The 57671-nt window shown below is 27.7% G+C and carries 49 protein-coding genes and 1 pseudogene (1 of these 50 running past the window's edge); 29 read left to right on the top strand and 21 right to left on the bottom strand.

From position 1 onward, the window contains the following. Together Q0H31_RS00820 and Q0H31_RS00815 are read left to right on the top strand one after the other, a co-directional pair. A protein-coding gene (locus tag Q0H31_RS00820) for a lytic transglycosylase domain-containing protein (RefSeq protein WP_295295049.1) crosses the window boundary here: on the top strand, positions 1-968 show its 3' portion. Its footprint begins 433 nt before the window's first position; 968 of the gene's 1401 nt are visible here — the last part of the coding sequence; its start codon lies beyond the left edge, outside the window; it ends in the stop codon at positions 966-968. Positions 969-1221: 253 nt separating this feature from the next. Continuing rightward, positions 1222-1539 carry a co-chaperone YbbN gene (locus Q0H31_RS00815; protein WP_013243476.1) on the top strand — a complete coding sequence of 106 codons (318 nt, stop codon included), beginning with the start codon at positions 1222-1224 and terminating at the stop codon, positions 1537-1539. An 86-nt stretch (positions 1540-1625) separates the two neighbouring features. Here Q0H31_RS00815 and Q0H31_RS00810 read toward each other — a convergent pair whose 3' ends face one another. Together Q0H31_RS00810 and Q0H31_RS00805 are read right to left on the bottom strand one after the other, a co-directional pair. Further along, positions 1626-2123 carry a YajQ family cyclic di-GMP-binding protein gene (locus tag Q0H31_RS00810; protein WP_013243475.1) on the bottom strand — a complete coding sequence of 166 codons (498 nt, stop codon included), beginning with the start codon at positions 2121-2123 and terminating at the stop codon, positions 1626-1628. 22 nt (positions 2124-2145) lie between these two features. Continuing rightward, positions 2146-3618, bottom strand: coding sequence for a glycogen synthase (locus Q0H31_RS00805; protein ID WP_295295044.1), 1473 nt, complete (start codon positions 3616-3618; stop codon positions 2146-2148). A gap of 233 nt (positions 3619-3851) precedes the next feature. Here Q0H31_RS00805 and Q0H31_RS00800 point away from each other — a divergent pair, with 233 nt between their 5' ends. The 10 genes from Q0H31_RS00800 to Q0H31_RS00755 all read left to right on the top strand — a co-directional run bounded on the left by Q0H31_RS00800 (position 3852) and on the right by Q0H31_RS00755 (position 15933). Beyond that, the gene (locus Q0H31_RS00800; RefSeq protein WP_295295043.1) at positions 3852-4871 is read left to right on the top strand and encodes a zinc-dependent alcohol dehydrogenase family protein; all 1020 of its coding nucleotides are present in this window, start codon (positions 3852-3854) and stop codon (positions 4869-4871) included. A gap of 139 nt (positions 4872-5010) precedes the next feature. Further along, positions 5011-6015, top strand: coding sequence for an AAA family ATPase (locus tag Q0H31_RS00795; RefSeq protein ID WP_295295041.1), 1005 nt, complete (start codon positions 5011-5013; stop codon positions 6013-6015). A 2-nt stretch (positions 6016-6017) separates the two neighbouring features. Continuing rightward, complete coding sequence (locus tag Q0H31_RS00790) at positions 6018-6599, top strand: DUF3226 domain-containing protein (protein ID WP_295295039.1); 582 nt, start codon at positions 6018-6020, stop codon at positions 6597-6599. Between the two features lie 306 nt (positions 6600-6905). After that, complete coding sequence (locus tag Q0H31_RS00785) at positions 6906-7880, top strand: type I phosphomannose isomerase catalytic subunit (protein WP_295295038.1); 975 nt, start codon at positions 6906-6908, stop codon at positions 7878-7880. 16 nt (positions 7881-7896) lie between these two features. Further along, a complete protein-coding gene (locus Q0H31_RS00780; RefSeq protein WP_295295037.1) occupies positions 7897-8673 on the top strand; it encodes an ABC transporter ATP-binding protein in 777 nt (258 codons plus the stop codon). 16 nt (positions 8674-8689) lie between these two features. After that, positions 8690-9472, top strand: coding sequence for an MlaD family protein (locus Q0H31_RS00775; RefSeq protein WP_295295035.1), 783 nt, complete (start codon positions 8690-8692; stop codon positions 9470-9472). A gap of 26 nt (positions 9473-9498) precedes the next feature. Continuing rightward, positions 9499-10374, top strand: a complete 876-nt coding sequence (locus Q0H31_RS00770; protein WP_295295033.1) for an inositol monophosphatase — start codon at positions 9499-9501, stop codon at positions 10372-10374. A gap of 60 nt (positions 10375-10434) precedes the next feature. Beyond that, positions 10435-11847, top strand: coding sequence for a F0F1 ATP synthase subunit beta (gene atpD / locus Q0H31_RS00765; RefSeq protein ID WP_295295031.1), 1413 nt, complete (start codon positions 10435-10437; stop codon positions 11845-11847). A gap of 56 nt (positions 11848-11903) precedes the next feature. Continuing rightward, positions 11904-14726 (top strand): methyl-accepting chemotaxis protein, encoded by a 2823-nt coding sequence (locus tag Q0H31_RS00760; protein ID WP_295295030.1) that lies wholly within the window; start codon positions 11904-11906, stop codon positions 14724-14726. 1 nt (position 14727) lies between these two features. After that, entirely contained in the window at positions 14728-15933 is a 1206-nt protein-coding gene (locus Q0H31_RS00755; RefSeq protein WP_295295029.1) for an OmpA family protein, read from the top strand. A 71-nt stretch (positions 15934-16004) separates the two neighbouring features. Here Q0H31_RS00755 and Q0H31_RS00750 read toward each other — a convergent pair whose 3' ends face one another. From Q0H31_RS00750 to Q0H31_RS00730, 5 genes are all read right to left on the bottom strand, one after another. Beyond that, positions 16005-16910, bottom strand: a complete 906-nt coding sequence (locus tag Q0H31_RS00750; protein ID WP_295295027.1) for a hypothetical protein — start codon at positions 16908-16910, stop codon at positions 16005-16007. A gap of 44 nt (positions 16911-16954) precedes the next feature. Beyond that, the gene (locus Q0H31_RS00745) at positions 16955-17452 is read right to left on the bottom strand and encodes a DUF2147 domain-containing protein (RefSeq protein ID WP_295295025.1); all 498 of its coding nucleotides are present in this window, start codon (positions 17450-17452) and stop codon (positions 16955-16957) included. A 92-nt stretch (positions 17453-17544) separates the two neighbouring features. Continuing rightward, positions 17545-19176 carry an NAD(P)/FAD-dependent oxidoreductase gene (locus Q0H31_RS00740; protein WP_295295023.1) on the bottom strand — a complete coding sequence of 544 codons (1632 nt, stop codon included), beginning with the start codon at positions 19174-19176 and terminating at the stop codon, positions 17545-17547. Between the two features lie 488 nt (positions 19177-19664). Beyond that, a complete protein-coding gene (locus Q0H31_RS00735) occupies positions 19665-20204 on the bottom strand; it encodes a flavodoxin domain-containing protein (protein ID WP_295295022.1) in 540 nt (179 codons plus the stop codon). A 144-nt stretch (positions 20205-20348) separates the two neighbouring features. Then, a complete protein-coding gene (locus Q0H31_RS00730; protein ID WP_295295020.1) occupies positions 20349-20864 on the bottom strand; it encodes a ferritin in 516 nt (171 codons plus the stop codon). A gap of 217 nt (positions 20865-21081) precedes the next feature. On the opposite strand from Q0H31_RS00730, the gene ilvD reads away from it, so the two are divergent. The 3 genes from ilvD to Q0H31_RS00715 all read left to right on the top strand — a co-directional run bounded on the left by ilvD (position 21082) and on the right by Q0H31_RS00715 (position 25391). Then, positions 21082-22764, top strand: coding sequence for a dihydroxy-acid dehydratase (gene ilvD, locus Q0H31_RS00725; protein WP_295295019.1), 1683 nt, complete (start codon positions 21082-21084; stop codon positions 22762-22764). Between the two features lie 481 nt (positions 22765-23245). Then, a complete protein-coding gene (locus Q0H31_RS00720; protein ID WP_295295018.1) occupies positions 23246-24184 on the top strand; it encodes a bile acid:sodium symporter family protein in 939 nt (312 codons plus the stop codon). A 115-nt stretch (positions 24185-24299) separates the two neighbouring features. Then, positions 24300-25391, top strand: a complete 1092-nt coding sequence (locus Q0H31_RS00715; protein WP_295295016.1) for an iron-containing alcohol dehydrogenase family protein — start codon at positions 24300-24302, stop codon at positions 25389-25391. Positions 25392-25460: 69 nt separating this feature from the next. On the opposite strand, the gene Q0H31_RS00710 is transcribed toward Q0H31_RS00715, so the two are convergent. Continuing rightward, positions 25461-26000 carry a nitroreductase family protein gene (locus Q0H31_RS00710; protein WP_295295014.1) on the bottom strand — a complete coding sequence of 180 codons (540 nt, stop codon included), beginning with the start codon at positions 25998-26000 and terminating at the stop codon, positions 25461-25463. 303 nt (positions 26001-26303) lie between these two features. Here Q0H31_RS00710 and Q0H31_RS00705 point away from each other — a divergent pair, with 303 nt between their 5' ends. Beyond that, positions 26304-26963, top strand: coding sequence for a DNA-formamidopyrimidine glycosylase family protein (locus Q0H31_RS00705; RefSeq protein WP_295295012.1), 660 nt, complete (start codon positions 26304-26306; stop codon positions 26961-26963). A 111-nt stretch (positions 26964-27074) separates the two neighbouring features. Further along, positions 27075-27491: a single-stranded DNA-binding protein gene (locus tag Q0H31_RS00700; protein ID WP_295295010.1), complete on the top strand. Its 417-nt coding sequence runs from the start codon at positions 27075-27077 to the stop codon at positions 27489-27491. Here Q0H31_RS00700 and tmk read toward each other — a convergent pair. From tmk to Q0H31_RS00685, 3 genes are all read right to left on the bottom strand, one after another. Beyond that, positions 27460-28071, bottom strand: coding sequence for a dTMP kinase (gene tmk / locus Q0H31_RS00695; RefSeq protein ID WP_295295008.1), 612 nt, complete (start codon positions 28069-28071; stop codon positions 27460-27462). The genes Q0H31_RS00700 and tmk overlap by 32 nt on opposite strands. 37 nt (positions 28072-28108) lie before the next feature. Further along, positions 28109-29257 (bottom strand): phospho-N-acetylmuramoyl-pentapeptide-transferase, encoded by a 1149-nt coding sequence (gene mraY, locus Q0H31_RS00690; RefSeq protein WP_295295006.1) that lies wholly within the window; start codon positions 29255-29257, stop codon positions 28109-28111. A 138-nt stretch (positions 29258-29395) separates the two neighbouring features. Continuing rightward, a complete protein-coding gene (locus Q0H31_RS00685) occupies positions 29396-30196 on the bottom strand; it encodes an SDR family NAD(P)-dependent oxidoreductase (RefSeq protein ID WP_295295004.1) in 801 nt (266 codons plus the stop codon). 545 nt (positions 30197-30741) lie between these two features. Here Q0H31_RS00685 and Q0H31_RS00680 point away from each other — a divergent pair. Together Q0H31_RS00680 and Q0H31_RS00675 are read left to right on the top strand one after the other, a co-directional pair. Then, complete coding sequence (locus tag Q0H31_RS00680) at positions 30742-30951, top strand: hypothetical protein (RefSeq protein WP_295295002.1); 210 nt, start codon at positions 30742-30744, stop codon at positions 30949-30951. Then, on the top strand, positions 30952-31383 hold the full coding sequence (locus Q0H31_RS00675) for a GDSL-type esterase/lipase family protein (protein WP_295295108.1): 432 nt from the start codon (positions 30952-30954) through the stop codon (positions 31381-31383). A 99-nt stretch (positions 31384-31482) separates the two neighbouring features. Here Q0H31_RS00675 and leuS read toward each other — a convergent pair whose 3' ends face one another. Further along, complete coding sequence (gene leuS, locus Q0H31_RS00670; RefSeq protein WP_295295000.1) at positions 31483-34044, bottom strand: leucine--tRNA ligase; 2562 nt, start codon at positions 34042-34044, stop codon at positions 31483-31485. Positions 34045-34456: 412 nt separating this feature from the next. On the opposite strand from leuS, the gene Q0H31_RS00665 reads away from it, so the two are divergent. The 3 genes from Q0H31_RS00665 to Q0H31_RS00655 all read left to right on the top strand — a co-directional run bounded on the left by Q0H31_RS00665 (position 34457) and on the right by Q0H31_RS00655 (position 37038). After that, a complete protein-coding gene (locus Q0H31_RS00665; RefSeq protein ID WP_295294998.1) occupies positions 34457-34834 on the top strand; it encodes a PepSY-like domain-containing protein in 378 nt (125 codons plus the stop codon). Between the two features lie 72 nt (positions 34835-34906). Continuing rightward, complete coding sequence (locus tag Q0H31_RS00660; protein ID WP_295294996.1) at positions 34907-36067, top strand: ankyrin repeat domain-containing protein; 1161 nt, start codon at positions 34907-34909, stop codon at positions 36065-36067. 113 nt (positions 36068-36180) lie between these two features. Next, positions 36181-37038, top strand: a complete 858-nt coding sequence (locus Q0H31_RS00655) for an ankyrin repeat domain-containing protein (protein WP_295295106.1) — start codon at positions 36181-36183, stop codon at positions 37036-37038. Between the two features lie 154 nt (positions 37039-37192). Here Q0H31_RS00655 and Q0H31_RS00650 read toward each other — a convergent pair whose 3' ends face one another. Next, a complete protein-coding gene (locus tag Q0H31_RS00650) occupies positions 37193-39046 on the bottom strand; it encodes a tetratricopeptide repeat protein (RefSeq protein WP_295294994.1) in 1854 nt (617 codons plus the stop codon). Positions 39047-39332: 286 nt separating this feature from the next. Between Q0H31_RS00650 and Q0H31_RS00645 the strand changes: the two genes are divergently transcribed. Further along, positions 39333-40946 (top strand): peptide ABC transporter substrate-binding protein, encoded by a 1614-nt coding sequence (locus Q0H31_RS00645; protein WP_295294992.1) that lies wholly within the window; start codon positions 39333-39335, stop codon positions 40944-40946. A 406-nt stretch (positions 40947-41352) separates the two neighbouring features. Here the strand turns inward: Q0H31_RS00645 and Q0H31_RS00640 are convergent, their stop codons facing one another. Continuing rightward, positions 41353-42684 carry a glucose-6-phosphate isomerase gene (locus Q0H31_RS00640; RefSeq protein ID WP_295294990.1) on the bottom strand — a complete coding sequence of 444 codons (1332 nt, stop codon included), beginning with the start codon at positions 42682-42684 and terminating at the stop codon, positions 41353-41355. A 98-nt stretch (positions 42685-42782) separates the two neighbouring features. Here Q0H31_RS00640 and dcd point away from each other — a divergent pair, with 98 nt between their 5' ends. Then, positions 42783-43301, top strand: coding sequence for a dCTP deaminase (gene dcd, locus Q0H31_RS00635; RefSeq protein ID WP_295294988.1), 519 nt, complete (start codon positions 42783-42785; stop codon positions 43299-43301). A 23-nt stretch (positions 43302-43324) separates the two neighbouring features. After that, on the top strand, positions 43325-44317 hold the full coding sequence (locus Q0H31_RS00630; protein WP_295294986.1) for an RluA family pseudouridine synthase: 993 nt from the start codon (positions 43325-43327) through the stop codon (positions 44315-44317). A 266-nt stretch (positions 44318-44583) separates the two neighbouring features. Here Q0H31_RS00630 and Q0H31_RS00625 read toward each other — a convergent pair whose 3' ends face one another. Beyond that, on the bottom strand, positions 44584-46149 hold the full coding sequence (locus tag Q0H31_RS00625) for a hypothetical protein (protein WP_295294984.1): 1566 nt from the start codon (positions 46147-46149) through the stop codon (positions 44584-44586). A gap of 140 nt (positions 46150-46289) precedes the next feature. On the opposite strand from Q0H31_RS00625, the gene Q0H31_RS00620 reads away from it, so the two are divergent. Together Q0H31_RS00620 and Q0H31_RS00615 are read left to right on the top strand one after the other, a co-directional pair. Next, complete coding sequence (locus tag Q0H31_RS00620) at positions 46290-46685, top strand: hypothetical protein (RefSeq protein ID WP_295294982.1); 396 nt, start codon at positions 46290-46292, stop codon at positions 46683-46685. A 138-nt stretch (positions 46686-46823) separates the two neighbouring features. Beyond that, the gene (locus Q0H31_RS00615) at positions 46824-47126 is read left to right on the top strand and encodes an FMN-binding protein (protein ID WP_367117118.1); all 303 of its coding nucleotides are present in this window, start codon (positions 46824-46826) and stop codon (positions 47124-47126) included. Between the two features lie 59 nt (positions 47127-47185). Here Q0H31_RS00615 and Q0H31_RS00610 read toward each other — a convergent pair whose 3' ends face one another. From Q0H31_RS00610 to pbpC, 4 genes are all read right to left on the bottom strand, one after another. Continuing rightward, the gene (locus tag Q0H31_RS00610; RefSeq protein ID WP_295294979.1) at positions 47186-48733 is read right to left on the bottom strand and encodes a ComEC/Rec2 family competence protein; all 1548 of its coding nucleotides are present in this window, start codon (positions 48731-48733) and stop codon (positions 47186-47188) included. A 9-nt stretch (positions 48734-48742) separates the two neighbouring features. Continuing rightward, positions 48743-49309: a TetR/AcrR family transcriptional regulator gene (locus tag Q0H31_RS00605; protein WP_295294978.1), complete on the bottom strand. Its 567-nt coding sequence runs from the start codon at positions 49307-49309 to the stop codon at positions 48743-48745. Between the two features lie 98 nt (positions 49310-49407). After that, the gene (locus Q0H31_RS00600) at positions 49408-50112 is read right to left on the bottom strand and encodes a FecR domain-containing protein (RefSeq protein WP_295294977.1); all 705 of its coding nucleotides are present in this window, start codon (positions 50110-50112) and stop codon (positions 49408-49410) included. Positions 50113-50178: 66 nt separating this feature from the next. After that, the gene (gene pbpC / locus Q0H31_RS00595; RefSeq protein ID WP_295294975.1) at positions 50179-52623 is read right to left on the bottom strand and encodes a penicillin-binding protein 1C; all 2445 of its coding nucleotides are present in this window, start codon (positions 52621-52623) and stop codon (positions 50179-50181) included. Positions 52624-53036: 413 nt separating this feature from the next. Here pbpC and Q0H31_RS00590 point away from each other — a divergent pair, with 413 nt between their 5' ends. Both Q0H31_RS00590 and Q0H31_RS00585 read left to right on the top strand, forming a co-directional pair. After that, positions 53037-54227 carry a hypothetical protein gene (locus Q0H31_RS00590; RefSeq protein ID WP_295294973.1) on the top strand — a complete coding sequence of 397 codons (1191 nt, stop codon included), beginning with the start codon at positions 53037-53039 and terminating at the stop codon, positions 54225-54227. A 31-nt stretch (positions 54228-54258) separates the two neighbouring features. Next, entirely contained in the window at positions 54259-55350 is a 1092-nt protein-coding gene (locus Q0H31_RS00585; RefSeq protein ID WP_295294971.1) for an ankyrin repeat domain-containing protein, read from the top strand. Between the two features lie 65 nt (positions 55351-55415). Here Q0H31_RS00585 and pepT read toward each other — a convergent pair whose 3' ends face one another. Then, positions 55416-56654: a peptidase T gene (gene pepT / locus Q0H31_RS00580; protein WP_295294969.1), complete on the bottom strand. Its 1239-nt coding sequence runs from the start codon at positions 56652-56654 to the stop codon at positions 55416-55418. A 23-nt stretch (positions 56655-56677) separates the two neighbouring features. After that, a pseudogene (locus Q0H31_RS00575) lies at positions 56678-57595 on the bottom strand (AbgT family transporter); the annotation flags it as partial. Positions 57596-57671 lie beyond the last annotated feature (76 nt).

Raw genomic sequence — 57671 nt, 5'->3', positions numbered from 1 at the left:
TGACTGGTGCTATATATAATTTAAAAGTTAATTATTGGTCTGATGACAGGTTTGACCCAGAACGTTCTACAAAGGCGGCTGCTGAGCATTTGATGAGGCTTGATGAAAATTTTAAATCTTGGGTTATTGCGTTAATAGCATATAATGCAGGAGGGGGAAGAATATCTAGGGCTATTAAGCAAGTTAAAAGCAATAATTTTTATGATTTGCTTAAGGCTAAAGTGCTTCCTAAAGAAACTGAAGAGTATATACCTAAATATGTAGCCTCTGTTATTATAGCGAAAAACCCAGAGAAGTTTGGATTTAAGATTAACAAGCCAAAAGTAGTTTTTCCAGAGGGTGATTTGGTTTATGTTGATGATGCAGCTGATTTATCTATAATAGCAGATATGATAGATGCTGAAACAGAAGATTTAAAGGCACTTAATCCGCATTTGTCAAGAGGTGTAACTCCTCCTGGTATGGTGCGTTATCCTTTAAGAATACCTGAAGGAAAAGAGCAATTATTTTATGATACTTTCGGTAAGATTCCCGCTTCAGAGAGAGTGACATTTAGAAGACATGAAGTAAAAATGAATGAAACACTTTCGCATTTATCTAGATTTTATAATGTGCCTATGCAGGCTATTGTTGAGATAAACAAATTAAAATCAAGAAATTTAAATATAGGTCAACAGGTAATGATTCCTATTCAGGGACTAGACAATGCTAAGCAGGTGGATTTGGCTCAATATGAGGAAGAGCAAGAGAGAATAAGAGAAGGTAAGTTTGTATATTTTGAATCTTTGCCTCCTCCTGATTATGAATATAAAGACATAATGTATCATATAAGAGCAGGAGATACTCTTTGGATTATAGCAAGGAAGTTTAAAGTTGATGTTGCTGAGATTAAGGCTTGGAATAAACTTGACAGCAATGTGCTTTCTATAGGCTCGGAAATCTTTTTAAGAATACCTGTAAATAAATAATTATTATATTAAGTTAGTATTCTGTAATAATATTTTTAGTTTTTATAATATATCTTTAACTTTTTAGTATATATCAAATTAATATATAAATAATATGTAATTTTTAAATAAATAAAAAAACAATTAAACAATAATTAAAAAATAGCTATTTATCTTATTATATATTAATAATAAATTGTATCTTCTCTTGACTATGGCTATATTTTTTGTATAATTAATCGTATAAAAATATATTAATAATAGGAGTTTTATTATGGTAGAATTAGATAAAGATACTTTTGATGAGAAGGTTATTAATTCAAAAGAATTATGCCTAGTTGATTATTTCGGCGATACTTGTGAACCTTGTAAAGCATTAATGCCTCATGTTCATGAATTAGCTAAACAATATGAAGGTAAAGTACCTTTCTATTCTTTTAATACTTCTAAAGCAAGAAGATTAGCTATTCGTGAAAAGATTTTAGGTCTTCCTACTATTGCCATCTATAAAGACGGTGCTAAAGTAAAAGAAGTAACTAAAGAAGAAGCTACTATTGAAAACATTAAAGCTATGGTTGATAGCATGCTATAATATTTTAGCTTGCTTAAATAAAAAAGGCTCTATTATTATTATTAAATAATAAAGCCTTTTTTGTTTTAACGATTATGAAATTATTATTATCTAAAGTTTACAAATTGCAAAGGTATAGGATAATCTTTTCCTTTTAGCATAGTAATTACAGCTTGTAAATCATCTTTTTTAGCACCGGATACTCTTACTTGCTCATCTTGTATGCTTGCTTGAACTTTTAATTTCATGTCTTTTATATCTTTTACTATTTCTTTAGCTAAATCTTTATCTATACCATTAACTATTTCATTTATCTCTCTTACAGCATCGCCGCTTGCTTTCTCTTTTTTCTTTTCTCTTAAACTTTTTTGATTTAAGCCTCTTTTAATAAACTTCTGAAATAAAATATCTTTTACTTGATTAAGTACAAACTCTGCAGGTGCTGTTATGGTTACAGTTTTTTCACCTTTGTTTAATTCTATTGTGATATTTTGCCCTTTAAAATCGAATCTATTGCTTATTTCTTTTACAGCAACATTAACACAATCGTCCATAACCTGCATATCTACTACTGAAACTATATCAAAGCTTGGATCTTTTGGCATAAACCCCTCCTAAATGATTTTTTTATTTATTTTTTAAAACTTTATTATAAAGTTTTTTATATTCTAAAGCAGTTTTTAAAAGCGAATAATCTTTTTTCATAGCATTATCTACAAGATTATCGAAATGATTTTTATTATTATAATATAAATCAAAAGCTAAGTCCATAGCCTCAACAAATGACTTTTGAGAATATTCATTAAATGAAAAACCTGTTGCTTTTTTTATTGTTTTAGCTCCGTTGTAATTTATAACTGTATCTTTAAGACCTCCTACAGAATGCACTATTGGAAGGCTTCCATATTTCATGCTGTATATTTGATTAAGACCGCAGGGCTCAAATCTGCTTGGCATTAAATATATGTCGCTTGCTGCTGTTAGCTTATGTGCTAATGCTTCATCAAATAAAAATAATACTCTTATATTTTTTGCTCTCTTAACTCTCGCTACAAAATCATTTTCAAAATCTTTAAAATAATTATTACTGCTAAACAAAAATATAAAATTAGCATCATAGGTAGAAAGTTCAAAGAAAGATGAATATATTAAATCAAGCCCCTTTTGAGGGTCAAATCTTGATATCATTGTAACTAATGGATAATTTTTTTCTTTTATTTTTAATTCTTTATATAAAGCATTTCTTATTAATTTCTTTTTTTCTTTTGTATTTATATCATAATTATGTTTTATATATTTATCTGTTTTTGGATTCCATTGAGTGTCATGCATACCGTTTAACACGCCGAATAATTTACCTTGTTCATTTTTGTTTAAAAGTAAATTATTTAATCCGCATCCAAACTCTTCTGTTTGTATCTCTTTGGCATAATTTGGGCTTACTGTTGTTACTATGTCCGAAAGTATAATGCCTGCCTTTATAAAGCTCACATATCCATAAAACTCTATTCTGCTTGGTATGAAGTATTTCCAAGAGATATTTAGAAGTGAATATATATCTGTATTAAAATTACCCTGATAGGCTAAGTTATGAATAGTAAATACTACTTTGGTGTTTTTAAAAGCTTCTTCAGTGTTGTATATTTCTTTTATATAAATGGCCGCCAATGCACTTTGCCAATCATGTAAATGAACTATGTCTAATTTAATATTTTCTTTTTTGTGTAAATAAATTAATAATTCTATAGCACTCTTAGTAAAAGCTATAAATCTTTTTGCATTGTCTTCATAATCTTTAGAGTTTTCTGAATATATGCCGTCTCTTTTAAATAAAAAATCATTCTTTACAAAATAAACATCTATATTATTATATTTATGTTTAATGATTTCTGTTTTTATTGTTTCTGAGCCAAGTTTTATATTGAATGTGGTGTATAAATTATTATTGATTAATTTATAATTGTCTTTATAAAGCGGTATGATTAAAGAACTATTAACATTTACTTGTTTTAAAGCATGCGGAAGATTTCCGGCAATATCTCCCAAGCCTCCAGTTTTTGAAAATGGATAGGCTTCACTTGAAATCATAAATACATTCATAAATAATAATCTCTTTTAAAATATATTTATATTATATTTATATACCTTTTAACTCTAAAAATCAACTGTTTAAAATTACATATAGTAAAAATTTTAAAGTTTGTCAATTTTTTATTCTTTTTTCTAATTATATTAAAAAACATTTATGCTTTTATTTTCTTGACAATAATTTTAATATAATTACTATATATACAATTAAATTATTTTAATTATTTTTTTATAGGAGATTTAAAATGAAAGCTGCTGTATTTTATGAAAAACAAAAAATCGTTGTAGAAGACGTAAATATAAAAGAGCCTAAAGACAATGAAGTTTTAATAAAAGTTAAATACTCTGGGGTTTGCGGAACTGATGTACATATATATGAAGGAGAGAAAGGCTGTACTGATGTTAAGCCTCCTAGGATATTGGGGCATGAGCTTTCTGGCTGTGTAGAGAAGGTTGGGAAGAATGTTACTAAAGTTAAAGTTGGAGATAAGGTTGCTGTTGACCCAAACGACTATTGCAATAATTGCTATTATTGCAACAATGCAAAAAAGCATTTATGCAATAATATGACAGCTGTTGGGGTATCATTAGACGGAGGATTTGCTGAATATGTTACAGTTAAAGAGAATTTAGTATTCAAAATAGCTGATAATGTTTCTTATGAAAGTGCTGCTATGGTTGAGCCTATTTCATGCTGTTTACATGGTATAGATTTAATGAATATTCAGCAAGGTGATACTGTGATGGTTGTTGGTGCTGGAAATATTGGTCTTATGATGGTTCAGCTTTTAAAATATAAAGGGGCGGTTAATATAATTGCTGTAGAACCGTTTGAAAAAAGAAGAGAAAGAGCAAAAAAATATGGTGCCAACATTGTAATAGACCCTGTCAATGATAATACTGAAGAGATATTAAAAAATAATAATATATTTAATATTGACAAGGTTATAGATTGTGCCGGCAAGGTGCAGACTGCTGAGTATTCTATTAAATATGCAGGTAAGGGTGCTGAGATAATGTTATTTGGGCTTACTGCTCCTGATGATGAAGTAAAAATAAAACCTTTTGAGATGTTTCAAAAAGAGCTTACAATAAAAACTTCTTTTGTTAATCCTTATGCTTTTGAGAGGGCTGCCGATTTATTGGCAAGAGGTATTATAGATGTATCAGAAATTATAACTGATATTGTTGATTTGGAAAATATTAATGATGTATTTACTAATAAGTTATATGCGAAAGACGGCAAAGTTTTAATTAAGGCATAATTACAGGTTACTATTAATATGTTATGGTTAAATTAAACTTATAAATCTGCAATTTTATAGTTATTAAATGGAGCTGTATTTTTCTCTTAAAAACTCCGAGATTTATATAGAATTAATTTAAAGTTTATGGATTTTTATTATGATTAAAGACCTATGTATAGAAAATTTTAGAGGTTTTGATAATTTAAAAATAGATAATATAAAAAAAATCAATTTTTTAGTTGGTAAAAATAATTGTGGAAAGACAACTGTACTTGAAGCCATAAATTTAATGATATCTATTCTTGATTTAAATACAGCTTATTATATAAATGCAATAAGAAGAATAAAAGAAGACCCAGAAGAATTAAAAAACTTATTTCATAACTTTGATTGTAAAAATAATATAAATTTAAACTATACATTAGACACAAATAAAAACTATAATTTGATTATATCGCCTATAATTAAAAAAGATAATTTATTTTTAAATGGAATAGTATCACTGGAATATACTTTTTCTACTACAGAAGATAAAAAAAATTATAAATATTCTTTAGAAAATATAAATTCAATAGAAAGAGAACTATTAAAATATAATCATAATATAAAAGGTGTGTATTTGTCTTCTGCGGTAGAATATAATAATTTAACAAATTATTTAATAGAAATTTTAAAAAATAAAAATGAAAAGCAATTAATAGAAATGATTTCTTTTTTTAATAAAAATATAAAAGCAATTAATATACTTAAAAATGACATATATTTTAATATTGAAGGTATAGATGAATTAGTATTATCAAATATAATGGGTGATGGATTAAAAAAATATTTATCTATAATTCTGCCTATAGTTGCTAATAAATATGATACTATTTTAGTTGATGAAATAGAAAATGGACTTCATCATAAAACTATAAAACATTTATTAAGAAGCATATTAAATCTAAGTAAAAACAATGATATTCAAATGTTCTTTACAACTCATAGCTACGAAGTATTAAAATTTTTATCTGAAATAGTTAATGACGAATTTGGAGATATGAAAGATACTGTAAATGTTATAAATATAGTAAATACAGAGAATAAAGGTTTTCAATCTTATAATTATGATATAGATAGTGTAAAAGAATTACTTGAAAATGATTCTGATATAAGGTACTAATTATGAATCAAAAATATTTAATATTAGTTGAAGGAAAAGCTGATAAAAAGTTTATAGAAGATTATATAGAATATAATTATAAAAACATTAATGAAAACATTAAAATAGAAATAAATAATGGTAATAGTTTTAATGAAACTAAAATTATAAATATAAAAAAATATATAGATGATAATTATAAATTAATAGTAATATTTGATGCAGATAATGATATAAATAAGTCCATTGATAATATTAAAACTAATTTAAAAAATTATCATTTAGATGATAAAGATATCTTTTTATTTCCAAATAATAAAGATAGTGGAAGTTTAGAAGATTTGCTTATAAACATTGCAGTTAGAAAAGAGATAATTAATTGTTTTGATAATTATATAGAATGCATAAAGTTATTAGAAAATATTAATGTTCCTATAGATAAATCAAAAATATATGCATATTTAGATAGTATAAAGGGATATGATAAAAATAGAATAAAAGAAGAAGAAAGGGATTATACAAATAAAGAAATTTGGGATATTTATAATGATTTTTTGAATCCACTAAAAGAATTTTTCAATAAATATTTTACTTTATTATTATAAAGTTATAATTTTTTTAAGTTAATACTCCTTTAAAATTTTTATAACATACCCCACCCTTTATTTTTCATTGTTTTATTTTAAATTTCTAATTTTAATTATCATTTGTAGATTAATAAAAAAAGCACTCCCACCCAAGCTTTTATTAAATTTGAAATTTTATTCAACGCACGGTTAAACAATCACTGTTTATAAATAAAAGTGTGTATAAAAAGATATTCATAATTTATTGTTTAGTTTAGCGTGCGGTATTTAAATAATTAAATTTTATTGTATTGAATTATTTTTTTTATTTTATATAATGTAACTATGTATATATTTGAATTTAAAGAAATAGGTAAAGAGTCCATTTGGGGCGGCAATACACTGGTTAAGTCTTATTCTAAACCTTTTGATAAAGATAAAAATATCGGTGAGAGCTGGGAGATATGCGATTTAAAAAATGATAAAAATATCATCGCAAACGGTGAGTTTAAAGATAAAACTATATCATTTATCATAGAGGAGCTTGGAGAAAAACTTTTAGGAAATAATTGTAAAAATCAAGAATATTTTCCTCTACTAATAAAATTTATAGATGCAAGAGATAAATTATCAATACAAGTTCACCCAGATGAAGAATATGCTAACAAAAAACATGATAAGCATGGCAAAAATGAAATGTGGTATATCATGGAAGCAGATGAGAATGCTAAGCTTTTAGTGGGGTTAAAAGAAGGTGTTGATAAAAATAAATTGAAAGAGGCTATAGAAAATAAAAAGAACATAGAGGATATGTTTAATTATTTTGATGTAAAAAAAGGAGATGCCTTTTATATACCTAATGGCTGTATACATGCTATAATGGGTAATAGTTTAATAGCAGAAATACAAACTCCGAGTGATGTTACATATAGACTTTATGATTGGAATAGGGTAGATAAAAATGGCAACTCAAGAGAACTTCATATAGAAGACTCTTTTAATGTTATTAAAGATATAGATGCTTTTCAATTAAAATCAAAAAAAGAAAGTATAATAAAGAAAGATAATATAGAAATCAATAATATATTTTCAAATGAATATTTTACAACAGAAGAATATGTTATAAAAGATAAATATACTTCTAAAACAAATAATAAAACATTTGAAATAATATTGGTAATGGAAGGAAGCGGAACGATAGCAAGCGACGAAAACACTGTTGAATTAGAAGCTGGAAAGACTGTTCTTTTGCCTGCATATCTTGGAGAATATAGCATTAATACTGAAAAAGGTATAAAATTATTAAGAGTGACGGTTTAAGGAAAATTGTAGTTTTATGAATATAATAGAATTAAAAGATGTACATAAGAGCTTTGGCAGTCAGAAAGTTTTAAATGGTGTTAATCTCATAGTTAATAGGGGCGAAACATTGGCGGTTATAGGTAATTCCGGCTGCGGTAAAAGCGTTCTTATAAAGCACTTAATAGGACTATTACAGCCTGATTCTGGAAGTATTATAATAGATGGGAATGACATAAATCAGATATCAGATAATGAGCTTACTGAGGTTAGAAAAAAGTTTGCTATGGTTTTTCAGGGTGCTGCTTTATTTGACTCTTTAAATGTTTATGAGAATGTAAGTTTTGGACTTAGAAGAATAAAAAAAGACATGCCTGAAAGCAGAATAAAGATAAAAGTAGCTGAAGTATTAGATATGGTTGGCATGCCTAATATAGAAAAAAAAATGCCTTCAGAATTATCAGGCGGAATGAAAAAACGTGTGGGATTAGCGAGAGCTATTGCAATGGACCCTGAAATATTATTGTATGATGAGCCTACTACAGGACTAGACCCTGTTATGTCTAGGGTAATAGATGATTTAATAGTAAAAATGCAAAATATACTTAATGTTACAAGTATAGTTATTACGCATGATATGACTAGTGTGTTTAGAATGGCTGATAGAGTTGTTATGCTGCATAAAGGTCAGATTATAGAAGGGGGGGATCCTGATCATTTAAAAGAAATAGAAAACCCTCATTTGAAATTCTTTTTTATGAGCAGTATAGCAAAAAAAGGTGAAGATATAGAAAGTATCAGACCAAAAGATTAAGTTATAAGGAAGTTTTATGAAAAACAAAGTAAAATTAGGAATATTTTTTATAGTTACTTTAGTGTTGCTAATTGGAGCTATTACTGTATTTGGTAAGTTTAAATTAAAGGGAAATGGATATAGAATATACGTAGACTATGTATTTATTGGCGATTTGCTTGTAAATGGTAAAGTATCATATAGAGGCGGCGGTATTAATATTGGTTTTATAGAAGATATTAGTATTAATCCAGATGGAACTATAAGAGTAACTTTATTTATTACAGATAGAAAAGTGATATTACCAGAGGGAACAAGATTTACTATACAAACAGTAGGTTTAGGTCTTGGTGAAAAATACATCATGGCTACTCCGCCGACAATTACAACTTCCGGGCTTAAATCTATAGAGCCAGAAACTGTTGTACAAGGTGTAGAGCCTTTTAGTTTGGAAAGTACATTGGGTTCTATAGGAGATATTGGTAAAGATTTAAACTTTGAGCAATTTTCTGGAATATTAACTAATTTGTCAAAGACTATTATTAGTATAACTGAGATTATAGGTACTAATGAGAAAACTATTACAGATGTAATTTCGAATTTTAATGAAAGTTTAGTACATATTAACTCTATAACAAGAGATTTATCCAGCATAATTAATGATGTAGAAAATGGTAAAGGCACAGCAGGAATCATTATGAAAGATACAAATATGCAGACAAATGTAGCTGCTATTATTGATAATATGAGAATATTTAGTGAGAAATTAAAGGATAATCCTTCTGCATTATTATTTAGAGAGACTAGGACTAATAGATAATATAATTTTTTAAGGAGTATCTAATTATGCCTATATTTAAAAAATTAAGTGATGAAAAAAAAGAAGAAATAAGAGAGAAAAAAGAAATAGAAGCAAAAATAAACAAAATACCAAAATCTAGTTTGAATAAATGTATAAAAGATGCTGAATATATTGCAGTTAAGGCGGGCAAATATTCTCTTAAGTTTTTTTCTTCTCCAAAGAAAGTATCTCATAAGGGGAAAACAGATTTATTTACAGAAATAGATATAAAGAATGAAAAAACTATAAGAGAGTATTTAGCTAAAAAATATCCAAAATTTGGCTTTTACGGCGAAGAATCTGGACAAACAGATGATGATAAAGATTTTAATTGGATAGTAGACCCTATAGACGGCACTACAAACTTTATACATGGCTATCCATTTTACTGTGTATCTATTGGTTTGGCATATAAAGATATTCCTGTATTAGGAGTTGTTTATAACCCTATAACAGATACAGTATATAAGGCACATATAAAATCAAAAGCATATAAAAATAAAAAAGTAATCAATGTGAGCAGCAACAGCAAATTAATAGATTCTTTAATAATAACTGGTTTTTATTATAATACCAGCACTGATGATGATTTTTTAAATAATAGAATGATAGATTTTGCTAATATGGTTAAGAGGAGTTTAGCGGTTAGAAGAGATGGTTCTGCGGCATTAGATATATGTATGGTAGCAGAGGGTATTGCTGACGGCTTTTTTGAATACGGATTATCGCCTTGGGATATATGTGCGGGTACTGTAATTTTGAAGCAGGCTGGCGGTATGGTAACTAATATTAATATGAAAGAATATAATATTTTTTCTAAAAAACAATATATTGCAAGTAATAAAAAAATTCATAAAGAAATGATAAAAGTACTTGAATAAGTTTTCAATAGATATAAAATATACAACAATATTTTTTAATATTTTTATAAGGAAAAATTTATGATAGAAGGTAAAAAAGGTAAAGTAATTCAAGTAGTAGGCTCAACATTAGATGCCGAATTTGAAGAAGGACATCTTCCTGCTATATTAAATGCTCTTTATATAGATAAAGAAGTAGAAGGAATAAAAAGACATATAGTCTGTGAAGTTCAGCAACATTTAGGAAGCGGAAGAGTAAGGGCTATAGCTTTAGAATCTACTGATGGTATATCAAGAGGAGATGATATAATAGATACAGGCAATCATATAATGGTTCCTGTAGGTAATGAAACTATAGGCAGAATATTTAATGTATTAGGTCAAACAGTAGACAAAGGAGAGCCTATAACAGCAAAGGAGCATAGGTCTATACATGCTGCTCCGCCTAAGTTTGAAAATTTGGAGCCTAAGCTTGAAATTTTTGAAACAGGTATTAAGGTAATAGATTTGCTTGCTCCATATATTAAAGGCGGTAAAACAGGTCTTTTTGGTGGAGCTGGAGTTGGTAAGACAGTTCTTATAATGGAATTAATACACAATATTGCAAGCGAGCATGGAGGTTATTCTGTATTTGCTGGTGTAGGTGAGAGAACAAGAGAAGGTAATGACTTATGGTCTGAGATGAAAGAGTCTGGAGTTATTAATAAAACTTGTCTTGTTTATGGTCAGATGAATGAGCCTCCCGGTGCAAGACTTAGAGTAGCATTAACTGCTCTTACTATGGCTGAATATTTTAGGGATTCTGCTAATTTAGATGTGCTTTTATTTATAGATAATATATTTAGATTTACTCAGGCTGGAAGTGAAGTTTCTGCATTGCTTGGCCGTATGCCTTCAGCAGTAGGTTATCAGCCTACACTTGCCACAGAAATGGGAGCTTTACAAGAGAGAATAACTTCTACTAAGCATGGTTCTATTACTTCAATACAGGCGGTGTATGTACCTGCAGATGACTTAACAGACCCTGCACCTGCTACAGCTTTCACTCACCTCGATGCTACAACTGTATTATCAAGAGAAGTAAGTGAAAAAGGTATTTATCCGGCAGTAGACCCTCTTGCTTCAACAAGCAGAATATTAGACCCTATAGTATTAGGTAAAGAACATTATGAAGTAGCTAGAAAAGTTCAGCATATACTTCAAAGATATAAAGATTTACAAGATATTATTGCGATATTGGGTGCTGATGAGCTTTCTGAAGATGATAAATTAATTGTATCACGTGCTAGAAAAATAGAACAGTTTTTAAGTCAGCCTTTCTTTGTGGCAGAACAATTTACAGGTCTTCAAGGAAGATATGTTAAATTAGAAGATACTATTAGAAGTTTTAAAGGAATTTGTAATGGCGATTATGATGACTTGCCAGATCAAGCTTTTAGATTAGTTGGGTCTATAGAAGAAGCTATTGCTAAAGCCAAAACTATAAATGCTTAAATATTAATACAGCCTTACCGATAATTAAAACAATAATAATACTTTAGGTTGATTGTATGCTATTAAACAAAAAAGAAATTTCTAGAAAAAATAAATTAAAGTTCTATATACCAATACATTTCTTAATAGTTGCTGTTATATCAGTTGAATTATACTCTATACTATTAAGAACTATATATCAGTTGGGAAGTTCTTTAAGAGGATACATATATTTATTTATTGTATTAATAGCATTAGCAACTTCTATAAGTTTATTTCTTGATTGTATAAAGGCAGAGAGAAAAAGTGCTGTTATGCTTGGAAGGCTGTATGTCATAAAGACGGGCTTTGCTGTTGTATTAGTTGCTATAGTATCATATACAATTTACTTAATAGAAGGAAGTATAACATTATTTGAGATACTTAATATAAGACTCATAATGGTAATATTCCTTATAACTTTCTCTATGGGGCTTGCTTCTATTTCTTTTAACTTCTTAGTTGGACCTTTATATAGAAAAACTGGCTCTAAAGAATATTATTTGCCTATGGGATATAGTTTAGGTCCTATATTGATATCTGTAGTTATATTTATAATCACATTAGTTAATGGTATGCATTATAGGGCTGAGTCTTATCATTACAGTGTTTCTAATGCTTCATTGAAAAGAGAATATGCTAATGATTTTGTAAATGAGTTCTCGAGAAGAATAGATAAATATATTAATGCTGCTACTGCTCTCTCATATTATATAAATAATTATCCAAGAAATAATAATAACTTTAATGAAAATATTAATATCATCAATAATTATATAAAAAAACAATATATAAATGATCCTGATATTATTTCTTTTGCTATATATTTCTCTAATTTAGATAATATTGGTATGAATATAGATGATACTACTGCAAGAAACTTATATGTGGATTTCGGTTATAAAGATAATAGTGTTACTAGAGTATATACTAATTATACGCCTAATATACAGAGAAATAAATTAAATCTATTAACTAGTGAAACTAATTATTATGTTAATATTATAAAATATAATGATACTTTTTTTGTTTATAATCCTATTATTTATAATAATAATAATATAGGTTTTATTTTATTAGAATTAAAAACTTCAATATATGAAGACTTATTAAATAATAATATTTATAAAGATAATTTAAATATATTTATTACAGATAGAGAATATAATATTAATGCTTTTAATAATCCTAATGAACTTCAAAATATGCAAAATATATTAGGAAACGTTACTAGTTCGCTTAAAATTAGAGATGAGCAAAATAACAGTAAAATAAACAGTATTACAGATGCTAAAATATTTTATGATGAAGCATTGAATTTATTATTTGTAAAATATCAAATATTTAATGATATATATGTAATAAATAGTTGGAGTTATAAGCCTGCATATCAAACAGATATTGCTTTTAGGGAAGTATTATCTATAGCAAACTTATTCATATATGCAGGACTATTAATATTCTCAATATCTATAATATTATTAATATATAATTTAAGAAGAACTTTAGTTGCCGCTAAAAACGTATCTGAATCACTCAGTGAAGGTTCAGGTGATTTAACAATAAGACTTCCTATAGTTAACAATAATGAAACAGGAGAATTGGTATATTCGTTCAATAAGTTCTTGGATAAAATGCAAAACATCATTGTAACTATTAAAAACAATGCTTATACTATGACTGGAAACATACAAAACATGAGAGCTTCTATTAGTATGAGTATTAGTGATTTTAATACTATATACAAAGAGTTCGAAAGAGAATTTGAAAACTCCTCAAAAATATCAGAATCTTCTTCTAATGCGGCAAGAGTGAGTTTCATGCAAAGAACTAAGTTTAATTCTGTTAATGAAACTATACAATTATTATTAGACAATATTAATGACATAACAGAAAAAATAAAATCACAATCTGAAGCAATATCAAAAACAAGTACATCAGTTCAGCAAATGATAGCAAACATTGTTACAGTGAGCCAAGGAGCAAATAAAGCTAACAACTATGCTAAAGTATTATACACAGAAGCACAAGATGGAAGTAATATAGGTGAATCTGTTACAGAGTCTATCCAAAGTATTAAAGAATATTCAAAACAGATTACAAACATCACACAGGTTATTCATAACATAGCAGAACAAACTAACCTACTTGCAATGAACGCTGCTATCGAGGCTGCTCATGCTGGTGAACATGGTAGAGGTTTTACAGTTGTTGCTGATAAAATTAGAAAATTGGCTGAAGATACCGATGAAAACTCTAAAATAATTGATGACATTATTGAAGAGACTACACAAGCTATTGACCATACTGTATCTTTAGCATTTAAGAGTTCTGAATCTATGGAGAAAATACTTGAGGGTTCTAATACTATTGCTGACTTAATTGCTAATATATCTAATGCTAATGATGAACTTGATATTGGAAGAAGGGATATATTATCCAATATTTCAAACTTAAATAGCATTACTGAGTATATTCAGGAATTATCTATAAAACAGATGCAGATGAGTTCTACTGTTGGACAGAACATAACAAGCGTTGATAAATTAGCTGAAGATGTAGTTAATGTTGTTAATGCTACTGAAAATGATATTAAAAGACTTGTTAATTCTATAGAAAATGTAAGTGAGTTGTCTAATGCGAGCAGTGCAAGTATGGAGACTATGGATAAGAGAATTAAAGAATTGCAATATATATTCTTGCAATTATATAAATCTGTTATTTCATTTAAGACTGAAAAAACTGAAGAAGATATTAAGAAAGAATCTAAGGCTTTGGATAAATTAAAGTTAAAATTAGAGCAAAGAGCTAAAAAACAAAAAATGAAAGAAGAGAAGAAGAGAATGAAAAATAAAGGTTAATATGAGTAAGATAAAATTTATATTAATTTTAACAATATTTATTTTTAATATTTCTTATACTCAAACAATATCGCATAAATTCTTTTGGAATCTCAAAGTGGGAGAGAGGATAGAATCTGTAAAAACTGCTGACGTAGAATATTATGAGAATGGTTTACTAAAAAAAACTTATAAAGAAAGAAACATTGTAGATTTAACAGTTATAGCAATAGCTCCTAAAGGCGGATATAGAGTAAGCGGTATATTCAAAATTTTTAGACTCTATGACGGAAATAGTGTTTTTCATTTAGAAGAAGAATATTCAAGCGATTTTATAATACACACTAATGGTAAATTTGAAGTGCCTTATAATTATTTTATGCCGAATGTAAGGCATATTCCTACTTTTCCAAATAAAGAAATACCTCTTACATATTCTTGGAATAGTGAATCTATGGAGATAATAAAAGTTAATAATGCTCCTAATCTTAATATGGCATTGTCTGCTGATTATTTATTTGCCAATGTTGAAACAAATGAAAATAATGAGCCTCTTGCTGTTATACAATATCATATTATGACTGATAAAGATTTACTTCAGGCTGGGCTTTCCAGAAATGGATATCCTGAGAGAATATATGGTTTTAATTATGGAAGTTTTTTATGGGATATGAATAAAAATATACCTGTATCACAAAGTGAGAGATATCAGATATTATTTGGATATGGTAAAAATTTATCTTATCTTAGCTTGCAGTACAAGATGAATATTATAAGCACTTATAAAATTTACAGCACAATTACAGAAGAAGAAAATGAACTAAATAGAAAAAAATTAGAAGATAATCTTAATGATGATGTTGTAGTTGATACTGTTCTTGAAGGATTAGTAATTAGGCTTGGAGAGATTTTATTTGATACAGATTCTTACACGCTTAGAGAAGATGCTAAAAGCACTGTTGACAGTATTATAAATGCAATTAAAGAAACCTATCCAGACAGAGAAATCATAGTTGAAGGACATACTGACAATACAGGAGAAGCAAATTACAATCAAGCCCTATCAGAAAAAAGAGCAAAAACTGTAGCAGATTATATTTTGCCAAAACTTGACCATGATAAATTATCTTATAGAGGTTTCGGAGATAAAGAGCCCATAGCTTCAAATGATAATCCAAATGGAAGACAAAAAAATAGAAGAGTAGATATTATAATAAAATTAAGATAGGCCTGTAAAAATATATTTTTTACAAGCCCAAAAAGTATTTTTATATATTCTTCGTGTTGTCTAAATTATTATTATAAGAACTTCCATTCAAGCCCTATATCCATTTGAATGGCAAACTTATATTGTATATGTTTTTCTACAAGCCAAGTACCTAATTTTACATTAACAAAAGGGGTAAGACTTGGAACTTTTTCTATAGGCTTCTTATAGCTGTAAGCGGCAAAGAGGCCAACTCTAAACAAATCTTTACTTGAAATCATATGCTCTATTGTGGTATTAATAGCAAAAGCCATACCCCATTCTCTCATACTATAGCCTAATTTTATATCATGATTAAAGTACCAATCTTCAGCCTTTACAACTATAGCCTCTCTAGGCAAATATACAAAATTATCTTTATCAACTCCAAATGCTCTTATATAGCTTATATATGGTGTGTATATTAAAGCTATTAAACCAGGTCCTGCTGGTCCACCCATTGTAAGTGTAGGAGCCATTTGAAAATATATTGTATTTCCTCCTACATACTGAGGTTTTTTAGTCATTGGATTAAGACCTGTAAAAGGCGGAAGTGCATGATTAAACTCTTTTGTATTACTATCCACCAAAGTAGGTCTTCCAGGATCTGCTAAACCTGCCTCATATGTAAACTTAAATAAGAACTTTAATGCTATTAGAGGCTGAAACTCAACATAAGCTGATGTTCTTGAAAAGCTGCTGAACTCTTGTTCTATGCCGGCGATTAGGTAAGAATCAGCAAAGAAGAAATTGTTTCTTTCTCTAAATAAAGCTTTTTTATAAAACACCTGACCTTGATACAATGCCCCAAAGTGATTCCATCTCCCTAAAAAGTGATTGGAAAAATACCAGCCCTCATCAGAAGTATCTGTTAAATCTCTTTGAGGCTTTGCATTGTCTTGTGCTATTAACGGCAAACTTATAATTAAACTAAGCATAATGATTAATAATTTTTTCATAAAACTCTCCTTATCACCTATAAAAATATATTTTTTCGTAATACTTAGTTTAACCTTCTTAACTCATTTTTGTTTAATGGCGTATATTTAGAAACTTCATTAGCAGGTACTTTTCTCCAAGTAAGTGTTTTTCCAAAAAGCCCCGCACCATCTACACTAGCTTTTAATTTTATCTCTTGTTTATTACTAGATAAATCTATTTTAGCATTATACACTTTTCCTTGCTCTGGATTGTATATTTTACCATTTTTCCATTCGCCATTTTTAAACTCTAAATCATATAAATATACTAATCCTTTTAATGGTAAATTTTTTAATTCTTTCTTTGGATTATTAACATCATATACAACATCATTAGAATTAGTATAAGCAAATGAATAAGCGTAATATTTATTATTTTCTTTGAATATCTCTATAACGGCAATTCTATTTTTAGCATCAGCATGACTATACCATAAACCAACTATATCATCTGAGTTTTGTGCCAAAGCTATTATATTAAACAACATAGTAAAAGCTAATACTTTTATTATTATTTTCATTTTTTCTCTCCTTAAATTTGTTTTTTAGTTTGTTCTTTATTATCTTGCTGGTATTATTTTAATACCAACAAGATATTTATTTGAGATTTATATTACTTAAAAAGATTAATTATCGCAGGTAGCCAATGATGTATTGTTCCAAGTGCTGTGCCGAATACTATACAAATGAGTAATCTTAAAGCCACATAAGCCTTTATAGGGAACAATATGTTTCTTGCTGCCAAATATCCACTTAATAAAGCACCAGTAAATCCGCCGCCAGGGAAACCCCAAGCACTAGCAAAATGAAGATTTTTAACAGTAGGAGAAACCCTCACACTGCGGCTTTTTTTCAAATATCCATCTTGAGCAAAACCATAAGCAGTACCGTCTGGAGTTTTAATATATCTCTTTATTGTTTTTGGTGTTGCTACTTCATAATATTCAATATTTTCTCTAAATCCAGGGTAATGCTTCTCTGCTCTCTCTATCAATTTTTCTGCTAACTCTTTCTTTTTAGCTTTATATTCCTCATCGCTTAAATCTTTCCACTCATCTAAGAATGAAGGACCTGTTAGTACAGCAAATGAACGCTCATCTCCTTCTTCCACAAGCCCGCTGTCTATTGCCGAATAATCTACAAATACAAAGTTTCTGTCGGCTACTGGTATATCTTTTTGTCCTTTAGCATCTTCTTTGAATGTAGTGTTCAATGTTTTCTCTGTACTTATAAACGTAGAGTATGCATTATTAGGGTATAGCTCTGAAAACTTTTTCTTAAATATTATGTAAACTGTGTATAATGATACAGAGTTTTTAAGTTTGTTTATTCTTTTGTCTTCATATCCTTTTGGAAGTAATTCATCATAAACCACTTTAGGAGCAGCATTTGCTATTATATAATCGCCATAAACTGTTACTTCCTCTTTTGCTCTCTTATCAAAATAAGTTACTCCCTCAGCAATATTGCCTTTTACATTTATCTTTTTTACCTCAGAAGAAACTCTTACCTCTCCGCCATTCTCTCTTATTATATCCGCTAAAGCATTTGATAGGTTCTGACTTCCTCCTTTAATAAAATAAGCAGAATTATAATAAGCTCCCTGAGCACAAGCATGATAATACCAGCTAAACTCATATGGGTTATCATGATAATAAGTGATATTGATGTTTAATATTCTTTTTAATTTATCACTTTTTATTATAGAATCTAATACATTACCTAATTTCTTTTGCGTAAATAAATGATACAAGTTCATAGGGAATGTTGTTATAGGGTAGAAGAAGAAATCAAAAAATTTCAAATCGTAAGGTACTCTTCTTATCATATACATCATTCTTGAAAGTCCGGCGAAATATTTTCTTATGCCTTGCTTTTCTTCTGGGAACTCTTTTTCTAAAGTGTCTATAACATTCTCATAACCCTCTGGTATCACTAAATCAGTATCTTCTGTTTTTATTCTCCAAGTTTGAGGAAGTTTTACTAAATTGATTCTGTCATAAAGTCCAAGCTTTTTAAATATTACATGCTTCATATCTCTGTTTTTCTTAGCCATATCCATCTCATGAAGCCCAACTTCAAACTTAACATTTTTTCTTTTATATACTGTAGCACAACCGCCTACTATATTATGACTTTCTAAAACTAATACTTTCTTTCCTTGTTTTGCTAAATAGGCACCTGAAGTTAATCCTCCTAAACCAGAACCTATAATTACTATATCATATTTATTGTTATTTTCCATTTTTTATCTCCTTATAAAAAGAATCTTTATAAGCGTTTTTAATTATTTTGCTTATATACAAATAATAATATAAAATTATAAAAATACAAGCGTTTTTTTATAAAAATGCGTATATAGAATGCTTTTTTTAGTGATTTTTCATAGTTTTTTTATTATTTGTATAAAATGTAGTGTAAAATATTATGATGTTTTGATATTTTTACTTAAAAACAATAATTATTTTGTTGTTTTATGTGAATAATTTTGATTTTATTATATTGTTTATTGTTATATTTTACGGTTTTAATTAAATACAAAGTAAAACAACTTGTAATTTTTATATTGGTATAAAAGATTAATTTATTAAATATAAAAAACAAAATAATATTAATTTAATATGAATTAAAAAATGGCATTATATTTTTAGTATGGTATTTTTTAGATTATATAGTTAATAAAATTAATTATGGAATAAAAACATAAGCAAAAAAGTTTATTTTTTATATAAATTATTGTTCTTTTTTTATATCGGATACTATATTTTCTATTGAAGTTTTATTGAGAAAGTCTATTTTTTTGCCGTAGTTTTTTAAAAGCATCTCTTCATCTTCTGTTTTTACTGCTTTGCTTGATATTATAGTTTTTAACATATGCATCATTAAAGCGTGGTGAATTTTTAATTTATCAAAGTCTATGCATCCTCTTAAAAAATAAAACTTTATATTTTCTTTTTCATTAGGTTTAAAATTCTTATCTAATGAAGCATTATATATATCTTTGTCATTAGGGTCGCCTATACCTATAACAACACAATATATTTTTTTATTATTATGTAAACTATTATAAAGCTTTCTAATAGTTTTAATAGCAGATAATTTACCAGCATATAATGCACTTACAAATATTATTTTCTTATAATCATTTAAAGTATTTAAAGAAACATGCCCAATTTCAAATATATCAGCATGCAATTTATCTGAAATCCATTTAGAATATGTTTTGGAAGAACCATATTTACTTTTATAAAGTACAGCAATATCTTTTGACATATGTTTATGATATAATAAATAATTTTTTTTGCAATAACCAATAATTATTTTTATTTAATAAATGTATTTTTGATTTTAAAAAAAGAGCAGCTATTATTTTTTAACAACAACCGCTCTCAACACTTATAAAATTATAAATATATTTTATGAATTATGTTCTTCTTTATCTAAATTCCCTACGAACTTATCAAAAGTATGCAGATTTCTGCCCTCCAAATTACCTAAAATCTTTATTCTTTTAATAATGTCATTAAATAATTCCTCTTCCTCAAGCTGTTCCTCAACAAACCATTCCAAAAACTTTAATGTAACATAATCTTTATCGTCCATTGCCTTACCAACTAATTTGTTAATACAATTAGTAATATACTCTTCATGCTTAATTACTTTTTCAAACAACTCTGCAACAGAATTAAAATTACATTCAGGGGCTTTCATCTCTCCCATTATAGCTTGCCCTCCAGCTTTGTTGATATACTCTCTAAACTTCTCTAAATGTGTATGCTCTTCTGCTGAGTGATTATATAGGAAGCTGCTGCATCCTTTTAATCCTTGTTTCTCGCACCAACCAGCCATGTTGAAATAAAGATTTGCTGAATAATGCTCCTCGTTTAGATGGTCATTTAACAATTTTACGGTTTCTTCTTTGATTATAGGCATAATAGCCTCCTTTTGTTAGAAATTATTAATATTATTTTAGATTAATCTAACATTTTTTGCAAGTATTTCCTATTATAAAAAATATAATAATTATAAAAATATGTAATTTACTTTTTTGCAAATAAAATATAAAAAACCACTTGATTTTTTATCATTCTACTAATAGAATGTATACGTATATTTTTTAAAAACAATTTTATTAGATGGAGAAATAATTATGAGTTTCAGAGAAAATAGTTCTTTAAGAAGCGACAGAGTATTAAAGGGTGATGAAAGAGCACCGAACAGATCATTATTCTACTCTATGGGTTATACTGATGAAGAATTAAAAAGACCTCTGATTGGAATTATTTCTGCATATAGTGAAATTGTACCCGGACATATACATCTTGATAAACTCTCTCAGGCTGTTAAGGCTGGTGTTTTAATAGGGGGAGGAACTCCTATACTTATACCTGCAATAGGTGTATGTGACGGAATAGCTATGGGGCATTTGGGAATGAAATATTCACTTCCTTCAAGGGAATTAATAGCTGATTCTGTTGAGAGTATGGTTATAGCACATGGATTAGACGGAGTTGTGCTTGTTCCTAACTGCGACAAAATAGTTCCGGGTATGATAATGGGACTTTTGAGAATGAATATACCTGGAATAGTTATAAGCGGAGGAGCTATGCTTCCGGGAGAACATGGAGACAGTAAAGTTAGTTTATCAAATATATTTGAAGCTGTTGGAGCAAAAAAGGCTAATCTTATAAATGATGCAGAATTAGAAGAATATGCTCAGCATACATGCCCAAGCTGCGGTTCTTGTGCTGGTATGTATACTGCTAATAGCATGAATTGTCTTTCTGAGGCTTTAGGTATAGCACTTCCGGGAAACGGAACAATACCTGCTGTTTATTCTGCAAGAACTTTGCTTGCTAAAAAAGCTGGTATGCAGGTTATGGAATTATTAAAAAAAGACATAAAACCATTAGATATAATAACTGAAGAATCTTTCAAAAATGCACTTGCAGTTGATATGGCATTAGGCTGTTCTACAAATAGTGTACTTCACTTACTTGCTATAGCTAATGAGGCAGGAATAGAATTAGATTTAAAAATAATAAATGAGGTAAGCGACCGCACTCCTAATCTCTGCCACTTAGCACCTGCAGGGCATAACTATATAGAAGATTTATATAAAGCCGGAGGAATACCTGCTGTAATGAAAGAGCTTGATAAAGGCGGATTTATAAATACTTCTCTTCTCACTGCTACAGGTAAAACAATAGCTGAAAACATAAAAGATGCTGTTAATAAAAATAATAATGTTTTAAGAAATATAGAAAACCCTTACAGTAAAACAGGTGGTATAGCAATACTTTGGGGAAATATAGCAAAAGACGGCTGTGTTGTTAAGCGTTCTGCTGTTGCTGATGAGATGCTTGTACATAAAGGACCTGCAAGGGTGTTTGACAGTGAAGAATCAGCAATAGCTGCTATATATGCAGGTAAAATAAACAAAGGCGATGTTGTAGTTATAAGATATGAAGGACCTAAGGGCGGACCAGGTATGCGTGAGATGTTAAACCCTACTTCTGCACTTGCTGGTATGAAACTTGACAAAGATGTTGCATTAATAACTGACGGAAGATTTTCTGGTGCTTCAAGAGGTGCTTCTATAGGACACGTTTCACCGGAAGCTGCAAGCGGAGGTGAAATAGCTTTCATAAAAGAAAATGACATAATAAGCATAGACATTCCTAATCATAAAATCAATTTAGAAATCTCTGATGAAGAAATGGAAAAAAGAAGAAAAGAGATTCCTATTAAACCTTTAGAGGAAATTAGAGGCTGGCTTGGAAGATATAGAAAACTTGTTCAGTCTGCTAATACTGGTGCTGTATTAAAATAATTAAAAACAAATTGGTGTTATGGGTATTTAAGCCTATAACATCTAATATAAGCACTATTAAACCTAAAAGTCATTATAAAAAATTACAGACTGCTTGAATATCTATCTTTTAAGCCAGGATAAAAATTGTTTAGTTTATAGCTGATATAAGCTTAGACTAAATTTATTTTAAATAAAAATTTTTTTAAAGGAGCGAAATATGATTATTAGAAATTAATTTTTAAAAAATGTACTTGTTTCATATAAAGATATTGGTAATAATTATAGTATTTAAATTTTATAACGGGGCTTTGCCCCGCACCCCACTTCTTTTGGTGACCCAAAGAAGCAAAAGGACTGCATTTTTTAATACTAATATATATCAAATATTATTTATATAAAAATTTAATTTTTTTACTAATCAATATTAATAAGTTTTGAAACAAATCTAATATAAAACAATAAAACAAAAACTAATAAAATAATAAAAAAGGATATTAAAATGAAAACATTAAAACAAATAAGTAATTTCTTCGGCAAATATATGTCAGTTATAGTATTGGTTGTAGCAGCATTAGCTTTATTTTTCCCAAAATCTGTAAGCTTCATAAAAACAACTTATGTTAACTATCTTCTTATGACAGCAATGTTCTGTATGGGTATAACATTAAAAATAGAAGATTTTAAAGTGTTATTCACAAGACCAAAAGATATAGCCATAGGAGCAATAGCACAATTCACTATAATGCCTTTACTTGCATTCTTACTTTCTTTAGCCTTCAGACTTCCTCCAGAACTTGCAATAGGGGTAATACTTGTAGGTACTTGTCCGGGAGGAATATCTTCTAACGTTATAACCTATTTAGCTAAAGGAGATGTGCCTTTGTCTGTAGGTATGACTTCTGTATCAACAATACTTGCTCCGCTTGCAACTCCTCTTCTTACTTTACTTTATGCTGGCGAGAAAATAGATGTTAATGCTGTGAGCATGTTTATATCAATACTTCAAGTTGTAATAGCTCCTATAGTGTTGGGATTTGTTATAAATAAATTCTTTCACAAATTTGTTGAACATTTCAAAGATGTGCTTCCTTTAATATCGGTAGTGGCAGTTGTTGCAATAGTAGCTGCTGTAGTATCAGCAAACTCTCAAAGACTTATGCAGGTTGGTCATTTAGTAGTAATAGTGATAATAATACATAATACTTTAGGTTATATGCTTGGATATTTCTTAGGTAAGGTATGCAAATTCAATAATGCTAAATGTAAAACTATATCTATAGAAGTAGGTATGCAAAATGCGGGATTAGCCTCATCACTTGCTTCAACCCATTTTGCTTATATGGCACTTGCAGCAGTATCCGGTGCTATAGGAAGTGTATGGCATTGTATATCAGGTTCAATAGTTGCTAATATAATGGCTGCAAGAACAAAAGAGTAAAATTGTTATGAAGAGATAAACTAAAGATAACTTACAAGTTAATTTATTGGTTATTCTTGTTTATCTCTTAGAAAAATGATTTATTTATAATTTTATAATAATAAAGGATAAAAAAATGAGTTTAGAAAAATTATTTCTGCCAAATTTTAGTATAGGAAGTAATGCTTATAAAGATATATATGATATATGTTCTAACTATGGAAAAAAAGCTGTTATTATATCGGGTACAAAATCTATTCAGGCATCTATAGAGTCAATATTAAATAATATAAAAGACATAACCATAACAGGAATATTTCATTATGGAGAGAAATCAACTTTTGAAAATATTGATTTGCTTAAAAATAAACAAGCAGTAGTAGAAGCTGATATGATATTTGCAGTAGGAGGAGGAAGAGCATTAGACACTTCAAAAGTTTTAGCACATACTATAAATAAACCTATATTTACATTTCCTACATTAGCTTCAAACTGTGCTGCCGTAACTGGCATTTCAGTTGTTCATAATAATGATGGAAGTTTTAAAAAAATGTTTAGTGAAAAAAGACCTCCTTTGCATACATTTATAAATACTGATATTATATTAAACTCTCCTGAAAATTATTTTATAGCTGGTATAGGAAATGCAATTTCTAAACAATATGAAGCATTATTTTCTACAAGAAATGAAAGTTTAAATTATAGAAATTTCTTAGGTATTGAAATAATAAAAAATTGTTCTAATGATATGTTAAAACATTATTCAGAAGCTATAAACGATTTTAAAAATAAAAAAACAACAGATACTTTAAAAAGAATAATACTGCATATAATATATACTACAGGATTAACATCAGTAATGGCAAAAGATGATTACCATATATCTTTAGCACATAGTATGTATAGCGGACTGACCAAAATAAAAAGGATAAGAGAAAAATTGCTTCATGGTGAATTAGTGTCATATGGAGTATTGCTGCTGCTAACTATGGATAAACAATATGAGGCAAGAGAAAGTATTTTTAATTTTAATAAATCTATTTCTCTTCCAACCTGCTTAAAAGATATAGGTATAAATAAACCAAGTTTAGATGATGAAGAGCTTAATATGGCATTGGATATAGCCATTGAGAGTAAAGATTTAAATATAAGTCCGTACAAAGTAGATAAAAAAATGATATTAAAAGCGATTATTGACTTGGAAGAGTTCAATAAAAAAATAATTTAACTAAAATATAAAAGATTACAGCAATGAGTTTTTAATAAAATTTATTGCTGTAACAATATTACAAAAATATTATAATTTATCAAAACTATTGAACCAAGCTCTTTCATTAAAAGGCTTTTTATCAGTATTTAATTTTACTTCTTCATTTGCATATCCTACAGGCAATATACAAACTAATTTATATCCTTTATCAATATTAATTTTTGATGCAATTTTTGAAGCTATATCATCGTCATCAGTAATATGCCCCTCATACCAACAGCTTTCATAACCTAATGCCTTAATAGCTAAAAGCATATTTTCAATAGCAGCAGCATAATCTTGAACACTATAACATCTATCTCTGTATGCATATATTTTCTGACTTAATACGCATATTAATGCCGGTGCCGTTTCACAAATTGGCGGATTTATTAACTGTTTTATTTCAGATAATAATTTTTCATCATCAACAGCTATTAATGATACAGTTTGTTTGTTGCATCCAGAAGGTGCAGCAAGTCCTGCCTCCATTATTTTTATTAAATCTTCTTTTGGAACCTTTATATTTTTATATTTTCCTCTGTAGCTTGAGCGATTCATAATAATATCTAATATAGTCTTTTGCATAATAACTTTCCAATTATTGTTTTCTTATTATTATATACTAATAATAATATATAATAATATATAAAGCAAAATATTTATCTTAATAAAAATGTGTGTTATATTGATTTTTATTTATTGGATAATAATATAGATATAGTTTTCATTAAAACAAAATATCGTTAAAAATGTAATATTTTCATAATATTAAATATATATTAATTCTAATAAATTGAATTCTAAGCTAATATAATACTTATTCAGATTGCTTTTTTTTATAAAAGTGTTAAAATAAAAGTAAACATAATATATACGGGGTTGTAGTAGATGAAAGAGCTTCCATATTTAATTAATTTAATTAATGCATTAAAAGGGGAGATTTGTTATTCTTATATTAATAATGTTGTTGCTTTAGACAAAAAATATAAAGAACTTGAAGAAGTTAAGGGGCAAAAAATTATAGATGTATTGAGGCATGGCGGATATATGCATTTTCAGTTTTCTCAAGATGCTATGCTTGTAGATTTGGGTTCTGGAGGCTCTTTTGTGCTTACAGAAAATAATACTTATAAGAATGCTCTAATAAAATTAGAAACAGATAACGGCAATTTCTTTGTAGTAGATGAAAGTAAAGATAAAAATGATGCTACACACATTATACCTATATGGAAAGATTATACTACAATGCCTCAAGTGGGTTATGACCCTCTAACTAAGCAATTTAATTATAATTTATTTTGCCAATTGCTTGCAGATAATGCCACAACTGTAGAAAAACTCATTAAAAATCCTCTTATAATAAGCGGAATAGGGGATACTTACGGAGATATGATATTAAAAAGAGCTTCTATAACCAAAAGAACTAAAACTACAGATATAAATAAAGCAAAGGCAAGAGAGATTTTTGATGCTATAAAACAAGTTCTAAGAGAGGCTTCTGGAAACAGAGATGAAGATGATGAAGAATCTGATGATTCTGAAGATTAATAAATTTCTAATAATTAATAAATTCTCAAAAAAATCAAAATAAAATCAGGCATATTTTTTCATAATTTTTGTTTAACTAAGATTATAATAAAAAAATTAGGAGTAAAAATTATGTCTGGAAATGCTAATATTATCGTAGTAGAAGGAAGATTAACAAGAGACCCTTCATATATAAAAACTAAAAACGGAAAATCTTTATGCAAATTTTCTATAGCCAATAATAGATATTATTATGTTAATGGAAGTTTGCAAAAAGAGGTTTACTTTTTTGATTTAATAGCTTGGGGATATACAGCAGAAAAAGTTGCTGTTAATCTTCTTAAAGGAAGACATATATTAGTAAATGGTGAATTAAGACAAAACTCTTATATTGCTAAAGATGGCAGCAGAAAAAACTCTATTTATATACTTGCATTAGAAGTAAAAAGCTTGGATAAAAAAACTATAGAAAAAAATAATTATTATAACAGTGCAAATAATCAGATTGTATCTGATGTTATAGAGGATAGTTTAGAGCAAGCATTTTAGTTTGTTTTAATATTTCAATGAGTTCTTTGTTTATATCATCTATTGATTTATCAGCATTTATATGATAAATAAAAGGCTCATTAAAACTTTTAAATATGCTCTCTACTTTTTTGAGATATTCTTCATTTTCAAATCTGTCTATGAAGCCTCTTTTTTCCATGATTCTGTTTAGAGATTTTTCTACAGGCAGATGAAAAATAAAAACTATATCTGGAGTTAAAATGAAGCTTTCATGCATATTCTTTATTTTTTCTATATCAATGCCCTTAGCACCCTGATAGGCAATAGATGAATACATGTATCTATCAAGCACTACAGTTTTGCCTTCTTCTAAAGCAGGTTTTATCATAAGTCTTATATGCTCTTTTCTATCATCTACAAAAAGCTTTAATTCTCTATCTAAATCCATATCTTTAGAAAGCATTGTATCTCTTAATTTAGCTCCATAGTAGGCGTTTGTCGGTTCAAAAGTGTATATTGTATCTATATTATTTTCATTTAATGTTTCTGCTAATTTTTTTGCAATTGTAGACTTACCGCTTCCGTCTATTCCTTCTATAACAATCAATTTTCCTTTCATAAAGCTTTACACCTACATATAAATATTAAAAATCGTATTATCTTATTTTCAAAGTTGCTATGCCAATCAAAGCAGTTATTATACCAATTATATAAAACCTAAAAACAACCTGAGTCTCTTTCCAGCCGGATTTTTCAAAGTGATGATGCAAAGGAGCCATTTTAAATACTCTTTTTTTGAATAACTTATAAGAAAATACCTGCACAACAACACTAAAAGCCTCAGACACATAAACAGCTCCGACTATTACAAGCAAAAGCTCATGTTTGATAAATAATGCAATTATTCCTAAAACTCCTCCAAGTGATAAACTTCCAACATCTCCCATGAAAACTTGTGCAGGGTGTGCATTAAACCATAAGAACCCTAAACCAGCACCAATTAAAGCCCCCACAAATACTGTAACTTCTCCAGCATCAGATATAAAAGGTATTTTTAAATATGTTGCTATTAGAGAGTTTCCAGATACATAAGAAAGCACCGCAAAAGCCATAGACATTATTATTAAAAGTCCTATAGCTAAACCGTCAAGTCCATCTGTGAGGTTAACAGCATTACTCATACTAACAACCACAAATATAGAAAAAGGTATGTAAAGCATCTTTAAATCTATATACACATTGCTAAAAAATGGTATAAATAAAGTAGATGAAGGAACTTGAGCAACTTTTACTGCCTCCAAAACACTTATTCCTTTCTCCAAATCAAACTTCATTAAAAAAGTGGATTTATCAAAATAATATAAATATATTCCTATTATTAGTCCAACAATAACCTGAAACACAATTTTATATTTACCGGGTAATCCTTTAGAGTTTTTGTATTTAATCTTAAGAAAATCATCTAAAAATCCCGCTATAGAAAGTATGATTAAAGATATTGTAAGAAGTATAATTTTTATATTATCCAATTTTCCCCATAATAATATACTTATTAACACGCTTCCTACTATAAATATGCCGCCCATTGTAGGTGTACCAGTTTTTACTAAATGAGTCTCTGGCCCATCATCTCTTACAACCTGACCGAAATGAAGCTTCTTTAATTTTTCTATTATACTCGGAGCAAATACCAATACCAAAATTAATGCAGTAGCAACAGCACCGGCAGTTCTGAAAGTAATATATCTAAAAACATTGAAACCAAAAAAACTTTCTCGAAGCGGATAAAAAATTTCATATAGCATAAAGTGATAGCCTTTAAGTAAAATATATTATTATAAGCATAATTTTAACAAAAATGTAAAATTGTTAAAAATAAACTATTAAATAGTATTATAAATTTATTTTTTGTCAATAAAAAATAATTATGTTAATAATTAATATTATCCTTTTTTCATCATATCCTGATATAATGCATACATTGGAGAAGGCACACCAAATCCTCCGGAAACAGGCATAGTCTCTCCTGTAATAAACGAAGATAAATCACTAGCAAAAAATAATACAGCATTTGCTATATCCTCTGTTGTAGCGGGTCTATTTAAAGGAACATTTTTCAAAAAAGCATTTAAAAACTCCTGCGACATATTTGCCATAGCTGCTTCCGTTGCCACAAATCCTGGAAGCACAGCATTACACCTTATATTATCTCTGGCATATTGTACTGCTATGTTTTTAGTTAAAAAATTAATAGAACTTTTAGATATGCCATAAGCTAATCGAGATATATCCGGAAATAATCCTCCAACAGATGAAATATTAATTATACTTCCGCCTCCATTTGCTTTCATGTTTTTTACAGCAGCTTTACAAGGCAAATAAACACTTTTTATATTTTCATTTACAATTTTAAAAAATGTATCAGTATCTCCATTAACTAAATCTAAATCTTTATTAACATCTGTAGTACCAAAGTTATTAACAAGTATATCTATTTTGCCTTCTTTTTTTACAACATCTTCAACCATAGAAGTAAAAGTCTCTTCTTTTGTGGCATCAAAATAAACAACATCTGCTTTACCGCCATTTTTTATAATTTCATCAGCTATCTCTCTGCCTGCATCAAGTCTTCTCACTGCCAAATAAACCTTAGCACCGTTTTCTGCCAATTTCTTACTGCATTCTAAACCAATACCCCTTGTTGATGAAGTTACTAATGCTATTTTATTTTCTACAAGTTTCATAATGATACTCCTTTATTCACAAATCTATCAATTATAATATATACAATATTTTTTATACGTCAACAACTTGAGGATAATTTTATATTATTATATTAGCACTTTGCATTTTTATTTCGTTTGCCCGCCCTATAGGTTTATTAATTTTTATTTGTTATTTTTATATCGTTTATATTTTTAAGTCTTTGTTTTTATTTGAACTCCCGCCCTAATGTTGTTTAAATTTTTAATATGCACTCCGCACGATAAGCAGACTATAGTTAAATAAATTAATTGTAATGTTAATTTTATCATATATAAAATTTATCTTACCGTGCGTTGAATAATAGATTTTTAATTAAAATAAAACTTGGGTGGGAATGCTTTTTTTGTTAGTCAATTAAAAATAGTGAACTTAGAATTTCAAAATTAAACAATAAAAAATAAAGGGTGGGGGATGTAATGAAAGTATATATAAAAATAATATATATTAATAATTAATATTGACAAATATATTTTTATTAATATTATTAAACACGAATATTAATTTTTAATAGGAAATTAGAATTATGATAAATATATTATGTTATGGAGACAGTAATACATTTGGTTCAATACCAATGGCTAATAAAAGATATTCTATAAATGAAAGATGGACAGGAATATTACAACATATTTTAGGTAATAATTATAGGATTATAGAGGAAGGTTTGGGCGGCAGAACAACTGTATTTGATGATCCGTTTGAGCCTGGAAGAAATGGAATGGCATATATATAAATAGCATTAGAAACACATAAACCATTAGATTTAGTTATACTATCTTTAGGTACAAACGATGTTAAAGCACATTTTTCTGCTACTTCTAACTTAATTGCTAAAGGAATTAAAAGAATTATATTTAAGATTAGAAATAGTGAGGATCCGATGGAATATGAAAAACCTGAAATTTTATTACTTGCACCTCCTCCGATAGGAGATAAAGTTGATATTGTTAATAACTTTTCAGGCTTTAATCAGAATTCTGTGAAAATATCTAAAGAGTTGGCTGAAAAATATAAATTGCTTGCAGAACAAGAAAAAGTTTATTTTTTTGATTTAGGGAGTATAGTAAAGTCCAGTGAAAAAGATCAAATACATCTTGATAAAGAATCGCATAAAATAATAGCTGAAAATTTAGCTAGAGAAATAAAAAATATTTTTAATAAATAATAGTACCATAACTTATCAAGACATTAATAATGTTAGTTATAAAAAAGAAGAGCATAAATATAATTTTACACTCTTCTTTTTTGTTTATGTAAAAATATTTTATTTTACAACTATGTTTACGAGTTTTCCTTTAACATAAACTACTTTAATAATATTTTTTCCTTCTGTAAACTGTTTTACTTTCTCACTTGATAATGCCTGATTTTTTGCATCATCTTCGCTTATATTAACGTCGGCTTCTATTCTGTCTCTTATTTTACCATTAACTTGGAATACCAATTCAAATGTATCGTCTTTGCAATATTCTTCATTATGCTCAACCCATCTTTCTTCGAGAATCATTTTGCCAAAGTTTAATATCTGGTAAATCTCTTCTGTTATGTGCGGAGCTATTGGGTTAAGAAGAATTAAGTAGCCTCTAATCACTTCTCTAAACATAGCATAATCATCATTATTAGCTAATTTTATAGTAGACATGTCGTTTAAAAGCTCCATTAGTGATGCAATGGCTGTATTAAAGTGGAATCTGTCTTTGATGTCTATTGTAACTTTCTTAATAGTTTTGTTGTATTTTCTAAATAATTTTTGTCCGTCTTTTGAAAGATTGCTGTAGTCAAATGATTTAGCATTTTTGAAAGCTTCTTCATCTTTGTATTTTAAGAATAAGTTCCAAATTCTGTTTAAGAATCTTGCAGAACCTTTAACACCCTCATCAGACCATTCTTTATCTTTTTCAGGAGGAGCAACAAACATAACAAATATTCTAACAGCATCAGCACCAAAAAGTTCTATAATCTCAGCCGGATCAACACCATTAGCTTTTGATTTAGACATCTTCTCCATTTTTACTATAATGTCTTCTTTTTTAATGCCGTCTTTTTCGTATTCTTTATTGTTCATCTGCTCTTGAGTATAGAATTTTTTCAATGATTTAGCCTCATAACTATTTGCTAAAACCATACCCTGAGTAAGAAGTCTATTGAAAGGCTCATCTCCTTTTATAAGTCCTATATCTCTCATAAACTTGTACCAGAATCTTGAATATAAAAGGTGCATACAAGCATGTTCAATACCGCCTATATATTGGTCAACGCCAAGCCAAGCATTAGCGGAAGCAGGGTCAAAAGGCATTTTATCATTATGAGCATCTGTATATCTTGCATAATACCAAGAACTGCATGTAAATGTGTCCATAGTGTCAGTTTCTCTTTTTGCAGGAGCACCGCATTTAGGACAAGTAGTATTAACGAATGATGCAGATTTTTTAAGAGGGTTTTCTCCAACTGTAAACTCTATATCCATAGGAAGAGTTATAGGTAACTCACTTTCAGGTACAGGTACAACACCGCATTTCTCACAATGTACAAAAGGAAGAGGGTTGCCCCAATATCTCTGTCTTGATATAAGCCAATCTCTAAGTTTATATTGTACTTGCTCTCTTCCAAAACCTTTTTCTGCGGCATATTCTATCGCTCTTTTTATAGCGTCTCTTGAAGAAAGCCCATTTAATATGTCAGAATTAACAACTATTCCGTCTTCTACATAGGCCTCTGTCATGTTTTCTGCTTTTATAGAATTGTCATCATTTTGTATAACAACTTTTACAGGAATATTATATTTTTTAGCAAATTCAAAGTCTCTCTGGTCATGAGCAGGAACAGCCATTACAGCACCGCTACCATATTCAGCCAAAACGAAATTAGCAGCATATAAAGGAGCTTTCTCTCCATTAAATGGATTTACAACATATCTTCCTGTAAATATCCCTTCTTTTTCGTAATCTGTTTTTTGGTCAATTTTAGCAGACTTTTTTATAAACTCTTCTACAGCACTTCTTTGTTCGTGAGTACACATGTCTAAAAGCCCTTCATAATTCCAAGCTATAGCCATATAAGTAACACCATAAATAGTGTCCGGGCGAGTTGTAAATATAGGGAAGTCTTTGCCGTCATCTAAATTAAAATTGATATAAGCACCAACACTTCTTCCTATCCAGTTTTTCTGCATAGCTATAACATTATCAGGCCAATAACCTTCTAATAGTTTCAAATCAGCATCTAATTGCTCTGCATAATCAGTAACTTTTATATACCATTGTTCAAGCTTCTTTTTAGTAACCTCTCCGTCACATCTCCAGCAAGTGCCTTCTGCAGTAACCTGTTCATTTGCTAATACTGTATTACAATGCTCGCACCAGTTAACATCTCCGCCTTTTCTATATAAAAGTCCCTTCTCATACATTTTTAATATAAACCACTGCCCCCATTTATAATAATCAGGTAAACAAGTAGTAACTTCTCTATCCCAGTCATATGAATATCCAAGTAAGTTTAATTGGTCTTTCATATTGGCAATATTTTTTAAAGTCCATTCAGCAGGGTGAGTTTTATTGTCAATAGCAGCATTTTCTGCAGGCATACCAAAAGCGTCCCAGCCCATTGGATGTAAAATATCATAGCCCAACAGTTTATAGTATCTCGCTATAGAGTCAGCTATAGTGTAGTTTGATACGTGCCCCATATGCATTTTTCCAGATGGATAAGGAAACATCTCTAATACATAATATTTTTTGTCTGTAGGTTTAGAAACTGTTTTGAAAGACTGATTGTCTTTCCAGAATTTCTGCCACTTCTTTTCAATGGTGGTAAAATTATATTCCATAATATACACTCCGTAGTTTGATACTATTTATTAATAAAAAAATTATTATTTTTATGTGTATTTTGTAAAATTCCGCTTATTTTATTACTATATAAAGAATTAAAATAAGATGATAACAGCAAAATATATTTACTGAAAATTTTTACAACAAAAATTATATTGCAAAATGTTATATTTTTCAAGTATTTTTTGTATATTTGTATAGATTTATGTTAATTGTAAAGAATAACAATTTATATTTTACATAAAATTTACACTAATCTATATGTCATGTTTGATATGTATTATATTTTGCCTGTAAAAAGCTAATAATTGTAAATTTATTGTAAAATATTTGTAAAATTATATTGACAAAACTCCTCCTTTGACTATAATTGTAAAGATAATTTACAATAACTTGACGGAGGAAAATATGAACGCTAAATTACAACTCTCTATAAAAATAACCCCTAGCAAATTGCCTGAAAATGCTAGAAGATTAATAGAATTTTACTTCCATAATGCAAAAATAATATATATAGATAAAATCAATGATGAGTATGAGGTGAAATTATCTAACGGAACTTACATTGACTTTGATAAAAATGGTAATTGGAATTATATCAGCAGCGATGAGGATATAAGAGAAAATATATTGCCAAAATCTATATCAAATAGTGTAAAAAATATTATAAAAAAATATAAAGATGTTCATATATATGAAATAAATAAAACAATAAGTTTTTATAGAATAAAATTAAGCAATTCTATAGATTTATGTGTAAATTACAGAGGAGATTTATTAGCTTAAAGATGTTTTTTTATTGAGTATTAGTATGTATTGTTATATAATATATTCTATATTAATAAAAAAGGTTGTTTTATGAAAAAGAAGATATTATTTATATTGATAATTGCAATTTCATCACTTTATTCCAAGAGCAATAATGAGAAAACAAATAGTTTAGCCATTACAAATGAAATAATAAAACCAAGTGATGAATTATTAAGCTTATTAGAGAAAAATAAAAATAAAACAGGTGTTCGTGAAATAATAGAATTAATAAATGAGGGCGGTATAAATGCTTTTTCAAAAGGCGAGATTATTATAGGCAATGTTACACACTATGCTAATTCTACTCCTTTAATGATAGCTTCATCATATAATCATTACAATATAGCAAAAGCTTTAATTGATAATGGGGCTTTGGTTAATTTAAGAGCAGGCGATGGATTTAATGCTTTAATGGAAGCTGTAAGAACTGATAATATAGAGATGGCAAAATTACTAATAAACAATAATTCTGATATAAGTATAAAAAATAAAGACGGAAAAAACATGATTATGATTGCATGCGAAAACGGCAATGAAGAAATGTTTAATCTATTAGTAGAAAATAATGCAGATATAAATGAAAAATCATCTTGGGGAGCATCTGCACTTATTTATGCTTCTGAAAATGGAAATATCAATATAATGAAATATTTAATAGATAATGGAATAGATGTTAATGGAAAGGCTGATGATAATGGGGATACTCCATTACTTTGGGCTGTTACAGGAAAAAATCCTTATGAAGCTTCAAAACTTTTAATTGAAAATGGTGCAAATGTTAATGCTACAAATGATAGCGGAGTTGCTCCTGCTACTATACTTGCGGCATCTACTCCAAAAGTAGTAAAGCTTTTAAAAGATAATGGTGCCGATTTAGATACAAAATTTTTAGATTATTATCCTCCTATAGCAATTGCTGCAGGTGCGGGTAATTTAGAAATAGTTAAGGCATTGGTTGAAAATGGGGCTGATGTGAACTATTATCCTAATGATATAAACTATACTGCGATATTTCATGCTATAGACCAACATAATTATGAAGTTGCTGAATATTTATTTAAAAATGGAGTGGATTTAAATATAAAAATGAAACCTGATAATGACTATGGCAGAAGTATAAAAGAAAGCTATAATGTTTTAGAATATGCTGAGGCTATTCAGGATAAAAAAATGATTGATTTAGTAAAAAAATATTATAAGAAAAAATAAATAGTTTCAAATTTTATTTTCTATTAAATATAATCAATAAATCTACATTGAGAAAATATACCGCTACAATGTATAATCAAAAAATATAATACATAATTAAAAAGAGGTTTATGATGAAAGTATTATGGATTATTATAATTAGTTCATACATTGCTTATGGTCAGGTAAGTGAAGATTTTAAGAATTTAGCGGCAACAAATAGAGAATCAGCATTATACAAATCAGTAGTATCAGAAAATATTGATGAGTTTAAATATATAATTGAAAATATTGAAAAAGAATATATAACTTACTCTATAACGAACAGTGAAACATGGTATAACTATATACCTAATTTAAGCACTAATAATTTCTCTAATTTCGTAAAAGTTTTATTAGATAATGGAATGGATATTAACTGGAAAAATGAAGAGGGAAAAAGCCTTATACTTGATATAAGTAAGTACTACAATTCACTTCATAAACCTAAATTCTGTACAAGTGAAATTATAGGAGTTCCAGATAGTAAATATAAAATTGAAACACTTATAAATCTTGGAGCAAATATTAATATACAAGATAATGACGGAAATGGTATAATTCACTATATACTTTCTAGAGATAATATAGGAACAGAAGAATATGATATTATTGAAATGCTCATAAAAAACTCAGTCAATATTAATTTACAAAATAATGATGGAGATACTGCACTTCATAAAATTTTATATAAAAAAAATAATGAGTATAGAGATATTGATATGGAAAAAGAAGTTATATCTCTTTTGATAGAAAATAATGCAGATAAAAATATAAAAAATAATAATGGGAAAAAAGCGTATCCCGGTATATTTTATAATATAAAATTAATTTTTACTGGAATATTTAATACTTTATTTAATATTTTTAAGATTGTACTTCTAATTGTAATAGGTATACCAGCATTAATATTACATTTTATAGTTTTTAATATTTCAGAATTTTTCAGATAATTGATTTTTATGCTGCTTAAAATATAAATAAGGCTTAAAAATAGATTATAATAAAAAATTAATAAGTGCTTTTGCAACTTTTGCCACGGGAAAAGTTGAACAAAAAAATCATAAATTAAAAAATTTTTAGTTTATAATTCCAATAAAGCTAATTTTATTTCAAGCCATGTTCTTTTTTTAGATTTGCAATATTACTCTTTGCATATTCATTATTAGAATCTAATTCTAAAGCTTTTTTATAATCTTTCAAAGCTTCTTTATATAGTCCTGCATTTTTCTTAACCCAGCCTCTATCATTATATAAATAAGCAGTATTTGGTTCCAATTCTATAGCTTTATCATAATCTTCAATAGCTTCTTTATATTGTCCTAATTCATCTTTAGCACTTCCCCTGTTACCGTAAGCATTGGTATAATCAGGAGTCAATTCTATAGCCTTAGTATAGTCTTTTATAGCTTCTTTATATAGTCCTAAACTATATTTAGTAAGCCCTCTATTATTATAAGTATTGCTGTCATTTGGGTTTAATTCTATAGATTTATCATAATCTTTTAAAGCCTCTTTATAAAGTCCCAAATCATTTTTAGAAAGTCTTCTGTTATTATATGCTTCACTGTAAGTTGGTTTTAATTCTATAGCCTTATCATAATATTTAATTGATTCTTTTAAAAGATTCAAATCATATTTAGCAGTTCCTATATTATAATAGGCTTCTGGATTATCCTCACATAAATCTATAGATTCTTCATAATCTTTTATGGCTTCCTCATACATTCCTAAATCACTTTTAGAAAGCCCTCTATTATTATATGCATCACTATAATTAGGATTTAAATATATAGCTTTATCATAATCTTTTATAGATTCCTTATATAAACACAGCTCTCTTTTGGCATTTGCCCTGTTATAATAAGCATCTACACAATTATGATCCAATTTTATAATTTTGTCATAATCTTTTATAGCTTCTTCATATAATTCTAAATCATATTTAGCATTTCCTCTATTCATATAAGAATTTATATCATTAGGTTTCCATTTTATAGCATTATCATAATCTTCTATGGCTTCTTTAAATAAACCTAATTCTTTTTTTGAATTTCCTCTATTATAATAAGCATCTGAATAATTTGGATTAATTTCTATAGCTTTGTTATAATCTTCAATAGCCTCTTTATAAAGCCCCAAATCATTTTTAGAATTGCCTCTGTTGCCATAAGCACAATAATTATTAGGCTCTAATTCTAAAATCTTATTAAAATCTTTCATAGCCTCATCAAAAAGCTGTAAATAATTTTTGGAAACTCCTCTATTATTATATGCATCTATATTATTAGGGTCTAACTCTATAACCCTATTATAATCTTCAATAGCTTCTTTGTGTAAGCCAGCATTATTTTTAGCAAAGCCTCTATTATAATAAGCGTCTTTATAATTTTTACTTAATTCTATTGCTTTGTCATAATCCTTTATAGCTTTCTCAAAAAATCCTAAATTACTTCTAGCAAGTCCCCTGTTATAATAAGCTAATGCATAATAATCAATTAAGTCTATAGCTTTACTATAATAATCTATAGCATCTCTATATTCTCTCATATTGTTTAGAGCAACTCCATTAGTGTTACAATCAAAATATTCATCTAAAGTATATAAATCGTTAATATCTATTTCATCATTTTCATCATTAAACATAGTTTTATCATAATGAAAATACTCAATAAACCTGTTATAAGTATAAAGTTCGTCAGGCTCTTTTATATAGAATGTTTCAAGTATTCTGTTTAATTCATCATTAAAATTTTTTGCCTTGCTGTTAAAATCATAAAAATCAAAATAATTGAATGGTTCAATATTATTTAAAAAATTATTTGCCTCATATAGAATTTTTTCTGTTTCTTCTTTAAAATTATCTTTTAAATCTGGAACTTCTCTTTCTTCAAAAGCTTCTAATGATATTTTGCATTTTTCTATATGTTTACTAAAAAGATAATTAGATATTTTTGGCATTTTTTATTCCTATCATAGTTTATTAATTTTATATAAATTATTATATTATAATAAAAAAATAATTTAACACTATATAAAATTAAATGCATATACTAAAAATTTTTAAGTTTGTCAAAAGTAAATTTTTAAAATATTTGAAATTTCTATAGCCCCCCGCCCTATAGAGATTATAATCTATTTTAATATTTTAATTTAATTTATTTTTTTATTAATTAATTGATTTTTAATAATTGATGATATAATATATTTTCTAATTATTTATAAAAAACAAAAAGGGTATTGATTTATGAAAAATATTATGCGTTTATTTTTTATTTTTTTATTATCAATAGGCTTGATAATAACATCTTGTTCATCAAAGAATAAAAATCAAGGTGAAGGTTTATTTATAAATGTAGGTCCAGAGCCTAAAACTATAGACCCTACATTAAATATAGCTTCAGATGCTTCTGTTTACATAATACATGCATTTGAAGGACTTGCTACAAGAAATAAAGAAGGTGTATTAGTGGGCGGAGCTGCTGAAAGCTGGGATATAAGCGAAGACGGACTTACATACATATTCCATTTAAGAACTAATGGAAAATGGTCTGACGGAACTCCATTAACATCTAAAGATTTTGTATATGCTTGGAAAAGAGCGGTAGACCATAAAACAGCAAGTGAATATAGCTATCAATTTGAACCTGTAAAAAATGCTATGGCTATTAATTCAAGCAAAATGGATTTGGATACTTTGGGAGTAAAGGCTATTGATGATTATACTTTAGAGGTAACATTAGAAAAGCCTACAGCATATTTCTTAGAATTAACTGCATTTCCTACATTCTATCCTATTCGCGAGGATATTATAGAGAAATATGGTGATTCTTGGACTATTAATCCGGAAAGTTATATAGGAAATGGTTCTTATGTAATGATAGAACGTAATATAGATAATAATATAGTAATGGTAAAAAATACTAATTATTGGGATTATGAGAATTTAGTTCCAGAAAAAATAACATTTGTTTTAATGGATAACCCTACAGCTTCAGTTGCCGGCATAAAAGAAGGTTCTTTGCATTTTTCTGACAGAGTTCCAGCTCAGGATATAGATACTCTAAAAGCAGAAGGTGTACTTCAAATGGTTAAACGTCTTGGAACATATTATTATGCTTTAAATCATACTAATGAAGTTTTAAAAGACGGCAGAGTTAGAAAGGCTTTATCATTGGCTATAGATAGAAATTATATAGTTGATAATATCGTAAAAGCTGGTGTGCCTGCCGGTGCATTCGTACCTTTTGGAGCTCCTGATGTTAATGGAGATTTTAGAGAGGTAGGAGGGGATTATATAAGTGTTAAGCCTGAAGATTATCAGAAAAATATAGAAAAGGCTAAAAAGTTAATGGAAGAAGCTGGATATACAAATGGAGAAGGTTTTCCTGTACTTCAATTTTTAGTTGATTCTAATGTTCAAATTCCTACTTTTGAAGCAGTACAGCAAATGTGGAAAGAGCATTTAAATGTTGATAGTACAGTAAGTCAGCAGGAATGGGCTGTATTTTTACAGACATTATATACTGATAAAAATTATGTTATGGGAAGAAGCGGTTGGACTGCTGATTATAATGACCCTATGACATTCTTAGGTATGTTTTTAAGTTATAGCCCTCAAAATCATGCTCTATTTACAAATAAAGAATATGATAATTTGCTCCAAACTGCTATGAATACAATAGATCAGAATATCAGAATGGATGCTATGCATAAAGCTGAGAAAATATTCATGGATAATGATGTTATAATACCATTATACTATTATGCTACACCTACTTTAGTTAGCCCTAAATTAAAAGGTGTTATATATGATAATTTAGCAAAACATAAATTCAGCTATGCTTATATAGAAAATTAATATTAACTATTTAAGTTAAAAAAATACTCAAGGCTGTATAAGAATTTCTTATGCGGCCTTTTTTATATATTAGACTTGTTTCAAAAGTACTTGAAAAAATTAGTTGTGTAATTTTCAACATAATTTTAGTTATAAAATTGTGTTTTACATGTTGTATCATTAATTATTTTAGTATATAAAAATGCAGTTCTTTTGGTTCTTTTATACCAATAAAAGAACTGGGGTTTGGGGCAAAGCCCCAATTATAAATTTAAAATACTAAAAAAATAAACAGTATAACTATTTATTAATTTAGTTTTGAAACAAGTCTATTAATAAATACGATATGTAAATAATATATGCAAATAATAAAGGGACATTGCAAATTGCCGTGTCCCTTTATTTTTATAATTTTTATAATAGCAGATTATTTATTTAATCTTGCCTTTAATTCTCTGCCCATTTTCTCATAGCCTTTTTTACCAAGCATAGCAAACATGTTTTTCTTGTAAGCTTCAACACCCGGTTGGTCAAACGGATTAACTCCAAGAATATGTCCGGATATACCGCAAGCTTTCTCAAAGAAATACATAAGTTCCCCAATAGTAAATGGAGTAATTTTGTCTATGTCTATTATAATATTAGGAACTCCGCCATCAACATGTGCTAAAACAGTAGCCTCTAATGCAGATTTATTTATTTGATGAAGAGATTTTCCTTTTAAATAGTTAAGTCCGTCCAAATCAGATTCTTCTTTTTTTATTTTTAAATCTATTTCTTCTTCATTTACTCTTATAACAGTTTCAAATAATCCTCTTCTTCCGTCTTGTATAAATTGACCTAAAGAGTGTAAATCAGTAGAGAAATCCACAGAAGCTGGGAATATTCCTTTTTTGTCTTTACCTTCACTTTCTCCGTATAATTGTTTCCACCATTCAGATATATAATGCATTCTTGGAATATAGTTTACCATTATCTCTGTATTAAAACCTTTACTGTAAAGTGCATTTCTTAGCATAGCATAAAGCATAGAAGGATTTTGTTTGTAATCTGCTTTTTTTGTAGCCTTAGCCATAGAGTCAAAACCTTTTATAAACTCTTTAATATCTATTCCTGCAGCTGCTATAGGTATGAGACCAACAGGAGTAAGCACAGAATATCTTCCTCCAACATCATCAGGTATTACAAAAGTTCTGTATTTATTTTCTGTAGATAATGTTTTTAATGCCCCTTTTGCCTTATCTGTAGTAGCTATTATTCTTTTTGCAGCTTCTTCTTTACCGTACTTTTTCTCAGCATATTCTTTTAATACTCTGAAAGCTATAGCAGGTTCTGTTGTGGTTCCGCTTTTTGATATAACATTAATATAAAAATCTTTATCTTTTAAATAATCCAATAAATGTTTGAAATACTCACCGTTCATATTATGACCAGCATATACAACTTGAGTATTGCCTTTTTTAGCTTGAGCAAAAGGGTTTAGAAAAGATTCTATAACTGCTTTTCCTCCAAGGTATGAACCTCCAATACCAACAGATACCAATACTTCAGCATTCTCTCTTATTTCTGCTGCTAAAGTTTCAATATCTTTTACCATCTTCATAGCTTCAGTTGGAAGATTAACCCAACCCAAAAAATCATTGCCGGCACCTTTTTTATTTTCTAAAAGTTCATTAGCATAATTTGCTGAGTCTGCTAAATATTCTAATTCATGCTCTTGCAAAAAACTTAATACATTTTTATAATTTATAGATAGCATTTTTAATACCTCATAATATAGTTTTATAATCATAAATTATACAATAATAATACCGAAAAATAAAGAAAATAAATATAAAAAATTAAGGTACAAATAAAATGATTTTGTCTGGACTTGAAATAGAAAAGAATTTAAATAAAAATATTATAATAGAGCCTTTCAATAGAAAACAATTAAACTCAAATAGTTATAATGTAAAGCTTCATAATAAGCTTTTAGTATATAAAGACAATGTGCTTGATATGAAAAAGCCCAATGAAACTAAAGAAATAATTATACCTGAAACAGGATATCAGTTAGAGCCTAATCAGCTTTATTTGGGAAGAACTTTAGAATATACCAAAACAAAAAAATATGTGCCTATGATAGAAGGTAGGTCATCTATAGGAAGACTTGGAATATTTATACATATTACTGCTGGGTTTGGAGATGTTGGTTTTGCGGGATATTGGACATTAGAAATATTTTGCATTAAACCTATAATAATATACCCAGAAGTGGAAATTGCTCAACTTTATTATCACACCATAGACGGCGAATATGAAGAGTATGAGAGCAGTAAATATCAGAATAACAATGATGTTCAGCCGAGTATGCTTTATAAAGATTTCAAATAATTATTTAGAAATTAATTCAAAGTATGAAAAAAGCTAAAAATAAACTCAATTCTACTAATAAAGAATTATATGAAGGTGCTGTTATAAGGAAGTGCCGTATTGAAGAAGATATTGAATCTATGCGATTAGATAAATATATGGGAAATAGATTTTCTTATTATTCGAGGAACAAGTGGCAGGATTTAATAGGTGAAGGGCTTGTATTAGTAAATGGGGAAAAGATAAAATATACCAGAAATGTTTCTAAAGGTGATGAGATATCATACTATTTTAAAGATATGAAAGAGCCTGAAGTAAACAAGGATATAGAAATAGTTTATGATGATGGGGATTTAATTATAGTAAATAAGCCTGCTAATTTACCTGTGATTCCTTCTGGGAAATATTATTACAATACTTTACACACTATTATGCAAGAGAGATTGGGCTGTCATTTAAATATGATTAACCGAATAGACAGAGAAACAAGCGGGTGCGTAATACTTTCTCGCGGTTCTTTGGTGGCTTCAAAGTTTTGTGCTATGCTTGCAAACAAAAATAATAATATAAAAAAAACTTATATTGCAATAGTGGAGAATGCTAAAGATATAGAAGACTCTTTTACTGTTGAAGGATATATGCAAGAGGTGGGAGATAAACTTTACAGAAGATATCAAATACTTCATAAAGAGAATGTTGAAGATTCAAAATATTCAAAGACAAAGTTTAAAACTGTAAAAAAAATAGGTGATTATGCCATACTAAAAATAAGGCTCTACACAGGAAGAATGCATCAAATAAGGGTGCATCTTCATTCAAAAAATCTTTATATGGTTGGAGATAAAATATATGGTAAGTATGGACCTAAAGTTTTTAATTCTTTTATAGAAAAAAGCATAATACCAGAAGGATTTTTTTATAGGCAGGCACTTCATTCTTATATGTTAGAGTTTAATCATCCAATCACCAATGAGCGTATAAAAGTAAAGGCAAAAATACCAAAAGACTTAAAAGATTTTATTGCTAAAATAAAGTGAAATGATTGCATTTTATTTATTTGCGGGGACTAGCCCCCGCACCCCCACTTCTTTTATTGGTATAAAAGAAGCAAAAGAACTGCATTTTTATAAAATATAGCTAAAAATATATGGTATTATCTATATATTTCCTTTATATAAAGATATTAAATTTGCACTTTTTGCAACTTTGGCGAAGCCCGCACAGCGACCGTAGGAAGTGCCTGTGGTGCGAAGGCGGGAAAAAGTTGAATAAAATAAAAAATCTACTACAAAATATATTTATTTCAGTATATAAAACCGTTCTTTATTATAAATACATTCTTGCCGTCTGAGGCTATTGATATTGCTTCGCTGCTATATGCATCTATTTCTGATATGTAATCATAGCCGCCTAACTCTTTTCTTGTAGCTGTTTCTTTATTCCATATAAAATAATACTTCCTTCCAAGTCTGTCAGCTGTAAAAGCAAAAGAATCTCCATAAAACTTAAATGAAGTGACAAAGTTATATGAAGGGCTTTCAAAATTATCGGATATAATATATTCTCTGTCATTTTTTGAAGCATTGTATACTAATTCATTATTGTCAGAGAAGTATATATTATTTATTTTATTGTATTCTTCGTTAATTTTTTTGTTATTAAGAATTATAAAAGATATATTATTACTGCTTACTCCGTATGCAAAGTTTTTTGAGTCTTTAGAATATTGATAAGTATATATATTATCATAGCTTCCTATCATATTTCCTCTAACATATAGCTGCATCATATTGTTTGTATCTATATTAATAAATATTAAACTTTGACCGTCTGGAGAAAAACTCATATTTGTAATTAAATTAAACTCGCCTATGTTTCTATTGTTAATTAATATACTTGTGTTTATAAATTCATTTGTGATGATATTATTATTGCTCTCTCCAAAATCTAATATGTTTTCTGCTATATTTGTAATTACATTTGTAACCATCATTAATGCTATAGTGTTTGATTGTCCTTTAACAGTTATTCCTTCTTCATTTGTATAAACACTTATATTAGATAAATTATAATTTGTAACAGTAGATATATTTGTAAGAATAGTGTCATTTGTGTTAATGTTTGTAGACATCATATTATCATTTGTTGTTAAATTAGTGTCTATTTGAGGCATTAATTTAACAGCAAAGGCCTGATTTTGTAAGTTGTATGAAGCTAAATCATCAACAGATATAAAACTCTCTGTATCATTATTTCCATTATATATAACAGCACTTCCTTCACTATTTACAACATATATTAAAGTTCTTCCGTCATTAGCATATTTCATTTTTTCTGCTTTGCCTGAAACAGCTTTTTCTTCACCGTTGATATTAACAAAATATTCTCCATCTCTAGAATAAGAAAAAGCATAATTATTGTTGTTTATAACATATTCATATAATTCAGAATATTGAGTTGTTGCTTCTCCGTTAATAACAGCAACTCCATAATCCATAAGTCTTGCAAATATTATAGAATTGTTTCCAGCAAAGGCAGATGCTTCTATAGAGTCGAATTCCTGCTCTTTATTGCCGTATATAACAACCCACATATCTTTACCAATAGAAGGTTTAAGCATAGTAGCAACCAATGTTCCATTTGGTAAAACTTTTATTATGCCGGAATCTTTATATCCTTCTAATCTGCTGTTTTTATAAAGTATATCATATGTTTTATTATTAGCGTTATTCTTCTCTACAACAATAGCATAGTTTGTATCATTCAGTATATGAGCATTTTTGAGTGTTTCATTGTTTTGTAATGTGTATATTTGAGAAAATAGTAAATTGCTTATTAACAAAAAATAAATAGGTATGTATTTTTTCATAGTAAAATCCCATTCTTTAAAAAGAAAATTATTTATATACTCGGTAATATTATAAACTAAAATTAATAATATACAAAATTATCTTATCAAAAAAAACTAAATTTTTACGATTATTTTTATATAAAAAATTTGAGGTTATTATGAGATATTTTATTATAATATTGCTTTTTATTTATTCTTGCAGCTCTATAAATACCAATTCTAAAACTCTTAATAATGGTTGGATTAATGAAAATAAATTTAGTATTAACTCAATAGGTTATCCAAATAGTTATAATAATAGCACATTAGAAGAAAACAAAAATAGTGCTTATAACGCTGCTTTATCTCTTTCTATGGTAAAAATTGAAAATGCTTTTTCAAAAGAATTGCCGGAAGATTATAAATATTATGATGATTTGAAGAGTTTTATATCTAATAATGTAAAAGTAGAATATGCAAATTATGTTGATAATAGATATTATAATATAGTAGCTTCTATAGAATATGATAATTTGTTATATAGTTTAAGAAAAGGTAAGAAAATAACAAAATAATGTAAATTTTTTTTGTTTTTATTTTACCTTTAAATTAAAGATGAGTTTATTTATAATAATAAAAATATATATTAGGAGAAAATTATGAAGTCTGATAAATTGATTGCATTTGTAGGTTCAATTGCATTGTTATTTGGTATGATAGCTTTTGCTCAAGCTAAAATTGATTTAGCTAAGATACCTGATGGTACTTATTTAGGCAATTACAAAGCTACTTACAAAACAAAACAAGGAGACTACCAAGCTAAAGTAACTGTTGCAGGTGGTAAATTAACTAAAGTTGTGATGACTAAATGTGTTCATTCAAGCGGTCCTGCTAGAGCTAAAGCAGCTTATGACAAAATGATTGCTGCTAATGACGTTTATGTTGATGGTGTTACTGGTGCTACTTGGACAGCTCTTGTTGAAGATGCTTTAACTAAATTAACTCCAGCAAAATAATCTTAAAAATAGGTGAAAAATTGTATTAGGAAGTGTATTCATAACTGAATACACTTTTTTTATATTCTTCTATTTATTTTTACATTTAATAACAATCCTATCAGCATAATTATAAATGTTATAAATATTGCTATATACATATTTAATTCAAAATTAAATCTTAAATACTGAAAATCAGAAATTTTCTTAGATAACTCTATTAAAGCATTTGCAGTAAACTCTGTTGTTTTTGCTGGGTATATTGATATAGTATGAAATATTTGATATGTGAATATAGTTATTAATGATGATGATAGTATAATAAAAGATAATGGTACAGCGAATATATTTGCTATTATAGAGTTGAGATTTAAAACTTTGAAATGATATATATTTAATGGAAGTATAGAGATAAGAGATATTATATTAATTATAAAAAATCCTAATAAAGTTATAAGCATATTTTTAAAAAAAGCATTTGTTTTTAAGTTTTTAATTTTTTCTATTATAAAGAAACTGTAAATAGGGTAGTATAATATTATTCCTAATGTCGCTAAAAATGAAAATTGAAAACTTATTTCTCTTATGGAGTTTGGTTCTATGAGTAATATTATTAATGCTGCTAAAAATAAGGCGTTTACATTATTTCTGTTTCTGTCAAAATAATATGATATTAATATGCAAAAAGCCATTATACTTGAACGCACTATTGAAACAGAGAATATACTTACAGTAGGATATATTATTATGGTGATGATTGTAGAGATAAATATTTTATTATAAAAGTTTATTGGTAAAAAAGATAATGCTGAAAATAATATAAAAAGTATCATAGATATATGAAGACCTGATATTGATAATATATGAGATATTCCAGAGTTTATAAAGTATTGATTAATGTCTGCTGGTATAATATGCTTATCTCCTGTAATGATGCATTGAGCTACAGAATAGCTTATTGGCTCTATATATTCACCTAAAGATTTTTTTATTGTATTTCTAAAATATAGCCCAATCTTATTTAAAAAATTAAATATTGAAAAACCTTCTTTTTGCACAGTAAAATTAATATAAGGGTAAATACTGCTTACACCATAGAGCATTTGATTTTCCAATGCTTTTACTATGTTGGTGTTGTTAGTTAGTATATTTTTATACAGATTAATTTTAGCATATACTGTAATAGTATCATTTATATATATTGGCTTTGCTGAGTTATGATATAGTCTAATTTTTCCAGCATAATTATGCCAATTCTCTCCATCATAAACCATATCAACGTATGCAATATACCTATCTCTTAAATTAACTACTCCATCATAATCTACTATTTTACAGCTATATGCTTTAATTTCTTTGTCAAATTCTTTTAATGGTGATGAAAATATATAGTAATATCTATAAATTGTATAACTATATCCCAAAAAAAATACTGAAATTATTAAAATAAAAAAGCTATTTTTATTATATATAGCAAGTATTATTGAGATTACTATTAGAATGAAAGATATTATTAACGATATATTAAAAAAAGAATTACTTTTAATTTTTAATGCTATAGATATTCCTAAAACAAAACTTGTAGTAATGTATAATATATATGTGATAGGGTATGTATTTTTCATCATTATTAATAATTATCTTTTTACTATTCCATAGAAGATAATATTAATGATGATGTCTAAATCTTTTTCACTATTTTCTATATTTTTATTTTTTGCCCACTCCATTTCAAAGCCCTTAATTATTGCTAATATTGATTCTGTTGCAAGTCTTAAATCTATATTAAATAATCCTTTTTTTACACCGCTTCTTAGTATCATTTTAATAGTATCATATTCTTCTCTATGATATTTTGCTCTCACATGTTCTATTAGAGTAAAGTCTTCAAATATTTCACTATGAAGTGCTTCATAAAGATTAGCTAATTTAATATATCCTTTTTGTCTTGTTAATATGTAGGCTCTTATTTTAGCTTCGGCAGTATCTTCTTTCTTTATAGCTTCGTATATAGACCTTTTTAAATCTGATGCTTCATTTTCTGCTATGGCAAAAAAAATTTCTTCTTTACTTTTAAAATAATGATATATACTGCTTTTAGATTTATGAACCATTAAAGCAATGTCGCTCATAGATGTCTTTTTAAATCCGTACTTCTTGAATAGCTCTTTTCCAGCATTAACAATTTGTTCTCTTGGATTCATTTCTATCCTTCATATAACTTTCTTCTAATAATTATATACAATATTTTTTATTTGTCAAAGTTATATGAAGATTAGCATCATATTAGGTGAAATATTATTTATTTTTCTATAGTAGATTGATTTACATTAAGTATAGTATTGTCAGGTAATGAAGCTATATTTATATAGAAGTTTACTTGAGCAACATTATTAGCATAAGGTAAATTGATTATTTCATTTAAATAACTTTTAGTATTTGCATCCAAAACTATGCTGCCTGTAGTTGTTTCTGTATTTGATATATTGGCCTGCATGAATGCACCAAGCTGCAGATTATTATTAACTGTGGCAGAACCGGATAATACTTTAATAATAGTTGCACCATTATTGTTTGCTATTATCACAGTACCTCTCATGGATATATTAGCATTTGGAGTAATTATATTGATGGAATTAAGTTTTGTAATTGCTATGATTTCTCCGGAAGATAATGTAAATTTTATATTATTATTTCTGTCTAATGATTCATCTATATTTAATGAAGCATTTTGTTTTAGTTTAAATAAAGAGTTGTTTTGTATATAATAAGTTAAATAAGAATTTGCCTGCAAAGTTAATCTATCATTACTAAATAATAAATCGCCTATATTAGCAGGTTTAGCTATTATATCTTTTGATGTAATTTTTACTTCACCTTGAGCTGATACTACTTCCATATAATTATGGTTGTATTGAGGATTATAATTGTTTTGATTATTATAACTATATTGAGCATTTAAAGCAAAAGCACATAGAAATATTATAGCAATCATTTTTTTACACATCTGTGAAACTCCATAATACATTTTTATATATTATCGGAAATATTTTTTATATATACATAATATTTTTTATTGTACAAATATATTTACTTTTATACTGTTTAAACTTTGATTTTCTTTATTGACTGCTTTTATATAAAAACTATGTTCTCCGCTTTCTAATTGCCACCTAATGTTTCCATTTTTTAATTCCTCAATATTTGCTATAATTTTATCATCGCAGTATAGATTTGCTGAGACAATATTTTCTGGTATATATGTTTTTATAAATATGTTTTGATATTCTTTTGGAAGGGTAGAATCTATTTTATATACTGAGTTGTCTGTTGGAGAGGTAATCATGATATTTTGCGAGTATTCATTTTTTTCTCTATAAGACAAACTTCTATTATAAATATTATCAACTTTTACCCAATCACTTGTTGGAGTTTCTATTTGCTGTTCTTTTATCCAGCCATTATATTCTGAAGGAAGACTTACAAACACTTTTTTGCTTATGCTTCCATCTTCATTATTTTTCATATATAAATTATGAACATTGCATTCTTCTGTTGGCACATGTTCTTTAGAAAACTCTTCATTTCTATATTCTTTACAAAACTCTCCTCTAAGTTTGCCACTTATTAAGCATATATCTCTATTTACTATATTTGCCGGTTTATTCCATTTGGTTTCTTTTTGACTTTTATTAAGCATAATAAATAAGTCATATATTATAGGCACAGCCCCATTTCCGCCTGTAATATTTATCATCTCGCTTCCCTTAAAATCTCCAAGCCAAATGCCAACTATATAGTCTTTAGTATAACCAATTCCCCAAGCATCTCTCGAGCCTTTTGATGTGCCTGTTTTTATAGCTACAGAAAAAGGATAAACGATTCCTCTATAGCTTCTAAAAGAACCCATTCTTGCATTTCTGTCGGATAATATGCTTGTTATAAGATAGGCACTTTCTTTTGATATTACCTGCCTTGTACTTTTTTTGGGTATATCAATTATTTCGCCATTTTCTTTTTTTAATGACTTTATAGAATAATGATTTATAAACTTGCCTTCATTTGGAAATATAGTATATGCTGAAACTAAATCAACTAATCTCACTTCAGCACTTCCAAGCACGAGAGAATAACCATAATAATCAGGGTTTTTATTTATAGAGCTTAAACCAGATTTTAATAAAATATTTTGAAAGTCTTTTATACTGTATCTTGCAAGCCATTTTACTGCTGGTATATTTAGAGAATTGGCAAGTGCATCTCTTATAGTAACAGGGCCATGATATTTATGATTAAAGTTCTCTGGTATATAATCTCCCCCCGGTGAGTTTATATAAGTTTTAACATCAGCTATAACAGATGCAGGAGTTTCCCCTTTATCAAACAAATATCCATACAAAAAAGGTTTTAAAGTGCTTCCAGCTTGCCTTAAAGCAGCAGCTCCATTAACAGCTCCAGCAACTTCCTTATCAAAATAATCCATAGAACCTATCATAGATAATATTTCACCTGTTTTAGCATTTAGTATAACGCATGAAATATTTCTTACATTGAATGTATGAAGCGATTGACTTGCATTGCTTATTACTATTATTGCTTCTTCTTGAAGTTTATAGTCTAAAGTGGTTTTTATTTCTGTTATGTTATTGTATTTTAATTGAGCTAATGATTCTTTGGCATACATTGTAAAGTGCGGTGCTTTGAAAGTGTATTCATCTTTATTGTTGTAAACTTTTATTTTATCATTAATATTTTTTTGATATTCGGCATCATCTATATAGCCATTATTTTTCATTTCATTTATAACATATATTCTTCTGTCATTTAATCTATCTTCATATTTGTATGGGTTAAACTTTGTTCCTGATTTTATAATTGAGGCAAGTATCGCTGATTCATTTATATTTAAATCTTTTGCCTCTTTTTTGAAATAAACTTGAGAGGCAGCTCCCACTCCATAGCAGTTATTGCCTAAAAAAACTCTATTTAAATATTCTGTAATAATTTCTTCTTTTGATAGGTTTCTTTCTAATCTTATGGCGTCTAATGCTTCATAGAATTTATTAATATATGTTCTCTCTCTTGGCATTATACTTTTTGCTAACTGCTGGGTTATAGTGCTTCCGCCGGATACCACTCTGCCGTTTATTAAGTTGGCTAAAAAGGCTCTCATTATTGCTTTATAATCTATTCCATCATGTTTAAAAAAGTTTTTGTCCTCGGCACTTATAACTGCATTTATTAGGTTTGTTGATATATCACTATATTTTACTTCATTATAAAAACCGCCATGCTTTGGAAAGAGTGTTGATATTAAAATATTGTTTCTGTCATATATTTTTAATACTCTCTCTTCGTCTAATTTTAATTCATCTTTTGTAAATGGTGTATTTATATAATTTTTGCAATACTTATAAAAATTATATACCTTTGGAATAAATATTACTGACAATACTAAAACAGAAATTAATAAAATATATATTATAGCTAATGATGTTCTTCTAATTATTTTTTCCATAAGCTGTTTTCCATAAACCTATATTTTTATTTTACAATAAAATGAACAATAGTCAATTTTTTGTTATATTGTAATAATTTTTAAATTTGGCAATTTTTAGTTTTGTAATTTGTGGTGGCTTTGCCCCCTGCGAAGCGTGCCCTTAGGGTACACACCCCCACTTCTTTTGGTGACCCAAAGAAGCAAAAAGACTATGTTTTTATGAAGTAATACTTAGTATATTTAAAAATATAATATATTATTTTATATATATAAAACTAAAATATTTGCACTTTTTGGTTCTTTTTGCTGCGGGAAAAAGAACAATAAAAAAATTATAAAATATAATCATAATCCATAAATGCTTTACAATTTGTAATTATAATTTATAATTCACTTTCAAACATTAATATACCCACAGAGGATATCTTAATATGTCTGAAAAAATTAATAACAGCACTAAAAAGATATTATATTTTTTATTAGTATTTACTCTTATGATATTTTCTTCTATTCCTATGGATATAAAAATATTATTGTTTGATACTACATACGATTCTGAAAAATTAATTTATAATATCATTTTTAATAGTTTTTATTTTCAGGTATTTTATTTTTTTTGTTATTCATTTCTATTTAGCATAAACAGCAATTTTGAAAATGTTAATAAAAGAACTGTATTAATAACATTTTTATCATTTTTACTTGTGTTTTTGCTTGGAATATTTACTTCAGCTCCGTTAAAAGATGAAATACCTAATATGCTTGATTTTTTTATGTCTAATATAATGATTAATAAAAGTATATTATCATATATAATATTTTTTATTATAATAGTTTTGGCAGATAATAATTTTAAAAATAATATATCTAATAGTTTTACTAAATTAGGAGATATAGTTTTCTTTTCTGTAATAGCTGCAATTATTGCATTTGTATTTTGGATATTTATTGTTTTTTTATATGACAGATTTATCTTTAGAACTGATATAGCAAGTGATTTAGAACCATTAATTGAAAAGCTTATTTTTATGTCTATTATATTTGTTCTTTCCATAATACCTTTTATATTTTTCTTTATTCAAAAGAGATTTAAAACTGTTTTGTCAATATATATATCAAGGGCATTATTATTTATATATTCATTTTTAATATTTATTTTGTTTTTTGCATTACTTTATGAACCTATAAGACCTTTTGAAAATATGAAGTCTTTTATAGTTTATAATGCATTATTATATTTGTTTGTATTTACTCTATATTTTGTGAGGGCTGATTATAAGGCTGGAATAATAACAAAAGCAATTTATATAATATTTCCAATACTTGCATTTTTATTTAATATATTAGTATTAAGTGCAAGCATATACAGAGTTATTAATTCTGAAATTAAAATAAATGAAGTTTCTATTATAGTTCTTAATACTATAATAGCTGTTAATTTAATATATATAATAATACAAAATATAAAATCCATAATAAAAATATTAAAAGATAATATAAATATAAATGAGGCAGTAATTGGAAATAATAAAATATATAGTTTTATTTATATTTATGGAATTTACTCGTTTATTTTTTCTTTTATAGCTCCTATTGTAATGATATTTTTAAAAAATAAATAAAAGTTTAATAATTTAAAGAGGTTTATGAATTATGAAAAAGTTAATATTTATTTTATTTTTATTTAGTATGTGCTTATACAGTCAAAATAATAATAAAAGCAAAGTTTCTGAAAAATTAATAGATTATGTAAATGAAGGCAATATTAAAGAAGCTGAAAATATTCTTAAAAAATATAATGATTATGTAAATAATCGTAATTATGAGGGATTTACATTGTTATCACTTGCGGTTATGGATAATAATATAGAAATGGCTGAGCTTCTTTTGAAATATAAAGCAGATGTTAATGCTACAGTATATCTTACAGATAGTGTATTAATACTTGCTATTGATAATAATAATATGGAAATGGTTAAACTACTTTTAAGTTATGGTGCTGATATTGATTATAAAGGATTTAGAGGAAGAACTGCATTATTTTCTGCTTTAGAACATGATAGAAAAGAAAATATTGAAATGGTAAAACTCTTAATAAAAAATAAAGCCGATGTTAATATAGCTTATGACGGAGATAATGAAAACGAAGAAACACCTTTAATGTATGCTGCTATGAAAGGCTATAAAGAAACTGTAAAAATATTAATTGAAAATAAAGCTCTTGTAAATAAAAGAAACAGAAATAATGCAAATGCTTTGATTTATGCTTATATGTATGGACATGATGATATAGCAGATATTTTACTTCAAAATGGTTCTGATTCTTTGGATAGAAGTTTGAAAGTTTGTGATCTTAATCAAGAAACTTTGCTTAGTTATAGTGTTCCATTGATAACTGCAGTAAATTATTCTACTAATGAAGTTTTTTTACAGAAGTTAATTGATAATGGTGCAAATGTAAATTATAAAAATTATGATGAAAAAACCGCATTGATAGAAGCAGCTTCTTATAATAATATTAATGCGGTAAAAGTGCTTATTAAAAATAATGCTGATCTTAATGTTCAAAATAAACATGGAAAAACTGCATTAATGTGGGCTTGTCATAGCGGGAATTTAGAAATGACAAAAATACTTTTAGATGCTGGTGCTGATAAAAACATAAAAGATGGTAAGTATGATGCATTATATTATGCAAGAGAATATGGAAAAAATGAAGAAATAATAAAACTTCTTACAAGATAAAAAAATAACTTACTAATAAAGCAAAAGATTATTTATAATCAATTGCTTTATTAATAAAATTATAATTATTTTGAAGATATAATTCTTATTATTTCAAGAGTAGTTTCTAAACTTTTATGAAATGATGGTATAGGCAAAAACTCATATATAGAGTGGAAATTATGAGCACCTGTAAAATAATTTGGAGTTAAAAGTCCCTTTACAGATAATGCTGAGCCGTCTGTACCGCCTCTCATTGATAAAGTTTTCGCTTCTATATTTAAGTTTTTCATTGCTTCATAAATAACATCTATAGGAAACTTATCTTCTTTAACAGAGTCCGCTATATTGCCGTATACATCTTCAATAGTTAATTCTATTTTTGCTCTTGGTTCTAATTTTTGGTGTTTTTCAACAGCTTCTCTAATTTTAGCTTTTTTCTCTTCATAGAGTTTTTTGTTATGGTCTCTAATATTTAATTTTAAAGAAGCATTTCTCTGATTTCCGCTAATGCCTTGCACCCAAATATATCCCTCTTTTTTTTCTGTACATTCAGGAGTTTGTTTTCTGTCGAATTCATTAGCTATATCTATTGCTATAAGTATAGGGTTCACCAATACACCTTTAGCACTCATAGGGTGAGCAGTTACTCCTTCTATATCTATAGCAGCACTTCCTGCATTAAATGTTTCATATACTATTTCTCCTATTTCGCATGAATCTATAGTGTATGCAAAATCCGGCTTAAATACATTCAAATCTAATTGCTTAGAGCCAAGAAGTCCTATCTCCTCATCTGGTACAAAAGCTATGTATATATCGCCATGCTCTATATTATTATCTGTAATGTATTTTAATGCAGACATTATTGTTGATATTGCTGCCTTGTTGTCAGCACCTAATACGCTTGTTCCATCAGAAAATATAATATCGTTGTTTATATAATTTTTTATTTCAGGGTGTTCTGATACTTTAAACATTATGTTTTTTTCTTTGTTTAAGCATAAATCATTTCCTTCAAATTTAAGTATTTGAGGATGAACATCTCCTGTAAGTCCAATATCAACAGTATCAAGATGTGCTACAAATCCAATAGAATGTATATTGTCTTTATTTTTTGGAAGTAATGCTGTAACAATAGAATTATCATTTACAACGACATTTATTAAACCTAAAGCTTTTAAGTCTTCTGCTAAAACTTTTGCAAGCTTCATCTGTCCTTCTGAGCTTGGAAGTGTTTTTACAGATGCATTGCTCTGGCTTGGTATAGAAGAATATTTAAAAAAACTGTCAATTTGAAATTTTTTAATATCATCATTTAGCATATTATTTTACCTCTTTTATTTTATTAATGAACAGGCGGATAAACATAGCCGCTGTTAAATCCTATAGGTATATTTAATCCCCAGAATATATAAAGCATTATCATAAGAACAATTAATAAACCTATACTATAAGGGAGCATCATAGAAGATAATGTACCAACTCCTGTTTTATTACAGTATTTCTGACAATAAGAAATTATTAAAGGGTAGAATGCAAACATTGGAGTTACAACATTTATAGCCGAATCGCTTACTCTAAATGCTGCCTGAGTTAATTCTGGAGAAATGCCGACAGCCATAAGCATTGGTACAAATATTGGTGCTAATATTGCCCATTTTGATGAAGCTGAAGTTATTAACAAATTTAATATTGCTGTAAGTAAAGTTATTCCTGCTACTGTTACTTGAGCCGGCATATTTAAGGATTTTAAAAACTCAGCACCAGATATAGCTATCAATGTTCCAACATTAGAGTTTCCAAATACATACAAAAACTGAGCACAGAAAAATGAAAAAGTTAAAAATGAAGCAAGGTTTTTAACGCTTCCAGCCATAGCTAAACTAAAGTCTTTCGTTGTTTTAAATTTACCAGTAAGCTTTCCATATATGTATCCGGGTATTACCAAAAATAAAAACAATATTGGCACTATTGCCTGCATAACAGGAGCATCTGGAGTAGTTAATTCACCATTTGGAGATCTTAATAAAGAGTTTTCTGGAATAAGTAAAACTACTAAAAGTACAATCATTAATACTAAAACAGAAAATGCTATTCTAAAGGCTCTATTTTCTTCTTTTGTTATTGAAGAGACGCTTGTATCTTCTGGCTTAATGCCATCATCAATAGGCATAGTTTTCCATAGGAAAGGCTCTACTATTTTATCAGTGATAAACCAGCATACTAAAATTACAGCAAAAGTTGATGATATGCTTAAAAAATAAGGGGCTGACCCAGATAACTAAAAAAGCTCCTTTTTTGCTAAATTATATATAATTTCCAATTGTTTTTCAACTTTA

The sequence above is a fragment of the uncultured Brachyspira sp. genome, from assembly GCF_934747485.1.
Lineage (GTDB): Bacteria > Spirochaetota > Brachyspiria > Brachyspirales > Brachyspiraceae > Brachyspira.
The sequence above is the reverse complement of the archived record's forward strand: the minus strand, read 5'-3'. Positions and strand labels throughout refer to the sequence as shown.

What these genes read in the sequence shown, in the direction of transcription:
- pepT (WP_295294969.1), bottom strand. Translation starts at nt 56,654, where the DNA reads ATGCTAAATGATGATATTAAAAAATTTCAAATTGACAGTTTTTTTAAA.
- Q0H31_RS00755 (WP_295295029.1), top strand. Translation starts at nt 14,728, where the DNA reads ATGAGTAAGATAAAATTTATATTAATTTTAACAATATTTATTTTTAAT.
- Q0H31_RS00610 (WP_295294979.1), bottom strand. Translation starts at nt 48,733, where the DNA reads ATGATGAAAAATACATACCCTATCACATATATATTATACATTACTACA.
- Q0H31_RS00630 (WP_295294986.1), top strand. Translation starts at nt 43,325, where the DNA reads ATGAAAAAAGCTAAAAATAAACTCAATTCTACTAATAAAGAATTATAT.
- Q0H31_RS00750 (WP_295295027.1), bottom strand. Translation starts at nt 16,910, where the DNA reads ATGAAAAAATTATTAATCATTATGCTTAGTTTAATTATAAGTTTGCCG.
- Q0H31_RS00705 (WP_295295012.1), top strand. Translation starts at nt 26,304, where the DNA reads ATGAAAGAGCTTCCATATTTAATTAATTTAATTAATGCATTAAAAGGG.
- Q0H31_RS00805 (WP_295295044.1), bottom strand. Translation starts at nt 3,618, where the DNA reads ATGAATGTATTTATGATTTCAAGTGAAGCCTATCCATTTTCAAAAACT.
- Q0H31_RS00810 (WP_013243475.1), bottom strand. Translation starts at nt 2,123, where the DNA reads ATGCCAAAAGATCCAAGCTTTGATATAGTTTCAGTAGTAGATATGCAG.
- Q0H31_RS00645 (WP_295294992.1), top strand. Translation starts at nt 39,333, where the DNA reads ATGAAAAATATTATGCGTTTATTTTTTATTTTTTTATTATCAATAGGC.
- Q0H31_RS00770 (WP_295295033.1), top strand. Translation starts at nt 9,499, where the DNA reads ATGCCTATATTTAAAAAATTAAGTGATGAAAAAAAAGAAGAAATAAGA.
- Q0H31_RS00590 (WP_295294973.1), top strand. Translation starts at nt 53,037, where the DNA reads ATGTCTGAAAAAATTAATAACAGCACTAAAAAGATATTATATTTTTTA.
- ilvD (WP_295295019.1), top strand. Translation starts at nt 21,082, where the DNA reads ATGAGTTTCAGAGAAAATAGTTCTTTAAGAAGCGACAGAGTATTAAAG.
- Q0H31_RS00775 (WP_295295035.1), top strand. Translation starts at nt 8,690, where the DNA reads ATGAAAAACAAAGTAAAATTAGGAATATTTTTTATAGTTACTTTAGTG.
- Q0H31_RS00720 (WP_295295018.1), top strand. Translation starts at nt 23,246, where the DNA reads ATGAAAACATTAAAACAAATAAGTAATTTCTTCGGCAAATATATGTCA.
- Q0H31_RS00785 (WP_295295038.1), top strand. Translation starts at nt 6,906, where the DNA reads ATGTATATATTTGAATTTAAAGAAATAGGTAAAGAGTCCATTTGGGGC.
- Q0H31_RS00660 (WP_295294996.1), top strand. Translation starts at nt 34,907, where the DNA reads ATGAAAAAGAAGATATTATTTATATTGATAATTGCAATTTCATCACTT.
- Q0H31_RS00710 (WP_295295014.1), bottom strand. Translation starts at nt 26,000, where the DNA reads ATGCAAAAGACTATATTAGATATTATTATGAATCGCTCAAGCTACAGA.
- leuS (WP_295295000.1), bottom strand. Translation starts at nt 34,044, where the DNA reads ATGGAATATAATTTTACCACCATTGAAAAGAAGTGGCAGAAATTCTGG.
- Q0H31_RS00615 (WP_367117118.1), top strand. Translation starts at nt 46,824, where the DNA reads ATGATAGCTTTTGCTCAAGCTAAAATTGATTTAGCTAAGATACCTGAT.
- Q0H31_RS00650 (WP_295294994.1), bottom strand. Translation starts at nt 39,046, where the DNA reads ATGCCAAAAATATCTAATTATCTTTTTAGTAAACATATAGAAAAATGC.
- Q0H31_RS00620 (WP_295294982.1), top strand. Translation starts at nt 46,290, where the DNA reads ATGAGATATTTTATTATAATATTGCTTTTTATTTATTCTTGCAGCTCT.
- Q0H31_RS00740 (WP_295295023.1), bottom strand. Translation starts at nt 19,176, where the DNA reads ATGGAAAATAACAATAAATATGATATAGTAATTATAGGTTCTGGTTTA.
- Q0H31_RS00655 (WP_295295106.1), top strand. Translation starts at nt 36,181, where the DNA reads ATGAAAGTATTATGGATTATTATAATTAGTTCATACATTGCTTATGGT.
- Q0H31_RS00700 (WP_295295010.1), top strand. Translation starts at nt 27,075, where the DNA reads ATGTCTGGAAATGCTAATATTATCGTAGTAGAAGGAAGATTAACAAGA.
- pbpC (WP_295294975.1), bottom strand. Translation starts at nt 52,623, where the DNA reads ATGGAAAAAATAATTAGAAGAACATCATTAGCTATAATATATATTTTA.
- Q0H31_RS00730 (WP_295295020.1), bottom strand. Translation starts at nt 20,864, where the DNA reads ATGCCTATAATCAAAGAAGAAACCGTAAAATTGTTAAATGACCATCTA.
- Q0H31_RS00735 (WP_295295022.1), bottom strand. Translation starts at nt 20,204, where the DNA reads ATGTCAAAAGATATTGCTGTACTTTATAAAAGTAAATATGGTTCTTCC.
- Q0H31_RS00585 (WP_295294971.1), top strand. Translation starts at nt 54,259, where the DNA reads ATGAAAAAGTTAATATTTATTTTATTTTTATTTAGTATGTGCTTATAC.
- tmk (WP_295295008.1), bottom strand. Translation starts at nt 28,071, where the DNA reads ATGAAAGGAAAATTGATTGTTATAGAAGGAATAGACGGAAGCGGTAAG.
- Q0H31_RS00815 (WP_013243476.1), top strand. Translation starts at nt 1,222, where the DNA reads ATGGTAGAATTAGATAAAGATACTTTTGATGAGAAGGTTATTAATTCA.
- Q0H31_RS00665 (WP_295294998.1), top strand. Translation starts at nt 34,457, where the DNA reads ATGAACGCTAAATTACAACTCTCTATAAAAATAACCCCTAGCAAATTG.
- atpD (WP_295295031.1), top strand. Translation starts at nt 10,435, where the DNA reads ATGATAGAAGGTAAAAAAGGTAAAGTAATTCAAGTAGTAGGCTCAACA.
- Q0H31_RS00640 (WP_295294990.1), bottom strand. Translation starts at nt 42,684, where the DNA reads ATGCTATCTATAAATTATAAAAATGTATTAAGTTTTTTGCAAGAGCAT.
- Q0H31_RS00745 (WP_295295025.1), bottom strand. Translation starts at nt 17,452, where the DNA reads ATGAAAATAATAATAAAAGTATTAGCTTTTACTATGTTGTTTAATATA.
- Q0H31_RS00760 (WP_295295030.1), top strand. Translation starts at nt 11,904, where the DNA reads ATGCTATTAAACAAAAAAGAAATTTCTAGAAAAAATAAATTAAAGTTC.
- Q0H31_RS00800 (WP_295295043.1), top strand. Translation starts at nt 3,852, where the DNA reads ATGAAAGCTGCTGTATTTTATGAAAAACAAAAAATCGTTGTAGAAGAC.
- Q0H31_RS00795 (WP_295295041.1), top strand. Translation starts at nt 5,011, where the DNA reads ATGATTAAAGACCTATGTATAGAAAATTTTAGAGGTTTTGATAATTTA.
- Q0H31_RS00715 (WP_295295016.1), top strand. Translation starts at nt 24,300, where the DNA reads ATGAGTTTAGAAAAATTATTTCTGCCAAATTTTAGTATAGGAAGTAAT.
- dcd (WP_295294988.1), top strand. Translation starts at nt 42,783, where the DNA reads ATGATTTTGTCTGGACTTGAAATAGAAAAGAATTTAAATAAAAATATT.
- Q0H31_RS00790 (WP_295295039.1), top strand. Translation starts at nt 6,018, where the DNA reads ATGAATCAAAAATATTTAATATTAGTTGAAGGAAAAGCTGATAAAAAG.
- Q0H31_RS00605 (WP_295294978.1), bottom strand. Translation starts at nt 49,309, where the DNA reads ATGAATCCAAGAGAACAAATTGTTAATGCTGGAAAAGAGCTATTCAAG.
- Q0H31_RS00780 (WP_295295037.1), top strand. Translation starts at nt 7,897, where the DNA reads ATGAATATAATAGAATTAAAAGATGTACATAAGAGCTTTGGCAGTCAG.
- Q0H31_RS00625 (WP_295294984.1), bottom strand. Translation starts at nt 46,149, where the DNA reads ATGAAAAAATACATACCTATTTATTTTTTGTTAATAAGCAATTTACTA.
- Q0H31_RS00600 (WP_295294977.1), bottom strand. Translation starts at nt 50,112, where the DNA reads ATGTGTAAAAAAATGATTGCTATAATATTTCTATGTGCTTTTGCTTTA.
- Q0H31_RS00680 (WP_295295002.1), top strand. Translation starts at nt 30,742, where the DNA reads ATGATAAATATATTATGTTATGGAGACAGTAATACATTTGGTTCAATA.
- Q0H31_RS00685 (WP_295295004.1), bottom strand. Translation starts at nt 30,196, where the DNA reads ATGAAACTTGTAGAAAATAAAATAGCATTAGTAACTTCATCAACAAGG.
- mraY (WP_295295006.1), bottom strand. Translation starts at nt 29,257, where the DNA reads ATGCTATATGAAATTTTTTATCCGCTTCGAGAAAGTTTTTTTGGTTTC.